We start from the raw sequence: 57,671 nt of genomic DNA, 5'->3' as shown, positions 1-57,671 counted from the left end.
ACCGCTGTTGCCACTGTTTCAGGAAATACAGTAACTGTTGTAGGACCTGGTACCACAAACATCACCGCCTCACAGGCCGGTGGTTCAGGTTTTAATCCGGCTCCGGATGTGGTACAGTCTTTAACCATAAATACTAAAGAACTTACCGTTTCCAACGCAGTGGTCACCACTAAAACGTATGACGGTACAACCGCTGCAACAATCACCGGCGCAACCTTAACGGGAATTGTCGGAAGCGATGACGTTACGATCAGTGGCAATGGAGACTTTACCAACGCTAATGCAGGTACTGCCATTCCGGTGACCACAAGTTTCGTGCTGGGAGGCGCTGACAATGCGAAATATTTCCTTACCCAGCCTACAACGCTGACAGGCGATATTACCAAGGCCAACCAGACCATAACATTCGGGACACTGCCCACTAAAACTACCGTCGACGCACATTTCAACCTTACGGCAACGGCTTCATCAAATTTGTCAGTTTCTTACATTAGTTCCAATCCCGCTGTAGCAACCGTTGCAGGAAATACAGTAACCATTACAGGTATTGGAACTTCAATAATCACCGCTACCCAGGGTGGTAATGGCAACTTCAATATTGCAGCAGATGTCACGCAGACTTTAACGGTAACGTCGTCGTCATTTACGAATGGAAATATTGCGGTCCTTGTTACCAATGCATCAGGTGTCACTTCAAATACCACTGCATCGATCGTCGAACTAAACCCTACAACACCGGGCGTCGTTACCACCACCGCAATCGCAGGATCGGGTGCCAATGCACTTCGCTTTTCCGCCAGTGCTACCTCGACATGTTATATCGCAAACAGCAACGATGGTACACAATTGTATTTCACGGGTGCAAACAATACTGATACCTCTGCCAACGTAAATACGCTTAATCCAAGAGGTGTAGGATCGTTAAATAATGGGGGTACGTTTACAATGGCGACCACGTACACCGGAACTTCCGGCCAGCAAGCGCGTTGCGCCACCAGTTTAAACAATACCACCCTATTCATCGGTGACCAGGGCGGGTTTTATACCAATAATGCGACAACTCCAAGCCCAACGGGTAATTTCAGGGGCGTGAAGGCGTTTGGAGGAACCGTGTATGCACAAAACAGCACCATTGCTGTTGGAACCATAAACGCCGCAACAGGTGGTACGTTAACACTGCTGCCAGGACTTACCGCAAGCGTAACCAGCCTTCAGGACTTTTATCTGATTTCATCGGCTAATAATGGCACTTACGATGTGCTTTACGCCATGTATGCTACTTCAAATACTGCCGGTACGATTGCCAAGTATTCATTGGTAGCAGGATCGTGGACCGCTAACGGTACGTATACTACTGCATTCGGAGGATTCTCTATTGCCGCCAAAACACAGGCGGGTGGTGCTTACCTTTTCGTTTCAACCGGCCAGGGAGCACTTACCGCAAATAATGTGGTAAGGCTTAACGATACCGCCGGATACAACTCCCCGATTAACATCACTACAGCCAATAACGTGATTTTATACACAGCCCCGACAGGCGCTATTGCTAAAGGTGTTGCGTTTGCACCGACCTTGATTGCGCCTGTAGTAACAAATGCTGTACTGACCGCGAGCGGAACTGTTGGAACGGTTTTCAGCAACTACACCATTACTGCAGTTAACGCACCGGTAAGCTACAATGCGTCAGGATTGCCAAACGGACTGTCCATCAACAACACGAACGGACAAATTACTGGAACACCCACTCAGGCCGGAACCTTCAACGTAACGATATCTGCAACCAATGCTGCGGGTACAGGCAGTGCCACGTTGGCTGTAACCATTGCCAAGGGAACGCAGTCGATCGTGTTCGACCCGTTGCCAACAAAAGATGTTGCCGATCCTGATTTTGCATTAACAGCGAATTCAGACACCGCGGTGATCAACCAGATTACTTACAGCAGCTCCAATACAGCCGTAGCGGTTATCATTGGAGATACGGTTCATATTGTGGGTACAGGTGTCACAAACATCACCGCTTCCCAAGCCGGAAATGCTGATTATTTCGCCGCCGCAGATGTGATCCAGCCACTAAATGTCGTGAATTCGTCACTGACAGACCAAACGATTACGTTCAACCCGCTAGCCAATAAAGTATATGGTGATGCGCCTTTCCAATTGACTGCTACCGCTTCATCAGGACTGACTGTAAGCTATATCAGCTCCAATCCGGCCGTTGCTACTGTATCAGGTGATACCGTAACCATTGTTGGCGTAGGTACAACAATAATCACCGCTTCACAAAATGGTGGTTCAGGCTTCAACCCGGCGCCAAATGTGAATCAATCACTGACTGTAAGTACTAAAGGGCTTACCGTGATCAACGCCGTTGTGACAACCAAAGTTTATGACGGAACGACCACCGCAACCATTACCGGTGCTACACTATCCGGAATTGTTGGAATTGATGTGGTGACCGTGAGCGGCAATGGAACTTTTGAAGATGCGAACGCAGGAATCAATAAGAATGTCAATACGGCATTTGTATTGTCTGGTGCTGATGCTGCTAAATATACTTTGGCACAACCCGCGCTGACAGGAACCATTGACAAAGCCAGTCAGGTAATCACTTTCGGTGCGCTTCCTGTTAAAACAGATCTCGAGCCGAACTTTACGCTTACAGCGACTTCGCCAACGTCAGCCATTAATCCAATCACCTACTCCAGTTCAGACACAGCAGTGGCTACCGTTACATCAGGCGTTATTGATATCCTAAGCGCAGGAGTTACAAATATCACGGCATCACAGGCGGCAAGCCTTAACTATAACGCGGCCAATGATGTAATCCAGGTGTTAACAGTAAAAAGTGGCCTTTACCTGAATCAATTTACAGGTGCCTCCGCTTGTCCTACGAACGGAAATATTGCATTTGTTCCGTCAAACACCACGGGTGCTCCGTTAACGAGGAGTACGATTACCTGTAATTCGACAGGAAATGTATTTAATTCTACTACACTTAATGCTACTGCGAATGTGGTCAACACCTCCTATATTGAGTTCTCTGTAAGCGCAGCAGCAGGATATAAAGTAAACCTAAGGTCATTGTCGTTTTTCAGACAGGCCAGCAATACTGCGCCAAACCGCCTCGAAGTTCGTTACAGTACTAACGGATTTACGACTTCTACAGCATGGGGTGCGGCACCACTTACGCCTACCGTAGGTACTACAGCGACCTGGGACTTTGCAGATTTCGCTTCCGCAGATGGTGGAACGGTGACCTTCAGGATCTATCCATACGGAACTCAGCGTGCCGATTTGAATGCAGCCGCTGCCTCAGGAACCGGTACTTTCAGGCTTGATGATGTGACGATTTATGGAGAAGCAGTGCCGTCGACAGTGACCTGGGACGGTACCCAGTGGTCAAACATCACCGGACCAATTGCAGCGGTGGACGCCGTAATCGCAGGAGACTACAACTCGGGAATCGAGGGTGGATTCGAAGCTGGAAAACTAACTGTAAATGCAAATACCTTGCTTACAGTTAGCTCAGGCACCAACATTACATTACAAAATGAATTGGTTACTAGTGATGCCGTAATCGATTTGGGAACCAATGGAGATCAATATAATGTGACCAGCGGTGTTGTCGTTGAAAACAATGCCAACCTTATCCAGGTAAACGAATCGGTGAATTCCGGTAAGATTGTAGTAAAGCGTAATGCCACCATGATACGCCAGGATTATGTGTACTGGTCATCACCTGTATTTGGCCAAAACCTATTGGCTTTTTCTCCAGGCACGTTGCCAAACCGTTTTTACACGATGAGTGAAACGAACAATAACTTCGCTCCAATCGTTCCCGCTACCAACGATTTCGAAGTGGCCAAAGGATTTATGATTCGGGCGCCAAACACATTCCCAAATACACCTACCGTCTTTAACGGACGTTTCCGTGGTGTACCTAACAATGGCGCTAAATCAATCGCGGTGACCAATTTGAACCAAGGGTATAACATGATCGGAAACCCTTATCCGTCAACCATTGACGCTGATTTATTCTTAGATGCCAATACGTCTGTCAGTACCCTGTACTTTTGGGCACACGTGTTACAGGGATCGGCTTCGGGAGCAAACTATGCCTCTTACAATGCGACTGGAGCGGCTTCCGCCTCTAACACGTCGCCATTAAGCGCTACGCCAAACGGAACCATACAGGTAGGACAGGGATTTGTAATAAATACCAACGCTTCCACAACCATTAATTTCAGTAACAGCATGAGGGTTGCTAACAATGCGAACCAGTTCTTCCGGACGGCGAACAATGACAAAAACCGTATTTGGCTTAACTTGTCTAATGAAAGCGCTGTTCTAAATCAGGTGCTGGTGGGTTATCTTCCGGGAGCAACCAATAATGCCGACTTTAAATATGACGGAAAATTGATTGAAACCAACGCAGCGAAATTGTTTTCAATCGTTGACAACACCCCTTATGTAATTCAGGGAAGGGCGTTGCCGTTTGATATTAATGACACCGTTGCTTTAGGTTTTACCACTGAAAGTGCAGGTTCCTATACCATTTCGCTGGATCACACCGATGGTTTGTTTGCAGGAGATCAGCCTGTTTTCATCAAAGACAACTTCACCGGAATCTACCACGACATCAAAAATGGCGCTTATACTTTTGCATCAACAGCAGGCAATTTTACCAACCGTTTCGAGTTGGTATACCAAAATGCCCCACTGGGGACTGAGAATCCGACGCTATCCAACGAGGGTGTAATTGTTTACGCTCAAAACGGGACTTTGAATATCAACAGCGGTACAACGCCTATGAATGGTGTCAAAGTATTTGATATCCGCGGCAGGCTATTGTTTGAGCAGGGTAATGTGAACAGCACGACATTCACTACGAATGAACTGCGGGCAGAACAACAGGTACTGATCATTCAGGTGAGCGACAGCAAACAAAAAACCGTTACTAAAAAGTTGGTCTTTTAATTCAACGACCATTAGCATATTTAGAGCCTCCTTCGGGAGGCTCTTTTTTTGGATAAACTTTCCGACCATTTATAAAAAAACTCCCGTCGTAATCAACGGGAGTTTTTTTATAAATGGTTATGCAAGTTAAAACGGAACGTCGCTGTCGTCATCATGGTTAGCGCTACTTCCAAAAGCTTCGTTTGGTGTAGGCAGGTGTTTCACCGTAAACGGGTTGTCCTCATGGTTCATCTTAGAGGGCAGATCATCGTAACTGCCTCCGTAGTCCTCAAGATTATCAAATTTACCAAGGTTTCCGATAAACTTCAAACGTATATTCTCCAGGCTACCATTACGGTGCTTGGCGATGATAAATTCGGCCTGACCTTCCGTTGGTGTGTGCTCATCATCATCCCATTCATCAATCTTGTAATATTCCGGGCGATAAATAAACGAAACGATATCCGCATCCTGCTCAATCGCGCCCGATTCCCTAAGATCGGAAAGCAAAGGCCTCTTGCTCGATCCACGCGTTTCGACGGCACGCGACAGCTGAGACAATGCAATAACCGGAACCCCAAGCTCCTTGGCAAGCGCTTTTAAATTCCTGGAAATAGTAGAAATCTCCTGTTCGCGATTCCCGCCGCCTTTACCATTGCCTCCAGCAGTCATGAGCTGAAGGTAATCGACGATAATCATCTTGATGCCGTGCTGTGAGGAGAGCCTCCTGGCTTTTGCCCTTAAGTCAAAAATAGAGAGCGATGGGGTATCATCAATATATAACGGCGCTTTTTCAAGGTTTTTGACTTTCGTGGTTAATTGTTCCCACTCGTGTTTTTCCAGTTTCCCGGTCCTGAGTTTTTCTGACGAAAGGCCTGTTTCTGACGAAATCAGACGCGTGATTAATTGTACAGACGACATCTCCAGCGAAAACAGCGCTACGGGATGCCCAAAATCGATCGCGATATTTCTCGCCATCGACAATACGAAAGCGGTCTTACCCATACCTGGTCTTGCCGCGATAATAATCAAATCGCTGGGCTGCCAGCCTGAAGTGACCTTGTCCAGCTTTTCAAAGCCGGTAGCGATGCCGCTGAGGCCTTCTTTACCGGCAATTTCCTCAATCCTCTTCTTCGCCTGGATTACAAGGCTCTGGGCGGTTTCGGAACTGCGTTTAATGTTGCCCTGCGTGACTTCGTAAAGTCGGGATTCCGCCTTGTCCAGTAAATCGAAAACATCGGTAGTCTCGTCGTATGATTCTTCGATAATTTCCGACGAGATTTTAATGAGGCTTCGCTGGATAAATTTTTGCAAAATGATCCTTGAGTGGAATTCAATGTGCGCCGACGACGATATTTTCTGGGTAAGCTGGATTAGGTAAAAATCGCCGCCTGCCAAATCGAGCTTGGCGTTCTTTTTAAGCTGTGATGACACCGTAAGCAAGTCAATCGGCTGCGTATCGGTAAACAGCTGTACAATCGCCTCAAAAATGTGCTTGTGCGCTTCTTTGTAAAAAGCATCGGGCTGCAGGATATCAATGACTTCATCAACCCCTTTCTTATCAATCATCATCGCGCCCAATACTGCTTCCTCAAGGTCGAGCGCCTGTGGGGGCAGCTTGCCTTTTTCGAGGTTGATCAGTGTGGTTTTGTCGACTTTGATCGGGTTAATGCTCCGTAAATTTTCCATATTGCGAAAATAGATAAAAGACACACGATAACTCCGTGCAGTTGTAAGCATACTGCTGTTGATAACTCAGTATAACTTTTTTAATTTGTTCATATCAAAAAAAAATCCAAAACGCCGGGCTTTGGATTTCTTAAAAGACTTGTGTGCTAAGCCCTATTCTTTAAATTCGCCCATCTTGCTGTATTTATCCATTCTTTGGGAAACCAAATCGGCTGTTGATAAATCTTTAAGCTCATTAAAAGCCTTCAATATATATTCTTCGACGGTTTTCGAAGCAGTTTCCCTGTCGTAATGCGCTCCGCCTAAAGGTTCCGGAATCACCTCGTCCACAAGGTTCTGTTTTTTCATGTCGGTAGACGTCAGTTTCAATGCTTCAGCCGCCTGTTCCTTATAATCCCAGCTTTTCCAAAGGATCGACGAACAGGATTCCGGCGAAATCACCGAATACCAGGTATTTTCCATCATCAGCACCCGGTCTCCCACTCCAATTCCGAGTGCACCACCTGAGGCGCCTTCACCGACAATCACTGCGATAATCGGGGTTTTCAGCCTGATCATCTCCAGGATGTTCCTCGCAATCGCTTCACCTTGTCCGCGCTCTTCCGCTTCCAATCCAGGGTATGCCCCAGGCGTATCAATAAGCGTCAAAACCGGAATCCCAAATTTCTCCGCCATTTTCATCAGCCGCAATGCCTTGCGATACCCTTCAGGGTTTGCCATCCCGAAGTTGCGGTACTGGCGCGTCTTGGTATTGTAACCTTTCTGTTGTCCGACAATCATAAATGACTGTCCGCCAATCTTTCCTAATCCGCCAATCATCGCCTTGTCATCCTTAAAATTCCTGTCGCCGAAAAGTTCCAGCCAGGAATCGCCACAAAGGGCATGGACATGGTCCATCGTGTACGGGCGGTTCGGATGCCTGGACAATTGTACTCGCTGCCAGGCGGTTAAGTTTTTATATATCTTTTTCTTGGTTTCTTCTAGTTTTTTCTCAATCTGCTTGCAGGTATTGGTCACATCCACATCAGATTCCTGGCCGATGACCTGGCATTTGTCCAACTGGTCCTCCAGCTCTTTTATGGGAAGCTCAAAATCTAAATATTCCATAGGATTTGTGCGTTTTAATTAAAATTGGAACTACAAAGATAAAATTTAAAATGGGGAACAAAAGTACTTTTTTGCTTTAAGTTGTAAACATTTTTGGCGCGACCCTTGCTCCGCCGGGTCCGGCTGTCCGCTGTATCTTTTTTGCCTCGCTGCTTTTCCAACAATGCGGAGCCATTGGCAAAAAAGGATGCCGCTGCCATCCGTCGCGCGGTCCCTTAGCCAACTCACACGATGACCCTTAACTCCTGATCTTTACGTCGCCATCCTACCCAAAAACAGGAATGTTAAGCAAAATTTAAACTGATTTGCGATTGCTGTAATTCTTAATGACGCCATTCAAAATGACCGTAACAATAATCACGGAGGCACCCACATAAAAAGAAAGGCTCATGCGTTCCCCTTGCCCTATGATGAAATACGCAAGCACAATGCCGTAAACCGGTTCGAGATTCGTTGTCAGCATGACGGTATAAGGTGTCAGCTTCTTCATCACATTCACTGAAGCGGTGAAAGCATACGCAGTACACACCGACGACAGCAATAAGATCAGCATCCAATCGTGTAGCGACACTTTAAAAAACATGGGGGTAAATGCGCCTTCGTACAGCAGGTAAAGCGATACAAAAAAAGTACCTGCAAAAAATTCATAAAGCGTGATGACCGCAGGGTCGTGTTTTTGGATCAGCTTGCCATTAAAAAGCGTAAAAACGACGCCTACGAACACCGAAAATAACGCACACAGGGCGCCATCAATGTAACGTACTTCCACGTTCATAATCATGAAAAGTCCAGCGATGATGACCAGGCCAAAAAGTACTTCGTACCAAAGCATCTTCCGCTTATAAAACAGGGGCTCCAGCACAGAAGCCAGAAAGGCGCCGGCCGAAAACATGGCCAGCGTTACAGATACATTCGAGATATTGATCGCACGAAAGAAAAACACCCAGTGAATCGCGATGAGCAAACCGACAAATACGAGATTTGACGCCGCCCTCAACGGAAGCAAAATTTTCTTTCCTGAAAAAAGCAGGTAAAGGAGTAAAAAGATTCCGGCACTCAGCATGCGATACCAAACCAGCGAAGCATCTTTCACCTGAATCAGGGCGCCCAGCACGGCAGTAAACCCCCAGATAAAGACAATTAGGTGCAGGTTTAAGTATGCCTTAAATTTAGCGCTTGGCATTGCGTAACAGGTAAATGGCTAAAATACCAAACACGATATTGGGTATCCATACGGCAAGCAGTGGTGGAATACTCGATTTTTCAGCGAGCACACCGAAAATCTTATCAAAAAAGATGTAAATAAAAGCCAATGCAATTCCGATGGCAAGGTTCATCCCCATCCCGCCCCGGCGTTTCATCGAAGATACCGCCACAGCGATTATCGTCAGAATGAAGGCAGAAACCGGAATACTGTATTTCTTGTACAACACGACCAGATACGTATTGATACTTGAAGAGCCTCGCTGCCTTTCCCTGTCGATAAACTTATTGAGTTCCCCGAAACTCAATGTTTCGGCAACGTAAACGGTTGGGGCGAGATCCTCGAGATCAAAATTGAAAATCGTATCGCGCTTTGGACTTTTCTCAAGCTTGTCATTTAGCAATCCAAGGGTCCGCTTCCTATATTGAAACATCGTATAGTTTTTACTACTCGGATTATACTTGATCTTATCGGCATCAATCTTAAATACCATTTTGTTATTCTTGTCAAACTTTGCCAAAGTGAACTTAAAAGCGATACCGGCTTTGGAATTGAAATTTTGGACATAGATATATTCGTTGTCGCTGATTTGCCGAAACACATCACTGCTTTTCCGCATCTCATTGAGCCCGTTTCCACGAAGATAGGTATACCTGAAATTATTAAAACCCTCACTCGCGGACGGCACAAGGTAAAACCCCATCAACAATGAAAAAAGGGATACCGTTGTTGCGCCAATAATGTAGGGCCTTAAGAAACGGTTGAATGATATCCCGGAGCTTAATATCGCGATAATCTCGGTATTATTAGCCAGTTTAGACGTAAACCAGATTACCGATAAAAACAGGAAAATGGGGAACAACAGGTTCGCAAAGTAAATCGTAAAGTCGAAATAATAAATCGCAATGGCCTTAAATACCACTTTGTTCTGCAACATCCTGTTTACTTTCTCAGAAACGTCAATGACGATCCCAATGGGGATGAACATCAACAACATCACCACAAAAGTAGAGAGGTAGCGTTTCAGGATGTATTTGTCGATTATGCTCATTCGTCTAATGTCTAAAAGTCTGAAAATCTAAAGTCTGAAGTCTGAAAGTCGAACATCTAAAGTCTAAAGTCTTTGTCGTTGGAATTTCTTTCGACTTTAGACTTTCAGACTTTCGCCTTCGACCTTTGCCTGTTACAGGCGCTGGTCCATCTGTTTCACCATTTTTTCCTTCCACTCGCGGAAATCTCCCGCTAAGATATGTTTTCTGGCCTCGCGAACCAACCACATGTAAAATCCAAGATTATGGATGGTAGCAATCTGCTTTCCAAGGTATTCGTTAGCAGCAAATAGATGGCGCAGATAGGCTTTCGTATATTCTGTATCCACAAAAGTGTGTCCCATTTCGTCCAAAGGCGAAAAATCGGCTTCCCACTTTTTATTTTTGATGTTGATCGTACCATTTGAAGTAAACAGCATGCCGTTACGCGCGTTCCTGGTTGGCATGACGCAATCAAACATGTCAATGCCAAGCGCAATGTTTTCCAGAATATTAATCGGTGTACCTACCCCCATAAGATAACGCGGTTTGTCTTCCGGAAGGATTTCACAAACCACTTCGGTCATCGCGTACATCTCTTCAGCAGGTTCTCCTACCGACAATCCGCCTATGGCATTGCCCTGCTGTCCAGTGTTCGCAATATACTCCGCCGATTGACGTCGCAAATCCTTATAAGTACTGCCCTGTACAATGGGAAAGAACGTCTGTTCATATCCATACTTGAAAGGCAGGTTATCCAAATGGGCAATACAGCGGTCCAGCCAACGGTGTGTCATGTGCATCGAACGCTGGGCGTACCGGTAATCGCATGGGTATGGGGTACATTCATCAAACGCCATGATGATATCGGCGCCGATGGTGCGCTGGATTTCCATCACATTTTCCGGCGTAAAATAATGGTAGGATCCATCGATATGCGATTTGAATTTGACGCCTTCTTCTTTGATCTTTCGGTTTGCGGAAAGCGAATACACCTGGTATCCGCCGGAATCGGTGAGGATATTGCGGTCCCAGTTCATAAACTTATGCAGGCCTCCGGCTTTCTCAAGAATCTCCGTTTGCGGCCGAAGGTACAAATGGTAAGTGTTGCCGAGGATGATATCAGGATTTATATCGTCTTTCAGTTCCCGTTGGTGCACGCCCTTTACAGACGCCACGGTGCCCACAGGCATAAAAATCGGGGTTTCAATCACGCCGTGATCAGTAGTAATACTTCCTGCACGGGCTTTGGATTGCGGATCTTTTTGTAGTAATTCAAATTTCATATCAGGTTCCCGCTTTTCGGGATGGCAAAGATAGTTTAATTAAGGAATTTGAAAATCAGTTGGTTTGAATTTTTAGAAATGTTTAGGAGATTCGTCAAAAAAGTTTGTCCACTTTGTAACAAAAAACGATACTATCCGTCTTTAATTGAAATCACCGATCAAAAATTCTTATCATCAATCAGAATAATCCAGAAAATCCCGCAACGCTGTGTTACGGGATTTTTTTGCATTTTATGTGCTGCTATAACAGCACTTTAATTTTTTCTGATTTTCCACTTCGGCTCCGGTACGCCAGCCCTGATAGCAGCGTGTAGCTTTTATGGCTGGGGTTCAGCCATAAAACTACTGCGGATAGCAGGAAAATGCTCCTCAAAAAAAATACAAACCGCGACGCTATTCTTCTAAAACCATCATCTCATCATCTGTCGAGCTGGTTTTTTGCTATCTTCGTTAACGTTCAACGTTTACTTATGCCGGTTTACAATGGGCGAACAAATCACACCGAATATTAAAATGGACAGCCAGAAAATCTATTTCCCAAACCTTAACGGACTTCGATTTATCGCGGCATTGCTCGTCATTATTTTTCACATTGAACAGTTTAAGGTGCTGTTTGGACTTGAAAACTATTGGGATGATTCGCCGGCGATCCGCATCATTGGAAAGCTGGGCGTCGTATTGTTCTTTGTGCTAAGCGGTTTCCTGATCACGTTTTTAATGTTGTCAGAAGAAAAGTCCTTCCAATCATTCAGCATACTGAAATTTTACATCCGGCGCGCGTTGCGGATATGGCCGTTGTATTTTATGATCATGGTGTTGGCGTTTGCGGTGATTCCGCATGTCGATTTATTAACTTTGCCCGGGTATCCGGAAACAGTGGTATATCAGGACCTGGTGCCGAAAATTTTGCTGTTTGTATTTTTCCTGCCTAACCTTGCCTTGTCATTATACGGTCCGGTACCTTATGCCGCGCACCTCTGGTCTATCGGCACCGAAGAGCAGTTTTACCTGATCTGGCCCTGGTTTTTAAGGTGGCTGAAAAGATTCAGGATTTACGCGATGTTGTCGATCATGATTTTTTATCTGGTGGTGGCAAAATTTCTGGCTACCGGGCATTCGGACTTTATCCCTTATAAAAGTACGTTCGCGGCATTCTGGTCCAGCTTTAACATCGATTGTATGGCGATTGGTGGGGTGTATGCCATATTGCTTTTTAAAAATCACCCGTTGCTGCGGATATTGACCAACAAGTGGCTGTTCTGGGTTGTACTGCTGACGGTGGTGCTGTTGATGTGCTTCGGGGTGTATGTGCACTATGTACATTTCGAATTTTATTCGATGCTTTATGGAATCATTATCCTGAATCTAGCAGTTAATAAACAAATTCCGATGTTACTGGAAACCAAAATTTTACACCACCTTGGAAAAATTTCCTACGGCATTTACATGTATCATCCCATAGCGATTGTTTTGGTACTTCAGCTCGCAATTTATTACGGAACTACGTCTAATTTGATCATTTATCCTGTAAGCCTCTTCATAACGATCGTGTTGGCGGCAATTTCTTTTCACTTCTACGAAAAGATATTTCTAAAATTTAAGCCCCGATTTTCTAAAATCAAGGATGTGGATTAATGTTTGAATTGACGAAACACCGCGGTAAATAGCGAAAATATGTAAAATCGATGGGTTCTCGAAACGATATTTCCCTAAGATTCACTTAAAATGCTGTTAAGAATAAAAATTATCATTGTAAAAGACAGAACTTTAGTTAAATTTACACTACAAATAAATCCCCTAAAAAAATGTTTAGAATTTACCCGGACGAAGAATTCAGGGAAGTAGCAATTCCCTTTAATCTCAGAAAACGTTACGCTGTTTCGAACCGCGGCCGGATTATCAGTTTTACAGACGATATCCGGAATGGTGACCTGCTTAAGGGAGGCCTTTCCGATGGCTACAAAACGCTGCACTTCAAAACACGTATTGAAAACAAGGTTGTCAACAAGAATATTCTGATTTACAGAATTGTTGCGGAGCTTTTTATTCCGCAGCCGTCAGAAGAACACAAGTACATTTTGCACCTCGATCACGATCGCAGCAATGATGTGGTGAAAAATCTTGTTTGGGCCACTTATGAAGAAAAACTGGCACACCACAGGAAAAGCCCACATGTGATTAAAGCCAAAAAGAACCTGATTGAGTACAACCTCAAGGCCGATGGCAGGAAACTCACAGTGACTAAAGTCATTCACATCAAGAAGCTGTTACAGGATCCTAACCGTAAGACCCGCTTGAAAATGCTCGCGAAACAATTTGGTGTAAGCGAAATGCAAATTCGCAGGATTCAAAGCGGCGAAAACTGGAGCACTGTAGTCGTGTAGAAAAGAGTGAAAAAAAACGTAAGGCTGTAGAATTTTGTTTTACGGCCTTTCTGCATTTTCTTATCTTCGTAAAAAAACTGCGTTTACCATGGAACATCGAAGAACCGATTCGACAAATCCTGAGTTTATAAGCCTTGTAGCACTGCTTGATGCGGATTTGCGGATCCGCGACGGAGCCGATCATGCGTTTTATGCACAATTCAATAAAATCGATACTATTAAAAATGTGATTGTCGCTTACGAAGGGAATGAAGCCGTAGGTTGTGGCGCTTTCAAAGGCTTTTCTGATGATACTGTCGAGATTAAAAGGATGTTTGTGCCGGAATCATTGAGAGGACGGGGAATTGCTTCAGGCATATTGAAATCGCTTGAACACTGGGCAAAGGAACTGGGCTACCATAAAACAATTCTCGAAACGGGAAACCAGCAACCGGAGGCGATTGCACTATATCAGAAAAGCGGTTACAAAGTCATTCCAAATTTCGGACAGTATGCGGGCGTTGAAAACAGCATCTGCTTTGAAAAATCTCTTCCCGATGAAAGACTTTAGCAGCGTGGACGAGTTTATTGCATCATTTCCCGATGCTACGCAAAAGCTATTGTCACAGATGCGGGGCATTATAAAAGATGCCGCACCGGACGCAGAAGAAAGTATCAGTTACATGATGCCTGCTTATAAACTCCACGGCGCGCTGGTTTACTTTTCGGGGTATAAAAATCATATTGGTTTTTATCCGGGCGCTTCGGGTGTGGCGAACTTCAGCGAGGATATCGCATCCTATAAGACTGCAAAAGGCTCCATTCAGTTTCCGTTAAATGAACCTTTACCCGATGCTTTGATTTCGAAAATCGTCAGATTTCGTGTAGCTGAAAACATTGGTAAAGTGGCTGCGAGGAAGAAAAAGAAACATTAGGCCTAGCATCGCAAAAAAGGCGATATGTTACACGAACAACAAAAGATGCGATTACAAATCGTCCTGAAAGCGGTGACGAAATTCGTCTATCGTCTCTTCCACTAATTCATAGTCGGTTTCTTCAATATACAAATCTACGGTGAGTCCAGCCGAACCGAAACCTCCGAGGGTCGCCGATTGAATATGATCCCTGACAAGGACTGAAACGCCTTCGTTTTCCACTTCACTCCGCAGGCGCAACGCCATGATTTCGCTTCCCGAAAAGATGTTGATTAAGCCCATTATTCGTCGTCTGTTTCAAACCAAAAGGGTTCAATCATAATCTTGTCGGCCATTATTTCAATTTTTTCGGTGATGCCGGTTGTGAAAAAAATCCGCTGTGTCTTCTCGATACTCATGGATAGGCGTTGTACCACAGCATCCATCCTGCTTTTAAACAGTTTGTCTGCATCGTCAACCACGAATAACTTTACGGTGTTCAGGTTGAATCCCGCTGTTGAAAAAAGTAGGTTTATTTTATTAGGCGTACCAATCAGGATATCCAATCCATCAGAAATGTGGTTCTTATCAAAATCGATATCGCCTTTTTCATGTACGCCAAAAACACGCAAATCCGTATAATTTCCATATTTCCTAAACAGCGAAGCCATTTCAATGACCTTGTCTTTATTTTCAGCCAGGATCAGCGCACGTGTACTTTCTCCAACCGCCTTTTCAAGTTTCTGGATGACATTGATTACCAAAGTCGTCGTTTTTCCGGCCCCGGCTGCCGCCTGCACTACAACATCGGCCCCGCTTTTTATCGCTGAAAATGTTTCGGACTGAATTTCGTTGGCTTCCAACAGGCCATTTTCGGCAAGGGCGCGCTGTAGGTTTGGGTTTATTTTTTTAAGTTCCATTTAATATTTAAGCCATTTGAACAGTTCCTTATAAGTCGGCTTCTTACCATACATTAAAATTCCGACACGATAAATCTTAGCCGCAAACCAAACCACGAGTAAAAAAGTTGAAAATAGCAGTACCAAGGAGATGGCGAGCTGCCACCATGGCACTCCAAAAGGGATCCGCATCATCATGACGATGGGAGACGTCAATGGAATCATCGAAAACACCGTTGCCACTGTCCCATGGGGATCGTTGAGGACGCTGAAAAAACCAACGTATACACCGAGCATCAAGGGAAGGATAATGGGTAACAGAAATTGTTGCGAATCGGTTTCGCTGTCCACTGCGGCACCTATTGAAGCATAAATCGAGCTGTACAGGAAATATCCTCCTATAAAATAGACCAGGAAACAAACAACCAGCAATGTCAGTGGAAGGTCCAGGACCACGTCAAGATATGTTACGATATTGCTAATGAATCCAGGCTGGGCCACGCTCATCGCACCGGTATCAATTCCGAAAACATTGGAAACCGTAAAAATCAGGACGGCACCGATGGCTGCCCAAATCAGGAATTGCAGAACACCTGCCAACGAGGTCCCGATAATCTTGCCCATCATCAATGTAAAAGGCTTTACGGACGAGATAATGATTTCAATGATTCGGTTTGTTTTTTCCTCGATTACACTGCGCATGACCATATTTCCATAAATGATGATAAACATCATGATCAAATAGCCGAAAGCGCCTCCGACGCCAATTTTGAGTTCATTCACGCCCTTCACCGCTGCTTCACCGGACGATTTAACGAGGCTGATGTTTACTTTGGCTTCTGCATTCTTGATTTTGGTAATGTCAAGACCGAGTTTTTCATAGTTGGAGTTGGTCAGCCCAGCGGCAATGATATCCTGTATCTCCCCTACAAAACCAAGGCTGGGACTATCGTTTGAAATGTATTGGATCTTGGTTTGAAGTTCTGCATTGTCTGCCACTTTAGGGATGTATATAAGCCCTTCATAACTTTCCCTGATGATGCTGTCTTTGAGTATCTTTAGATCAACCTTAGAGAAATCAAGGTATTTGTATTCTGCTGAACTCTTGAAATCCTTCACAAACAGGCCGGTTTCATCGTGAATGGCGATCCGCTTCACATCGGATTTCATTGTCGCAAGAAAAGCCACGAACGAAATCAATCCCACAATCAGCAGCGGGCTCAGGAAAGTCATCACAATGAAGGACTTGTTCCTGACTTTGGCAATAAATTCTCTTTTTATAATTAACGCTAGGATGCTCATGGTGTTTTGGTTTTATTTTTGGCTGACAGTCTGAATGAATATATCGTTGACACTTGGAATTTTCTCCATAAAATGTGTGACTTGTCCGCGTTGCATCAACGTGTTTAGTAATTCGTTCGAAGTGGCACTTCCCAATTGGATTTCCAGCTTAAGTTCGTCATTCAATGACCGGAAATCAGCCTGTCCTACGGTAAACTTTTGCGTAAGGTCATACATAAGGCCTTCCACATTTGAGGTCATGATGCCCACTTCAAAGCTGTTGGTACGGAATTGCTTCTTGACATCGCTCAATCGTCCTTCAATCAGCTTATTTGACTGATGAATTAACGCAATATGGTCGCAAAGTTCTTCGACGCTTTCCATCCTGTGTGTCGAAAATATGATGGTTGAGCCTTGTTTCTGTAATTCGAGGATCTCGTCTTTGATCAGGTTGGCATTTACAGGATCAAATCCTGAAAATGGCTCATCAAAAATGAGCAGTTTCGGGCGGTGTAACACACAAACGACAAACTGGATTTTCTGTGCCATCCCTTTTGACAGTTCCTGGATTTTCTTATCCCACCAGCCCTGAATTTCGAGCCTGTCAAACCAATAGTCAAGTTGCTTTTTCGCCTCGGCTTTAGAAAGTCCTTTCATTTGGGCCAGGTAAAGGCATTGTTCCCCTACTTTCATTGTTTTGTAAAGGCCACGTTCTTCCGGAAGGTAGCCGATGTGTTGCACGTGTTTGGGCTGTAGTGGTTCTCCGTCAAGTGTTACCGTGCCACTGTCTGGCATGGTAATTTGATTGATGATTCTGATGAGGGAGGTTTTTCCGGCGCCATTGGGACCTAACAACCCGTAAATACTGCCTTTGGGTACAGAAAGCGACACTTTGTTGAGTGCAGTAAAATTGCCGTATTGCTTCACGACATCTTTTACTTCAAGTATATTACTCATGCTAAAAATTGATTTGCGTAAAAGTAGTCAATTCAGGCGAAATAGGCATGGAGGCATAAAAAAAACCCACCCTTATTTGCACAAGGATGGGAAAAATTGCTATGAAAAAGAAATTACTAGTTACCTAGTAAAGTCCAAATATAATATTTTTTTAAATATCATGAAAACATATCCTTAACTTTTTCAAAAAAAGATTTCTCTGACTTTTCGGGGTTGGGAATGAAATTTGGATCCGTAAGTGATTTCTCAAAAAACTGCTTTTGTTCCTTAGTCAGGCTCTTTGGTGTCCATACATTAATGTGTACCAAAAGGTCACCAGTACCATACCCATTGATGCTCGGAACCCCTTTATTTTTGAGTCGGAGAATCTTCCCTGACTGAATTCCCTCTTCCAGTTTTATCCTGACTTTTCCATTCACTGCCTCGATATCTTTAGACACACCAAGCGCTGCCTCCGCGATACTGATGTATAAATCCAGGTGGAGGTTCTCCCCTTCCCTTTTTAGTGTTTCGTGTTCCAATTCTTCAATCACAACGATTAAGTCGCCCGGAATTCCATTACCCGGCGCATCGTTTCCTTTGTTTGAAACCTTTAGTTGCATACCATCAGTTACACCTGCCGGGATTTTTATCGAAACGGTTTCTTCCTGTAGCAGCAATCCGTATGCATCAGCATTGTTTGGCTTACTTTCCACAATTTGCCCGGTTCCTCCACAGGTATTACAGGTTGATGCCGATTGCATCCTTCCTAAAATCGTGTTTGTGACACGCATCACCTGACCACTTCCGTTACAGGTTGGACAGGTTTTATATTTTACGCCGTCTGCCTGGACTTTGCGTTTTACTTTTATCTTCTTCTCAACGCCATTTGCGACCTCTTCGAGTGTGAGTTTTACTTTGATCCGAAGATTGCTCCCTTTCACCCTGCGTTGGCCGCCGCCGCTAAAACCGCCGAAAGCGCCACCACCGCCGAAAGCGCTTCCGAAAATATCCCCAAACTGGCTGAAAATATCATCCATATTCATACCGCCGCCGCCGTGGAAACCACCGGAACCATCAAATGCCTGGTGCCCGAATTGATCATACTTCGCTTTCTTCTGCGGATCGCTCAGGATTTCATAAGCTTCAGCTGCGGCCTTAAAATTCTCTTCAGCCTGCTTGTCGCCCGGGTTTTTATCAGGATGGTACTCAATAGCCTTCTTCCGATACGCCTTTTTGATTTCAGTAGCGTCTGCGCTTTTGGCAATCCCTAATATTTCGTAATAATCTTTTTTCATTTTGTTTTGCTCTTAATGGGAAATTATTGGCCAGTTACGACTTTTGGAAAACGGATGATTTTGTCTCCCAACTTATAACCTTTTTCAATGACATCAACGATTTTACCTTTCAAATTTGGCGCCGGTGCCGGAATTTGCGTGATGGCCTCAGCAATGTCTGCGTCAAAAATATCTCCTGCCTTGATCTGGACTTCTTCAAGCCCTTTTGAAACCAGTGTACCTTTCAATTTCTCGTGAATCAATTCCACACCACGCAACAGCACATCGTCATCCGACTTCCTGATCTCTGTCATGGCACGGTCAAAATCATCCAACACCGGCAAAAGCGACTGTAAAACATCCTGATTTGCTGTTTTGTACAACTCGATACGCTCGCGTGTTGTCCTTTTTTTATAATTTTCAAATTCAGCAAAAAGACGCAGAAATTTATCTTTCTCTGCGGCAAGGTCTTTGCCCAACTGTTCTTCCACTGTCAGTTCCTCTACAATAAGCTGCTCTGCATTTGCATTGTTATCGATTGTCGTTTCGTCCAGTTCCTGTTCGTTTGCTTTACTTTCCGTATTCATTTTTGCTTTATTTTTAAAAAACTTTTTCATTGGTTGCGAGTGTTGACAAAATTGTTGCCAAAGCGATCGTCAATGCCAAATTGTCATTGCAATTGACAGATTTGGATTTGCGCAAAAGTAGTGAAATGACATAAAAAAATCCGTTTTAGAAACGGATCATTTTGAGGGTAACAGGTTGTTGAGTGCCTTTTCGAGCTGTTCATATTCGAACTTAAATCCTTTGCCCTGTGCTTTGCGGGCACTCACATTCTGACTGGAAAACAAAAGTTGGTGCATTTCGCCGAGCACAAGCTGCATCAGAAATTCGGGAATATTGGGCATGAACAATGGTTTTTTCAATGCGTGCGCGATCGCCACAGTCAATTCCTTATTGGTAACGGGATTTGGGGCAACGGCGTTGAACGTCCCTTCCCAATTGTCTTCGATTGCCGCGCGGTACATTTCAACAAGGTCGTGAATATGAATCCATGACTGGTATTGCTTACCGTTTCCAAAAGGAGCACCAATTCCCCATTTTATTGGCTTCACCATTTCGGCCATTGCACCGCCTTTTTCAGATAAGACAAGCCCGGTGCGGAGTTTGCAAACTTTGATATTCAGCAATTTAAATTTATCGGCACTTTTCTCCCATTTTTCAACGACGTGGCCAAGAAATCCGTCGTCGATGCTTTTGTTTTCTTCCGTATATACTACTTTAAGACTGTCGGGATAAATACCGATTGCCGAAGCGGATACAAACTGTTTGACTTTATGGCTATGATTCTTCAGCGTATTGAAAATCAAATCTGCCGAAATGACGCGGCTTTCAATAACTTCCTGTTTGTATTTCTTCGTCCAGCGTTTGCTGATGCTGGCGCCGGCAAGGTGTACTATTGTTTCTACCCCAAAAAAAGCACTTTGATCAATTTCTCCCTTTTGCGGATTCCAATAAAAACCTTTGAGATGCCCTTCGTTATGAAGCTTATCCTTAGACGTGCTTAGATAATGAATATCATGCTTGTGATGATGCAATAGGGAAACCAATTCAGTCCCAACTAAACCAGTAGCGCCTGTAATTAATATCTTCATACCTTTTTTGTCAAAAATACGCCTACAAAGTCAGAAAGAAAAAGAATTAGGTTGCTTTTAACTTTGGTTTATGCTTTTAATTTAACCGTCCATTCAAAGTCCATTTCTGAAACGACCAGTCCTTCGCTGTTGGTACCGACAGACTTCAACCATACGGACTGTGCCTCACCGGACGCAATGGCCAATTGAATGGTTTCTTTTACTAACGCGCCCTCATTACATATAAAAGTAATCCTGCCTGTTGCCTTTTTTGAAAAACTGCTTTTGGAATGCAGCACAAGCATCGAAACATTTTTGCCGGACGATTTGATACACGCCATCACCAAGGCACCCGTAGACAATTCGGCAGCCATTTGCTGCACGGCAAAGTACATTGATCGGAATGGGTTTTGGTTAATCCACCGGTGCTTTACAGAAACTTTGCAAAAATCAGGCGTAATTTCCGTGGCGCGTACGCCGCACAAAAAAGCAGAAGGCAATTTTAACAAAAGAAATAAATTGATCTTAGCCGGTGTAAACCCCATATTTTACTGATATTTCGATAAAACTACGGATAAAATACCTGAATTGCAAATGTTAATATTATGTTAATATTCACTACTTTGTATTGCATAATACCTTTTTTTGGTTGTATCTTTGTATAAGAAATTAATAGTTTAAAAATAGTATTAAAGAAAACCGAGTTTCAATCATCATCAAAAAAATCAAAAAATCATGAACACAACTAATTACAACACGACTGCGAGCATCATGCACCTGAGTACATTCTCGCAGTATTTATTCCCTTTGGGAAATTTCGTGTTCCCTATAGTCATCTGGAGCTCCACGAAAGACAAATCAGCTTATGTTGATCAACAGGGAAAAGAGGTAATCAATTTTCAACTCAGTATTTTCATCTATCAGGTGCTGTTGGCTGCCGTTGCGATTCCTATCCTGGCGGTTACCATCCTAAAGAACTTAGAAATCAACACCGCCATTCATGACAACGAACTTTTCATCAGGAGTATCGAGGCTCAGGAAATCACCGGCGTAGTGATTGCCGCGATCATCGCCATTGTTTTTATCATCATGCTGCAGTTTTTTGAGTTCCTGATGACTATTTACGCCGCAGTGAAGACTTCAAACGGAGAAAATTTCAGTTACCCGTTGGCTATTAAATTCTTAAAATAAATCATCGTAGTTTCAATCATCATCAAATCAATCAATCATTAAATCAATCATTTTTAATCAAAATTCAATCATCATGTTAAAATTCACAACAACAATCATTTTATTCCTTATTGGAGTATTGACACAGGCACAAGTAACAGAAAACAGGACTATTGCAGCGTTTTCTAAAATTGAGGTTCAGAACGGCATTACGCTTGTTCACGCATTAGCCGCCAACCATTCGGCAAAAGTCATTATTAACGATAGCGAGTCACTCAGCAATATCGCTACGGAAACAAAAAACGGCGTACTTAAGATTTATACCGTAGACAACAATCCGGTAAAAGACGTCACGGTTTATGTAAACATCAACAATGTGACGGGCCTGACTGCCTCTGGAAAGTCACTGATCTCGCTTCCGCAGGCTGTGGAGACGCGCAACATGGACATCGTTCTTTCGTCAGGAAGCAAATTCACCGGGCTGTTAAGATCCAAAATGCGTACAACCTTAAAAGTATCTGACAATGCTGTTTTTGATGGACGCGTAGAAACGACGAGACTTTCTGCATATTTCACCGATAATGCAAAGGTAAATCTTTCCGGCACCGCTGATGACGCATACGTTTCTACAGCGAACAACGCGCTGCTGCTTGCCAGAAACCTTGAAACGAAATATGCTACCGTATTCTCGTCTGACTGGTCTGCCGTAACCATCTATTCAGGCCACAATATGATGATTAATGTCAGTGATCTCGCTAAAGTGACCTACACCGGCGAACCAAAAAATGTGCGCCTTAACGAAGAAGCACTGGCCACAGTCAGAAAAACAGATAGCCTGTTGGCTAACGAATAAGACATGCGAACCCCACGATAAATTAAATCAGCAAAGAAATTATGAATATAGAGAACACAAAAGCCCAGATGCGGAAAGGTGTTTTAGAATTCTGTATCCTATCAGTCCTTAGGGAAAAGGATGCTTACACTTCTGAAATTCTCGACACATTGAAAAACGCAAAGCTGCTTGTAGTGGAGGGCACCGTTTATCCACTGCTTACAAGGCTTAAAAACGACGGATTGCTCAACTACCGTTGGGAAGAATCAACATCGGGACCACCGCGTAAATATTACGGCCTTACCGAATTAGGACAAACCTTTTTAAAAGAATTAAATGGCACCTGGACCGAATTATCCGATGCGGTGTCGATAATAACTAACCAAAATAAATAGTCATGAATAAAACAGTAAATATTAACCTGGGAGGTATGTTCTTTCACATTGATGAAGAAGCTTACCAAAAGCTGTCCCGATATTTTGACGCTATAAAACGTTCTTTGTCAAATTCAACCGGACAGGATGAAATCATCCGCGACATTGAAATTCGTATTGCAGAATTGATTTCTGAAAAACACACGAACGACAAACAGGTGATCAGCCTGAAAGAACTTGACGAAGTGATTGCCGTAATGGGCCAGCCGGAAGATTACCGGATCGATAACGACGAGAATGACGGATCAACAAAAAACAACAATTCTTTCAACAGCCCAACGGGACCTGTCACGAAAAAACTCTACCGCGACCGCGAACATGGTATGGTGGGCGGTGTACTGGCTGGACTGGGACACTATTTTGGAGTCGATAAGGTGTGGCTTAGGGTGGCGCTTTTGGTTCTTGTCTTCTTTTATGGGACCGGGATACTGGCTTACATCATCCTCTGGATTGTGATGCCGGAAGCCGTAACAACGACTGAAAAACTGGAGATGCAAGGCGAACCGATTACCATCTCAAACATTGAGAAGAAAGTCCGAGAAGAGTTCGACAACGTAGCGGAACGCATTAAAAATACCGATTATGATAAACTGGGAAAACAGGCCAAACACAATGCAGGCAGGTTCAGTACGTCCATTGGTGACGTGATCGTAAACATCTTTAAGGTTTTTGCAAAAGTTTTCGGAGTGTTCCTGATCACCCTTTCGATTCCTGTCGTGATCAGCATGCTTATCGGGGTATTTACTTTGGGATCATTAGAGTTCATAGACTTTCCATGGCAGGGCTATATTGAAGCAGGCAACTTTTCTGAGTATCCGGCATGGATTTTCGGCCTGCTGATGTTCTTTGCTATTGGTATTCCATTTTTCTTCCTGGCATTGCTTGGGTTCAAACTGCTGATCAGCAACATGAGGTCAATTGGCAGCGCTGCGAAATATACGTTATTGGGATTGTGGCTGTTATCTGTCGGCATACTGATCACGTTAGGAATCAACCAGGCGGTAGAAATGTCGCAGGAAGGCCGCGTAACGCAGAAACAATCATTTACGCTGAATGCGAAAGACACTTTACAAGTTTCCTTCCGATATAGCGAATTCTATGCCAAAAACAAGTTTGACCATTATGGTTTCCGGGTTACCCAGGATTCTTCGGATGTAAACGTAATCTATTCAAATGCAGTCCGTTTTTACATCGAGAAGTCAACCGACAATGTACCGTTTATCAGCATTGAAAAACAAGCGCGTGGAAGTTCGGTATCTAACGCCAGGAAAACGGCAGAAAAAATCAAATACAGTTTCAGGGTACAGGGAAATAAATTAATTTTAGACAATTATTTTGTTACCGATTTCAAGAATAAATTCCGTGACCAGGATGTCGAAATACACCTTTACCTGCCACAAGGAACAAAATTCAAAGTGGATGAAAGTGTCCGGGATTATGACGAATCTGACAATAATTTCTTTAACCTGCATTTCAGTTCTGACCAGTATATTTACCAGGTGGAAAGCGGTCAGGTAAAATGCCTGAACTGTCCTGCGAGTGAAAACGAGTACAATGACACAAATGTTGAAGATGATGGGGTTGTTCGCGACACCACAGTGAGCACGGTTACTACGATAAAGGAAAACGGCGAAGTGATCATTGAAAATAAAACGCCATCAACAGGCAGCAAAGGACTTACGGTAGATAAAAACGGAATCATAATCAAAAAATAAACAACATGGCCAGGACCATCATTTTTGTAACCAAAATCGTTATCAGCACATTATTTCTACTGATGTTTTCCTCCTGCAGGTACAACATCAACGTAGGAGATGAAGAAGAAGGCAGCGGGAACATCGTCAGCGAAACCAGAAATATTAACGAGTCGTTTTCAGGCGTCAGGGTGGGTCAGGCAATCGAAGTGACCATTGAGCAGGGCAACAATGTGCAGGTGAAGCTTGAAGCCGATGACAACATATTGCCTCTTTTAACAACCAGTGTCGAAAATGGGGTTTTGGTGATCTCTTCTAACGGAAACTACTCTACTTCAGTGAACCCAAGGGTAACCATCACCATGCCGCAGATTGAAAGCCTTACGGCGGATTCCAGTGCATCAATCCGGAGCGAAGGAAAGATTGTCACAGACGATTTAAAAATCAGTGCGGAGAGCAGTGCGAGCATTACCGTAAATGTGGAAGCGGACCAACTGACCATTGATTGTGGCTCTGCCGCTGAAGTTGAAGTGAACGGTAAATCTTTGGAATTTGAAGCAAATGCCTCTTCGTCCGGATCAATCAACGCCACAGACCTGATGGCAAACAACATCAATGCTGACGTCGATTCCAGTGGTGATATCCACGTGTATCCCATCCTTAAACTGGAGGCTAATGCTTCCAGCGGTGGATCCATCGGCTATCATAAAATCCCGAAGACACTTTCGAAGTCAGAAGATTCGGGAGGTAGTGTCAGCGAAGAATAATTGCCCCTAAAAGTTAGTGCAAAGACACCCGTGATGAACGGGTGTTTTTTTTACCTTATCAGCTATGTACAAAAAATGAAACTGAACAATCGCTGAAATAGGGACATTTCGCGGTACTAAATGTAGTTGTATACGTTTTTGCCACTTCACAACTTTTGCTATATTTGTTAGACCCAATCATTAACAAATATGAAAAAAACTACATTGATGCTGATGGCCGTTCTGTGCGTCACCATCGGCTATGCCCAGGGAAAAGAGAAACTTAAGGGTTCGAAAATTGTTACCATCGAACAAAAACAGGTAGAGGATTTTGATGGTCTTGAGGTGCACGACAACATCGAGGTGTCGTTAATCAAAGGAGAAAAGAACGGAGTGGAACTGGAAGCGGACGATAACCTGCAACCTGCGTTGGGCATTACGATGAACGGTAGCACGATGATCCTCACAATGGCAAAGGAAATTACCGGCGAAAAGAAGTTCAGTGTGCGGGTTACGTATACTGACAGCTTTAAAACAGTAGTCGCGCGCAATGAAAGCAAAATTAATGCATTGGAAGAAATAAAACTTGATGACATTAATTTCCAGTCTTTTGACAGCGCAAAACTATACCTGAATATCGGCGCGAAGTCTTTTTCTATTACGGCAAATGACAAATCGAGGGCAGAAATAAATGCCAAATCAGAAAGCGGCACGTTGGTCCTCAGTAAAAGTGCAGAAATCAAGGCACTGATTTCCTCTACTGCCTTAAAATGTGATTTATATCAGAAAGCAACCGCCAATATTGAAGGCGATGTAATCGATATGACGTTGCGCATGGACAATAATTCCAATTTCACTGGTAAAAGGCTCACGGTTAAAAATATGGTTTTGGTCACTGAAGGCTATGTGAATTGCAGTGTTTATGCCGAAACCACATTAAGTGTTGAGGCGGCAGGAAATTCTGAAGTGGAGATTTTCGGAGATCCAAAAATTGATCTGAAGAAATTTGCAGACAGCGCAAAACTGGCAAAAAAACCGTCGAAATAGAACGCTACCGCTCTTTGTTTAGGCATAAATAAAACTCCCGCAGCTGCGGGAGTTTTTATTTTAAGTATGCAATTGCATTGTATGACAATCCTGCGACGTTTACTCTTTTGATGCGAGATAACGCTCAGCGTCCAATGCAGCCATACAGCCCGTTCCCGCTGCCGTAATAGCCTGACGGTAAACATGGTCTGCGGCATCTCCGGCTACAAAAACACCTTCGACATTTGTTTTTGAGGTTCCTGACACGTTGATGATATATCCCGTTTCATCAAGGTTCAGGTAATCTTTAAAAATATCGGTATTTGGTTTGTGACCGATGGCTACGAAGAAACCAGTAGCCGGAATGATCCGCTCTTCCTTCGCGGTCTTGTCGATCACTTTAACTTGGTTCACGACTTGTCCGTCTCCGCAAACTTCAAGCGTTTCAGTGTTGAACATGATTTCAATGTTCTCTGTTTTCATGACCCTTTCCGCCATAATCTTGGATGCTCTGAATTGCTCGCTACGCACCAGCATTGTCACTTTTTTACACAATTTAGAAAGGTAGTGCGCTTCCTCGCAGGCAGAATCCCCTGCCCCAACGATGACTACTTCCTGGTTTCTGTAGAAAAACCCGTCACAAACAGCACAGGCAGAAACGCCGCCCCCTGTATTCAGGTAATGCTGCTCTGAAGGCAGTCCGAGGTACTTGGCAGAAGCACCAGTCGAGATAATAATGGTCTCGGCGTGGATTTCGATAACGTCGTTTACCCAAACTTTGTGCAGCGGCCCCGTAAAGTCTACTCTGGTCACCCAGCCATCGCGTACGTCCGTCCCGAAGCGCTTCGCCTGTTCCTGCAGTTCGACCATCATTTCAGGTCCGGTGATGCCATTGGGATAGCCGGGGAAGTTTTCGACCTCATTTGTTGTTGTGAGCTGTCCGCCGGGCTGCATTCCCTGGTATAGTATTGGAAACATATTTGCCCTTGCGGCATAAATTGCGGCGGTATAGCCCGCTGGACCTGAGCCTATAATAAGGCATTTTACACTTTCGATTGTATCTGACATATTGTTTTAGCTTATTCTTTTTAGCGGCACAAAATTACGGCGAAATTGTTGATTTTCCCCCAATGCGTTATCAAGAATTATTATCAAGTTATAAAGAATGTAAGCGTTTGGTTTGTGGCTAAACTATATAAAAAAAATCGAACACGCACCTGGTTTTTTTGTCGGGTGGCAGGATTACTGCGTGATCCTCAAATGGGTGTCGTTACAACAAATCCTTTTCGGGTTTTCACAAAACCCTGGATGTTTTGTGGGTTGGCAGGATTACTGCGTGATCCTCAAATGGGTGTCGTTACAACAAATCCTTTCGGGTTTTTACAAAACCCTGGACTTTTTAGTTTATCGCAAGTCTTTGAGCAAGCTCAGACTTGCGATAAACTAAAAAATCCCCTTCCGTTACACGGAAGAGGATTTGTTGTCGGGGTGGCAGGATTCGAACCTGCGGCCTCCTGCTCCCAAAGCAGGCGCGATAACCGGGCTACGCTACACCCCGTAGCAGGGTGCAAATATATAATTAAATTCTGTTACACAAAACTTTTCAGAAAGTATTTGAACCTGTCCCGCTAATGGTTTCAAAAACAGGCTAAATGCGAATCCAGGGTTCGATAATTTTTCAAAAAAAAGTGCAAGCGGGTGTAACGCTATCGGCATTTTTCTGCCGACATACTTTCTTAGTTTTCCCGGAAACTACCTTCGTTGGTGCGGGCACCTGTCCAAACCCGTCCCGGGCTTCGGGAGAAGCGGCATCTTTTTACTTGGAGAAATTTCCTTTGGAAATCTGAACTGGTAAGGCAAAATAAGATACAGCGGACAGCCGGATCATGCTCCTATTCAGCATAAAAAAACCCTGTATGATACAGGGTTTTCAGGTATTGATATTATTTTTTAAGCAGTGCGCTATCAACGCTATACCTTCCTGGGCCGGTGAAGAAAAGCGCGAGGTAAATGACGAAGTAAATAAACGCGGACTGGAATTCGGTACCATTATCCCCCGCTTTGTATATTTCCATGTTGTCCATTACGGCGACGATGTATCCCATGCAGATTAGTAGCGGAATCAGGCTCAATCGTGTTAGTAATCCGACAATCAACAGCAGGCTGCAAAAGAACTCGGCAAAAATGGTTAACGCCAATGGAATTTTACCAGTCATCCCGAGGAAATTGATTTTGCCGAAGAATGCTGCCATCTGGTCAAAATGGATGAGCTTGTTGTAGCCGTAACAGGCCATCAGCACCCCCAGGATGATGCGTATTAAGAGTAAACCCAGGTCCATGTTGATGGGCAAAGAAGAGAGTAACTTTTTCATTGGTTTGGTTTTTAAATAGTTAAATTCAAATATAATAATTTTTCATACATGCCGAACGTAAAGGCTGCGAAGCAAAAAAAAACTGTTATTTTTAGACTGCTGCGGCAATAAAACGCGCGCCGCATGCGTTTCAGTTGCTGTTTGGCGCTATCCGAAAAAAGACAGTAGCTTTCAAAAACCAATCCGTGACCATGAAGAGAATCCTTGTTTTGTTTGTCCTTTTATCGATACCGTTTATATCCTGTACTGCTGACGACGACAGTGTTTCGTCCGGTGTCGTCACCTTGAAAATAAATGGGCAACGCCGTACCTTTGAAGCGCTTGACTATGAAAAGACACTACTGCCCAATGGCGATTATTCGCTGACTTTCTGGATGTTTGCGAGTGACGGGATTTCGGAAGATTCGGCCAGACTGGTCACCACATACAAAAGGACCGGTACCAATACTGTAGAAGGTTTTTACACTTCCTTACACCCTAATGGCGGATCGGCGAATGCCGTTAATGGCGATTTTAGCAGCACCGTTTCCGTGAACAGCAGTGTGCAATTTACTGCAGACTTCTCAGGAACACTCGGCAGCGGCAATAATACCATCTTACTCACCGATGGGCGCATCAACTACAAATACGATGCCCCTATTGGGGACTGATTGGCGTTGCCGACGGTATTCATGTTACATTTCTTTTAACTTTAGTTTGTGCCGGGTGTATGAACCCGTAAATGCGTTTTGTCCGTACATAACGTTATGAAACAAACGCTACATTATTTCATTTTGTTATTATCGGTGACGGTTGGGGCTCAGAAGATTGATACATCACCTGCGTTCCGTGATCAAAACAGTGACCATTACTTCCGATTTCATTATGACAACGACTACTTTGCGTCGTCAGACCACAATTACACGCAGGGTTTTGACCTCGAGTTTGTAGCAGCTTTTTTGAAATACAATCCGATGAATGTCATTTTGGTGAAACCGAGCGGCAGTAGGATCCGGTACGGGCTTTCGCTGGAACATATGGGATATGCGCCGGACAACATACGCAGTGCTGAAATTCAATTTGGCGACCGACCGTTTGCAGCGGCTGTGGTGCTGAAATCGTTTGTGGTGGCTATTGATACTTTGAGGCGATCGCGATTGCAGACCGGATTGAGTATTGGGGTGATTGGCCCCGCCGCGTTCGGACGACAGATGCAGGAAGGTATCCATAGTGCTACGGGAAACACCAAGCCGATGGGCTGGAAGAACCAGGTTCGAAATGATATTATAGTACAATATGAAACAGGGTATGAAAAGCAGTTCCTGCATTATGCAAGGCTGTTCTCACTCCAGGGCAACGCTACGGTACGCGCGGGAACCTTGTTTACAAATGCTTCGGTAGGGCTGAGCCTTATGGCGGGTATTGTGGATTCGCCGTTCATTAGGCATCGCAACGGATTCCGGCTTTATGCATACGTGCAACCGCTGGTAACGGCGGTGGGTTATGATGCGACGTTACAGGGCGGATTGATTAACCGTGACAGCCCATATACGATTTCCGATGGCGATCTGGAACGCGTTACAGCACAGCACACCTATGGTTTGGTATTGCAAACGAAAACCCTTTACTTTGAGTACACGCGAACGGCACTGACACGCGAGTTTAATGGTGGTGTACCCGCAAAATGGGGCGGCATCCGAATTGGGTTTACGTTTTAGGTGCGTTAGGCAGTTTCGGCCTGAATTTAACATTTAATAAAATGATGATGCGAAATAAGATCATGTTGTTGGCATGTACCCTGATGGTTGTGGTTAGCGGCTGTGCCACGAAGAAATATAAAAATGTGCCCTATTTGTCGGCTGCCGCTGCGACGGCTCCGAAACTCAATGTGTTTGCGAAACGCGGGCATCCTACACGGATGCCGGTATTGATTTTTGTCCATGGTGGGAACTGGAATACCGGCAACAAAAACCAATACGGCTTTTTTGGGCGGCATTTTGCACAACGCGGTGTGCTTTGTATTATTCCCGATTACACATTGAGCCCTGATGTCAATTACGATGTAATGGCGACACAGGTCGCGCAATCTATTTTGTGGGCGAAGGCCCATGCAGCGGAGTATGGTGGTGACCCGAATCAGATTTATATCACGGGGCATTCCGCAGGCGGACACCTTGCGGCCCTTGCGGTCGTGAATCCAAAGTATGGGATCAAGCCTGGGGTGGTCTCTGGGATTATCCTTAATGATGCGGCGGGCCTTGATATGCAGTCCTACCTCGAGCAACAACCACCGACAGAAGCTGCAGACTACCTCACAACCTGGACGAATGAGCCGGAACAGTGGCACAATGCCTCCCCTATCTACTTCCTCGACAAGGATAGTCCGCGGTTTATGATCTATGTGGGGAGCAAAACCTATCCCTCAATTGCTGAAGGGAACGACCGCTTCTTGAAAGCCTTACATGCGTTCCAGCCGAAGGTAGCGCCTGTCGTCCTGCAAAAGAAACACATCCCTATGATCCTGCAATATTTCTGGCCCTGGAGCCGGCGGTATGGAGAGGTAATTGCATTTATAAAACAATAATATTTAACAAAAAAATGCTGGCAAAAGTTGGAGTCTTTTGTGCCGGCATTTTTATTGATTCGATTTTATAACGAATCCCTATACGGCGCTACCAGGCGCAGATGGATCCATCGGAGATGGGGCTCCGGGATGCTCCAGCGGGTCAACAGTTCCCCAGTCGCCCTTTTCTTCCTCATTATCATCATCGTTATTCTCCTCTTCGTCATCATCATCGACGTCGTCACCCGCAAACGCCGCATTGAATCCGAAAGCATAATACGCCTCCTCATTCTCCAGCGCACGGAAGTCTTCTGCGGTTTCTTCATTGGCAGCGGCTTCGACCCAGTGATATTGTTCATGCTCATCCTGCCAGCCCATTTGGGGCATCTCTTCGTTTGGATTCCAGGTTTCCATAGTATTTAGGTTTTATCCCCATCGGGGCGTTGGTTGTAATCCAAAGATATTGAGGCATATGCCATTGATATTTATAGATTTTTGTAGAAAGTTTGTGGAATTTGACAGCTGGGAAATTCAACGAAAACGGCCGCCTGTTGGGAGATAATATTGCATATCCTTACATGCTGGTAAACGTGTTTGGATATTTTTTGGCATAATTGGTAATTATTAGACATATAAAGTCTAAAATTGACCGATAACATCTAAATTAGACAGTTAAAAAAAGATCCGCATTTTATTTTTGCGTGGAGTTAATGCAAACATCAACATCCGTTTCACCTACAAAACAACATCATGAAAAAGCCAGTGGTATTAATCGTAGAGGATGAACTCATAATTGCCTTAGACATAAAAGAGATTCTCGAGGAAGAAGGTTATGACGCTATCATCAATATTGTTACTGTAGACGACGCCATTCATGCTGTCGAAAATTTAAATCCCTCAATTGTTCTAATCGATATTAACCTGAAACAGGATAAGGACGGCATTGATTTGGGGACCTACTTACTGGAAAAAGACAAAACGCCCTTTATATACATCACCTCCTATTCTGATAAGACGACGTTAGAGCGCGTCAGTGAAACCCGACCTTATGGATATATCGTAAAGCCATTTAAATCGATTGACATTAAAACTACTGTTTCGATCGTGCTGAACAACTTCAAGCACCGAAATATTGATGTGGTACGGCAGGACAAGGAAATTGATACCGACATCCCCTTCATCCTGAAGAAAGCAGTGAATTACATTGCTGAAAACATCACTGAAAAAATTAAAATCTCTGATCTTGCGAAACAAACCCGTTGGGAATCACAGCATTTCAACCGGCTTTTTAAACAATATGTAGGCGTAACACCCTACCGTTATATTCTGGAAAAGAAAATAGAAAAAGCAAAAGTGCTGCTCACGGAAACAACGCTGCCGATAACACAAATTTCATTCGAGCTGGCGTTTAAAAGCCATAGTAATTTCTGTGCTGTCTTTAAGAAAGCCACCAAAAAAACTCCAGAAAACTTCCGTAAATGTTACCAGGCACAACATATTTACTTTGATTGACCTGAAATAGAAACAATTTGAAATCGTCTTGAAAACTACTTTAAGACGATTTTTTTTTTGCCAAACTCCCCAACAGGTGTTCATCCAAAATAGCTGTTCAAAAAAAAAACGTGCTGACGTGTGTTTACAACTACTGTCTTTCGCACCTTGTTTCCAGCACCAACTAATGTCTATTTAACGCGCATTGTAACTTTAACTAGCACATCTGTAAATGTCGCTGTCTCTAATTTTACATGCTGATTTTTTACGCTGTATTCTGAATTCCTTGATCTTGACTGCAGTATCGCATGGCATTGAATTATCTAAACCTATAAATATTAATGTTTTGAAAAAAAATTACCTTGAACCCGCGAAAAATGGGATGAAATTATCCAATTTTATCCTCATGGCCTTGCTGATGTTTGTAAACAAAGGCCTGTCTCAATGTCCAAATCCACCAGGCGATCCGTTAGCAAGCGGTAATAACTCCTGGATCGGATACGTTTATGCTGATACGAATGGCAGCAATCCGCCATCCGACGCCTTTACAACAACTTACAGGGGATTTGTCACAGAAAATGATCAGTTTGACGAAAGCCTCGGTACCAATCCGCTGACCGGCCCGAACCTATGCGGAAGCTACACCAATAATTTTGCAATCCGCTACAGGATGCAGAAGACATTTGCCGCTGGCTATTACATCTTTACTACAGGGGGAAGCGACGGATATAGGTTAAGCATCGATGGAGGACTTACCTATTTAATATCAAACTGGACCAACCATCCCTATCAAAGTACATCCGCCTCATATTACCTCAGTGGAACGATCAATTTGGTTTTGGAATACTACAACCAAAATAACGATACCAGAATTAACTTCTCTTATCAGTCGTGCGGTAGTCCGTCCACTGCACCAACACAGATTTCGTCGCTTTCGGAAATCTGCGGTGGCAGTTCGCTGACATTGACTGCAGAAGGCGGCGTTGCAGCAACAGGATCAGTGTATCAGTGGGGCACCGGCAACACAATCGGTTCTAATATTTTGGCCGATGAAACCGCTGCAACACTTGCTATTACACCTGAGGCAACGACAACGTACTGGGTGCGCCGATTAGACCCGGCTCCTTGTACATTGGCTACATCTGGAATCTCAAAAACGATAACCGTAACCAATGGTTCCATTGCGCCGGAATCCATTACCGGAAATGTTGTGGTTTGTTATGGTGACAATACTACCCTGACAGCAACCGGATATTCCGGCAATGTACAATGGCAAAGTTCAAATGACGGTGAAACATTTAATGATATCCTCGGCGAAAATGGACCGGTTTATGCTGCAGAAAACCTCACTAATAGTATTTTTCTGAGAGTAATGGTAAAGAATGGCAGTTGCCAGGAGGTCTATTCAGAGCGAGTCCAGATTACAATTAATACACCTTCCGTTGCTGGGACAATTTCGGGCGCTCAAACCGTATGTGCTTCAGAGAATACAACCACGTTGAATCTGGAAGGATACTTAGGAAGCATTCAATGGCAGTCTAGCACAGACAACATTAACTTTACAGATGTGGATGGCGAAACAACTGCGTCGTTAACTGCATTAAACTTAAATACCACTACGTATTACAGAACAAGAATCACCAGTGGACTTTGTGAAGCAGTATTTTCAAATCCTGTAAGCATTATTGTAAACCCCGCCCCTTTTGCAGGAACGGTGTCTGCCAGCAATGAGGCACTTTGCGCGGATATCAGTTCAACAACATTAAATTTGTCGGGATATGTTGGATCGATTCAATGGGAACAATCTGATGACAACATCAATTTCTCTCCGATACTAAACGCTACCACGCAAACAATTAATCTGACAAACCTCGCTGAAAATACTTACTATCGGGCGGCAGTCTCTACTTCTTCCTGTTTATCAGTATATTCAGACACTTTGCTTATTACCGTTAACTCCGTACCGGTTGCAGGATCAATATCGGGCGCCTCGATTGTGTGTTCCGGTGCCAACAGCACGGAATTGACCGCAAACGGATACTTAGGCGCTATAAAATGGCAGTCTTCAACTGACAATATCAATTTCAATGATATTGAGGGAGCCAATGGTCCTACTTATGTTGCTACGGACCTCGGTTCAACAACCTTTTTTCGCATTAAAGTTGGAAGCGAAAATTGTGCTGTGGTGTACTCATCCAGCATAAGCATTGTGGTAAAAGACTCTCCAGTTGGCGGAAGTTTGACAGGCGACACTACAGTATGTACATTAATAAATGCTTCCACACTTACGCTGTCAGGGTACACCGGTAATATCCAGTGGCAATCATCACTGGATGGCAACATTTTTACCGATATTTTAGATGCTACCAGTCCATCATATACTGCAACAAATATCGCAGCAACAACTTTTTACAGGGCGCAAGTTACTATAGGTGATTGCCCTGCAGATTTCAGTAATACGGCTACATTGGCTTTTTCAGCACCTATTGCAGGCACTATTTCAGGGGCAGGAACGATTTGCCTTGGCTCTACACCAACATTAACCTTAAACGGCTATAATGGAGACATTCAGTGGCAGTGTTCAACAGACAATGTAACCTTTACCAATATTCCGGGTGCCAACTCGGCTAATTACATTGCGACAGGGTACACGGTGTCGACGTATTTCAGGGTTCTTGTTACAGGTGGGGATTGCGGCAGCAATATTAGCCCTTCCGTTTTAGTCCTGGTGACCAATAACAGTATTTCAGGAGGTATTGTAGGAAGCCCAGGCTCTGCCTTTACACCTATCCTTACCAGCTCTAATGTCGTTTCTGGGTTTAATAATATTGTATTGACAGCCTCAGGTTATACCGCAGGCTCAACGCTGCAGTGGCAATCCTCAACGGATAACGTTAATTTTCTGAATATTGCAAATGCAAGCGCAGTATCTTATACCGTCTCCAATGTGACCACGAATACCTATTACAGGGTGGCAGTAACATCAGGAACATGCACGGCTTACAGCGCTATTTATTCGGTAACAATTTGCACACCGACGGGAAATCAAGCTACTTATGGATCAGGGACCAACTGGCGCATCTACTATTATTCTCAGCATGATGGGACGAATCCACCCTCGGATGCTTTTTCTGCGACTTATAGGGGATTTACCACCAGCAACGGTGTTGAAACCTACGATTATGTCTTTGGTGCGAGTATCGGTGGGAATGTGTGCGGCAGCAATTGGAACAATACCAATGGCGCCTTCCGCTACAGGTTAACCAGGAACTTCCCGGCTGGAGATTATATTTTTAGAGTGGGGTCTAACGGGGGTTACCGTATGAGTGTGGACGGCGGCGCTACATGGCTGATCGATCACTGGACTTCAACGGGAACGTATAACACTATGCTTTCACCGAGTGTCAGTTTAAGCGGGAACGTAAATCTTGTGATAGAGTACTTCAATTTGGCTACCTATAACCCTAGGCATACATTCAATTATTGCGAGACCAATTCAGGTGCGCCTGCTCCTACAGTAATTAAAGGCAGCAGCTCCATGTGCCTCGGGACAAATACCACACTATCTGTACCTTATTCCTACAGTTCCACTTGCCAATGGGGTACCGGAACGGTGGTAGGTGAGAATATCATTAGTAATAACAACGGTGGTGCAATATTTATTTCTCCGCTCGTCACCACAACCTATTGGGTCAGGAGATACAACAGCATTTGCAACACCTACAGTGCGGCTGCTTTTAAAACCGTTACTGTAAATCCACTTGCTCCACAAACACCGGCCGGGAATACTAGTGATTATGGCAACGGGCAGTGGATCGGGTATGTATATGCTTCAAAAACTGGTACATGGCCATCAACGCCCGCGATCGCCTTTAACAACCCGTATGTATATGCCGGCTACCTTACCACGCCCTCTGACACCTTTTCATTTGGCGCCTGGGTTGGCTCCACCACCCCTGCTCAATTTACAGCAGCGACGATGTGCGGATATTTTGAACAGTACTTTTCTGTTCGATACAAAATGACCAAGAACTTTGCCCCCGGTTATTATACTTTTACAATTTCGGCGGACGATGGAGCCAGACTGAGTATTGATGGCGGTGTGACATGGGTAATAAACAAATGGACAGCAAGCCAGACCACCTATTCTGCGTTCCTGAACGGCCCAACCAATCTGGTGCTCGAATACGCGCAGGGAAGTGGCGATTACAGTCTTAACTTCAACTACACCTCGTGCACAAATTATTCAACGGCACCTACTACCATCGCAGGAACCACGACGATCTGTAATGGCAGCAGTACTACTTTAACAGCTTCTGGAGGATATGCTGCTCCGGGAAGTACTTTCCAATGGGGAATTGGAGACGTCATTGGTGCTAATATCCTTGCGAATACCGGAGAGACAATAGTGGTATCTCCTTCCGTACCGACCACCTACTGGGTAAGGCGTAAAAACGGTAGTAACTGCAACGAAACAGCAGGCGGCGTCACTACAGGCGCATTTACATCAGGAATCACCACAGCAGTAAACGTTGCCGGAACCAACGCAGTTGCCGGGTCTATTTCGGGTGGCGGAAATTCCGTTTGTTCGGGGTCAAACAGTACATTGCTGTCGTTAGTGGGAAGCGTTGGATCAATCCAATGGCAATCTTCAGAAGACAATACAAACTGGACCGATATCCCCAATGAGAACGGCACTACTTACTCGGCAACCGATTTAACCGCGACCACCTATTATCGCGTGGTACTCACTAGCGGCGACTGTGCCCCTGCGACCACAAACTCCATAAACATAATCGTGAACCCATTGGTAACAGTTGCTGGATCAATCGGTGGTGCCGGAAGCGTTTGTGCCAATACCAACAGTTCTGCATTGGTTTTATCAGGGTACAACGGAACCTTGCAATGGCAGGTATCTGCAGACAACGTCAACTTTAACAATATCGCAGGTGCGACATCACCAGTATTAAATGTATTCAACATTTCTGTGATCACCTATTACAGGGTTGTCGTGTCAAATGGTGCTTGTTCGTCCGCAACTAGTGAATCTGTTGCAATCGTTGTTACACCAACATCAATATCGGGAACTGTTTCAGGCAGTGCGACAGTCTGCTCGGGTGCCAATAATTCTGCCCTTACGTTGAACGGATACTTGGGATCAATACAGTGGCAAGCATCAGATAACAACATTAATTTTACTTCGATTGAAGGGGCAACTTCGCCTATATACAATGCGATCGACCTGACGTCTACGAAATACTATCGCGCGTTGGTCACTAACAATACCTGTTCATCAGCCGTTTCAAACACTGTTAGGGTATTCGTTAACCAATCACCAGATACAGGCACCATTAACGGTGCAGCTACGGTTTGTTATGGCACAAACAGTGCAACGCTTTCCTTAACAGGCAGTAATGGTGCTATCCAATGGCAGTCTTCTACAAACAACATCAATTTCACCAATATCCCATTGGCTACCACTTCCTCACTGACTGTCTACAACCTAACACAAACCACTTATTATAGGGTGACGCTTTCAAATGGCTTATGCACCAGCACCTATCCCGGTAGCGTAGCAGTAAATGTTAACCCAATTTCCGTAGCCGGAATCATTTCAGGGGCTACTACGGTATGTTCGGGTACCAATGCCGTCCTAACGCTGAACAACTATACTGGCAACGTCCAATGGCAATCTTCAACGGATAACACTAATTTTGTAGATATTGCAGGCGCGACGGATGCGATACTTACCACTGATAATCTAACGGCTACGACCTATTTCAAAGCCGTAGTGACCAGCGGAGTCTGTAATTCCGTTTCAACGACTACTGTTACCGTTTATGTAAGGCCAGCCAGTTTTGCAGGTACAGCTTTTGGCGGTGATGTCTTGTGTTCTGGTATAAATACCACAGGCATCACATTGACAGGATATGTTGGCAGTATCCAATGGCAGTCCTCTATAGACAATATCAATTTCACCAATATATTCGGAGCAACCAGCAGCAACTACACCGCAATAAACCTGACGGAAACGAAATTCTTCAGGGCCGTAGTGACAACAAACCTATGCTCCTCCTCTATTTCGAATGTGATCGAGGTTACGGTATTACCGTATGCGACTGCAGGGACAATTACAATTCCCGGTACAAGTTTACCAACGACTACTGTGTGCGCTGTAACGAATGCCACGCCACTGACATTATTGGGATCGGCCGGGATACCCCAGTGGCAATCTTCTACAGATAATTTAAATTTTACTGATATTGTCGGCGCCAACGTGAATACCTATACGGCCTCTGGCTTGACCGTAACGACCTGGTTCAGGGCAGTTTTGACCAGTGGTTCCTGCGGTGACACACAAACCACCACACCGGTTTTGATTAATGTTCCTGCAGCCGTTACCTATGATGGCGCCTGGTCGGGAGTACCAAATGCTTACACCACAATTGTCGTTTCAGGTGACCTGACGCTTTCGGGGAATATAAACGTTTGTTCCTGCCAGCTTACCGGCGCGTCTCATTTAACTGTCCCTGGTGGTGTTACGATGTTGGTACAAAAAAATATTGTTGTTGATCCGTCGGCTTCGCTGGTTGTAGAGAACAATGGCAGTATAGTACAGGTTGATAACAGCGCTGTCAATTCTGGTAGTATCACGTTTAAACGAGACACCTCACCTTTACTTCAGTCCGATTTCATTTACTTTGCAACTCCGGTTGCAGGGCAGACACTGGGCCTTTTGGCTTCACCTTCCGCCTATTCTTCCTACGATCCGTCTGTAAACAATTGGGTCTCTGAAAGTGAATCGACAACAATGGCACCGGCAGCGGGATATATAGTTCAGGCGCCAAGCAATTTGGACTACTCGACACCGCAGACATACAATGCTGTATTTCACGGTATCCCTAATAATGGTATTATTTCCTTCCCAATTACGAAAGGGTCAGGAAGTACTTTCAATCTCATTGGTAACCCATATCCTTCTGCTATTGATATTGACCAGTTTATTTCAGATGCGGGTAACAGTGACGTCGTGAATGGAACCATATATCTTTGGTCCCACAATAAGGCCAAATCGAACACGCTCGCGAATCCTGAATTGTATACAAATGCCAGCGATGGTTACGCTAAATACAACCTCACGGGAGGCGTAAACTCTGCAGACCCAGCCATTACAGGAGGAACGCTGCCAAATGGCAAAATTGCAGCAGGACAGGGATTCTTTATAGAAGCAAATGATGGGTTAGCCGATGGAACATACACTGCAGCATTCACAAACAATATGCGCGTTACTGGACAGAACAGCCAATTTTACAGAAGCACACCAATTGTAAATCCAGTTTTCAATACGCTTGAAAAGCACAGGATTTGGTTGAACATTGTAGGGAGTAATGGCGCCTATGATCAGGCACTTCTTGGTTATGTTGAAACCGCAACCAATGGGTTTGACAGTAAGTTTGATGGCAGGGTACTGCCAACCGGGAATACCGTTTCCATCTACACTGTGGCCGGGACCGAAAACCTTTCCATACAAGGACGGGTGCTGCCTTTTGATGATACTGATGTTATTCCGCTGGGATATACTTCACAAAACGGAGGCGATTTTTCCATCGGCCTGGAGATCTTTGATGGATTATTCCAGAATCAGGAGGTATATCTATTGGATAAAACTGCAAATATCTCTCATAATCTGAAGGTTTCTCCTTACACTTTTTCCACTGACAACGGAACTTTTAATGATCGTTTCGAGATTCATTTTATAGATCCGCTGCTTGGCACCGACGGCTATGAAATTATGACAATTGGCATTCTTCAGCAAGGTGCGCACCTCTTAATTGATGCAGGGCAAGAAACTATTAATAGCGTGCAGGTATATGATATTCTGGGCAAAACAATACTTGCTGAGGACCATATATCACGATCTGTTTATACTTCTGCAGATTTAAATGTTGCACCCCAGCTTTTAATCGTACGGGTTGTTCTTACCGATGGCACAATGCAACACAAAAAAATACTGAAAAGATAAGGTTTACAAAACTATAGATAAAAAAACAAAAGGCAGCTGACACTGCCTTTTGTTGCTTTTCATCAGGCAATACTGCTTAAGCCTGCAGCATCGTATTTTCAATTAATGTCCAATTAAAACATTTCGTGACTTTATTAAGCATATTGATGCCTGTAGCTGTAATTAGCTTTGTGTAATTGAATCGTTACAATTACACGTGACAATCCGTTTCTTCCCGTGGCAAATCCTGTTGCGCTGTCTTATCTACAGCGCATTATGGAAAATTACTAAACCCTAAAAACTAAAATTTTGAAAAGTATACACATCAAAACAGCAAAGAGCAGGTTGGCATTTTTCAATTTTATCCTATTGGTAATGCTCTTTCTTACCAACAGAAGTATGGCCCAATGCCCTACTCCGCCGGGCGATCAGGTTGTAGGCGGAAATGGCTCGTGGATAGGGTATGTTTATGCGGATACAGACGGAAATAATCCTCCAGCCAATGCATTTACGACCACATACCGGGGGTTTATCACAGAAAACGAACAGTTCGATAATAATCTTGGTGCTGACCTACTTAGTGGAACTGATTTGTGCGGGAGCTACAATAACAATTTTGCTTTGCGTTACAAAATGCAAAAGACGTTTACTGCAGGATACTACACTTTTACCGTAGGTGGTAATGACGGGTATAGGCTGAGCCTCGATGGCGGATTGACCTTTGCTTTATCAAACTGGTCAAATCATTCCTACCAATCTTCCTCGGGCTCCTATTATCTAAACGGAAACGTTGATTTAGTCCTGGAATATTACAACCAGAATAACAATACCCGGGTCAATTTTTCCTATGTATCCTGCAACACCTTTTCGACGGCACCGTCTCAGATCTCCTCAGTCAACGAGGTTTGTAACGGAACACCGCTGACGCTTACCGCCAATGGAGGATACGAAGCCCCTGGAGCATTATACCAATGGGGTACTGGAAACAATATCGGTTCCAATATTCTGGTCGGTGAAACCACTGCAACATTGACCGTTACGCCTGCCACAACCACAACATACTGGGTGCGTCGCAACGACCCTGCTCCCTGTTCGCTGACCACTTCCGGGATTACAAAAACAATAACAGTAACAAATGGCTCTGTAGCCCCAACATCAGTTACCGGAAACACGATGGTTTGTTACGGAAGCAACACGACACTAACCGCAAATGGCTACTCCGGAAACATCCAATGGCAGAACGCTGCTGACGGTATAACATTCACCGATATTGATGGTGAGAATGGCCCAAACTACACGATGGAAAACGTAGTAATCAGTTCGTTCCTCAGGGTTCGGGTAAAAAATGGAAGCTGCCCGGAAGTGTACTCCGATATTATTCCCATTACAGCCAGTGCAGCTTCCTTCGCAGGAGTTGTTTCGGGGGGACAGATCGTGTGCGCGTCGGGCAACACTACCATATTGAATTTGACGGGAAACGTAGGCACGATACAATGGCAATCGACGCCAGAAAACATTAATTTCACAGATATAAATGGCGCAACTTCTGCCTCGTTGACAGTTATCGACCTGAACACTACCACTTTTTACAGGGCTAAAGTGACCAGTGGCGGCTGCCAGGAAGTATACACGAACCCAGTAAGCATCATCGTTAAGCCAACGCCGGTTGCAGGTACCGCATCAGCCACCAGCGATACACTTTGCGCTGACGTGGGGGCTGCCACCTTAACTTTAAATGGATTTCAGGGTACCATCCAGTGGGAGGAGTCCACTGACAACATCTTATTTTCGCCCGTTCCAAGCGCAACTACTTCGAGTTATACAGTTACCAATCTTGCCGGCAGCAAATATTACAGGGCCGCGGTGTCAAATCCTGGCTGCCTGCCTGGGTATTCGAACGTACTGCTTATCAATGCCAGTCCGGTGCCGTTGGCAGGAACCATTTCAGGTGCTTCAGTAATTTGTTCCGGCGCGAACAGTACGACATTAACCGCTACAGGAACTGTAGGAGCGATACAATGGCAGTCGTCAACTAACAACATCAATTTTGTAGATATCAGCGGTGCAACCTCCGCGACATTTACCATCACAAACCTCACCTCAACTACGTTTTATCGCATGATGGTGGGTGGCGGTGCGTGCACTCCCGTATTTTCACCGAGTGTCAATATGGTGGTAGGGCCTTCACCTATCGGCGGGACGACTTCCGGTGGAACAACAATTTGTAGTGTTATAAACAATACGACGTTGACACTAACCGGGTACAACGGCAGTATACAATGGCAATCATCATTGGATAATGTTACATTCAACGATATCACGGGTGCTACCGGTACGACCTATACGGCCTTAAATATAGCCTCGACCACGTATTACCGCGCTAAGATTACCAATATCTTTTGCCCGCCCGCCTATAGTACGGTTTCCACATTAACCTTTTCTGCACCGATAGCAGGAACGATTTCCGGACCGGCCACGATATGTTTGGGCACCAGCGCGACGCTTACGTTAAGTGGACATAATGGCACGATTCAATGGCAGTCTTCACTCGACAATATAACCTTTTCAAATATCTCAGGTGCCACCTCACCTACTTTTGTGGCAAACAATTATACCGCTTCAACCTATTTTAGGGCACGTGTGACAGGAGGCACTTGTGGATCCGTTAATTCCGCTTCATTTTTAGTTTCTATTGTGAATAATACTGCTTCCGGAGGTACAGTTGGCATTACTGGAGTGACTGGAACCAGTTCCGGGGTTGTTTCAGGTTTTAATAACCTTACGCTGACCTTAACAGGAAATTCAGGAACGTCTAGACAATGGCAGTCTTCTACAGACAACGTTAATTTCACCGATATACCCAATGCAACGGCGGCTACTTATAACGTCAATAATGTGCTCGTGAGTACCTATTACCGTGTTGCCTCGACAATGGGTTCCTGTACGGCCTACAGTACGGTATATTCGGTACTAATCTGTACGCCACCCGGAAATCCGACCGTATATGGTACCGGCACGAACTGGAGGATTTATTATTACGCCCAGCATGATGGGGCGAATCCACCATCGGATGCGTTTACTACTACTTATCGGGGATTTAACACCAGTATCGGTGTTGAAACCTACGACTACACTTTCAGCGGCAATATGGGTACCAATGTTTGTGGAACCAATTGGAACAATACCAATGGTGCTTACCGTTACCGTTTGACCCGTAATTTTCCATCAGGCACTTATGTCTTTAGGGTGGGATCCAATGGCGGTTACCGCATGAGTGTAGATGGCGGTACGACATGGCTTATTAATAAGTGGGTGTCAACCGGTGCCTACAATATTACCACTTCAACCAGTGTGCCCCTTAGTGGCAATGTTAACCTCGTCGTAGAATATTTTAACCTGTCAACCTATAATCCGAGGCATACCTTCAACTATTGCGAGACGGGCTCAGGAGCACCTGCGCCCACTTCAATCACAGGTAGCAGTACCATGTGTTTGGGTACCAATACCACTTTGTCTGTTCCTTACTCTTACAGTTCTACTTGCCAATGGGGTACCGGAACGGTGGTGGGCCAGAATATCATTAGTAATAACAACAGTGGTTCAATATTTATTTCTCCGCTCGTCACCACAACCTATTGGGTCAGGAGATACAACAGCATTTGCAACACCTACAGTGCGGCTGCCTTTAAAACAGTTACGGTAATTACGGCGAGTCCACAAACGCCAGCCGGCAATACTACCGACTATGGTAATGGCAAGTGGATCGGGTATGTATATGCTTCAAAAACGGGCACATGGCCATCAACGCCCGCGATCGCCTTTAACAACCCGTATCTATATGCCGGCTACCTCACCACACCTTCTGACACCTTTTCATTTTTTGGCTGGGTTGGCTCCACCACCCCTGCTCAATTTACGGCAGCGACCATGTGCGGATATTTTGAACAGTACTTTTCTGTGCGATACAAAATGACGAAGAACTTTACCCCCGGTTATTATACTTTCACAATTTCGTCAGACGATGGGGCCCGATTGAGTATTGATGGCGGCGTGACATGGGTCATCAATAAATGGACGGCGACCCAGACTACCTATTCTGCCTTCCTGAGCGGTCCAACCAACCTGGTACTTGAATATGCCCAGGGAAATGGTGATTATAGCCTAAATTTCAACTATACTGCCTGTACGAACCTATCCACCGCTCCAACTGCCATTACGGGTACAACAACCATCTGTGGAGGTAACAGCACCACGCTTACGGCTACCGGGGGCACACACGTCGCAGGGAGTACCTACGAATGGGGAACCGGAAGTGTCGTTGGGGCTAACATCATCGCCAACCCTGGCGCCTCGATGACTGTTTCACCATCCTCAACCACCACTTATTGGGTCAGGCGGAAAAATGGGCCTACCTGTGTAGAAACTTCAGGCGGCACTGCTTTACCGATATATACAACCGGTGTTACTGTTACCGTAAATGTTTCCGGCGCCAATGCAGTCGCAGGATTCATCACCGGTGGTGGAAATTCGGTTTGCGCCAATCTAAACAGCACGGAATTGACGTTAAACGGAAGCAGCGGTTCAATACAATGGCAGTCTTCGCCTAACAACGCTTCATGGAGTATTATTCCGGGTGCGAATGCAACCACCTATACTGCCACCAACCTGGCGACTACAACTTATTTCAGGGCGCTTCTAACAAGCCCCGGCTGCGCTGCCGCGGTCACAACATCCGTGAATATTATAGTGGTACCGCTCGTAGCAGTCGCAGGCACTATCAGTGGCGCCGGTAGCGCTTGCGGCACTGCCAATAGTTTTTCTCTAAACGTTTCCGGTTTTGCAGGTGTACTGCAGTGGCAGGCGTCCCCGGACAACATCAATTTCAATAACATCAGCGGTGCTACGTCAATCTCTTTAAATATCATCAACCTTCCAGTAACCACCTATTACCGGGTGGTCGTGACCAATGGCCCGTGCTCGTCGGCAACAACAACTTCAGTAGCAATTGTTGTCAACCCGATATCGTCTTCCGGCACGGCAACAGGGAATACCACCGTTTGCTCGGGAGTTAATAGTTCAACAATTACATTAACCGGTGCTGTTGGCGCTGTGCAATGGCAGGTATCTTCGGATAACGTAACCTTTACTGACGTTCCCGGAGCCACTTCTGCTACCTATACCGCGGAAAACCTGACGACAACACAATATTATCGGGCAATAGTGAGTAATTTATGTTCGACGTCAACATCCAATGCAGTCACCATTTTTGTTAATCCTTCTCCTGTAGCTGGAACCATCACTGGTGGTACCTCATTGTGTTTTGGCGCCAACAGCGCAGTACTCGAACTATCAGGTAGCAGTGGTGCCATCCAATGGCAGTCGTCGGTGGATGACATCAATTTTACAGACATTCCGCTGGCCACCGCAACTACTTTAGCCATTTATAATTTGGCAGAGACAACATATTACAGGGCGTTTACCTCCAACTGGCTGTGCACCAGCGCCTACCCCGGGAGTGTAGCCATTACTGTCAATCCCATTCCGGTTGCGGGAACGATATCCGGAACGACGACGGTTTGTTCAGGCATTAATAGTACCGATCTGACGATCAGCGGGTATATTGGTGATGTCCAATGGCAGTCGTCCGTTGACAATGTTACCTTTACAGACATCCCAGGCGCCACTTCTACAGTATATTCAGCCGCCAATTTAAACGCTACGACTTATTACAAGGTAATAGTAAGCAGTGGTATTTGCAACGCTGTGTCTACGACTACTGCTATAATGTATGTCAGGCCAGCAAGTTTTTCAGGTATTGCATCCGGTGACGCTACAGTGTGTACGGGTATAAATACCACTGAAATCCAGTTAACCGGTTTCGTCGGGAATATCCAATGGCAATCCTCTCCCGACAATATTAATTTCACAAATATATCTGGAGCTACAAGCAGTACTTATTCGGCCATTAACCTTACCGAAAAGCAATATTATAGGGCAGTTGTAACCACAAATTTGTGTTCATCATCTATTTCAAATTCGGTTGAAGTGATTGTCCTTCCATATGCTGCTTCCGGAAATATTTCGATATCGGGCACCACGCTATCTGCTGTCAATGTTTGTTCCATAACCAACTCGACGTTGTTCACACTGGCGGGCTCTGCGGGCACCCCACAGTGGCAGTCATCAACCGATAACATCACTTATGAGGATATTGTGGGAGCAAACGATACCACTTACTTAGCTTCCGGCTTAACCGTCACGACCTGGCTGCGGGCCGTGTTGACCAGCGGCTCATGTGGAGATCCGCAAACCACTTCCCCTTTTTTAATCAATGTCCCGCCGGCCATTACCTACAATGGAGTGTGGTCAGGTGTACCCAACGCCGGAACAACGGTTGTCGTTGCCGATAACTTAAATCTTGGCGGCAACATTACCGCCTGCTCCTGCCAGGTTACGGGAACATCACAACTCACCATTCCAAATGGGGTAACGATGCTGGTACAGAAAAACATTGTCGTAGAACCAAATGCATCATTAGTTGTCGAAAACAATGGCAGTATTGTACAGGTCGACAATAGTGTTGTTAATTCCGGGAATATTATTTTCAAAAGAAATACGTCGCCGCTAAAGCAGGATGACTACACCTACTTTTCTTCTCCCGTTGCCAACCAGACTTTAGGTGCATTGGCAACAAACACTTATTACCATTCCTACAACCCAAATGTAAATTGGGTTCCTGAAAGTCCGTTGACGATCATGACGCCTGGGGTGGGATATATCGTCAGGGCGCCCGATAATCTGGATTATACGCTGCCGCAAATTTACACAGCAACTTTTGGTGGTGTTCCGAATAATGGAATCATTGAAGCTCCAATTTTGCGGGTTGCAGGGTTAAGTTGCAATTTAATTGGGAATCCGTATCCTTCCGCATTGGATATAGACAAATTCATTTTGGATCCGGCAAATACGAATGTAGTGAATGGAACCATTTATCTTTGGACACACAACACGGCCATCTCAAATGCGATTCCAGGGCCTGAAACCAACAATTACACCACCGATGACTACGCAAAATATAATTTAACTGGTGGCGTCGGTGCCGGTTCCGCTGCACTTACCGGCGGCAGCGTTCCCACCGGAAAAGTCGCTGCCGGGCAAAGTTTCTTCATTGAAGCGAATGATGCGTTGGCACCGGGTACCTATGCTGCAACATTCAGGAATGAAATGCGGGTTACAGGGCAAAACAGCCAATTTTACAGAAGCAGTACCAACACAAGCCAAACCGCTTTGGGCACCATTGAAAAGCATCGGTTTTGGCTGAATATATCGGACACCGAAGGTTCCTACAATCAAACACTCATTGGGTATATCCAAGGGGCTACAAACGGCTTCGACAGTAAATTTGATGGGAGGACATTACCAGCCGGAAATGCGGTATCGCTTTACACTATTTTGGGCTCAGAAATATTGGCCATCCAGGGGCGCAGCATTCCGTTTGATGTGAGCGATGTAATTGCGCTGGGATACGTGTCCATGAACGGAGGCAATTTCTCTATAAATCTCGAAAATTTCGATGGGCTATTCCAGGATCAGGACATCTTTTTAGTGGACAAGGCTACGAATACCTATCAAAATCTGAAACAAAATGGTTATTATTTCACCACGGCAAGCGGCACATTTAATGACCGCTTTGAAATCCGCTTTACATCTTCCTTATTGGGCCTTGATGAAAATAGTATGGATGGTTTCAGTGTAATCCAACGAGACGGTTACCTGATTATCGATGCGGGCATACAGACAATCAGCAGTGTCAAAATTTATGATATTCCAGGTAAGACCATTTTCTCTAAAAATGATCTATCGGAATCAATATACTCGACACCTGCGCTGCATGCTCCATCTCAGCTGCTGCTGGTCAGGATAACATTAAACGATGGCACCATACGGTATAAAAAAATACTGGGCAGGTAACTTGATTGAATCTAATGGGATTCATTGCCTGCCCGGCAAATACAACAAGCGGTAAAAGACAAACAAAAACAGTAATAGTCTTACAAAATTATTACCTTAGGGCAAACTACAGAAATGAAACGTCTCTACGCCTTACTGTTGATTTGCGCTGTTCAGTTAGGAATAGCTCAGCCTGCTGCACATCAATATACGACCAAATGGGTAAATTCTGAAAACGGGCTAAAGCAATTGATTGTCCGATCGTGTATCCCCGATGACGACGGATTTGTATGGATTGGCACAGAATTAGGAATATACCGCTACGATGGCGCAAATCTCACCCAGGTTAAGGATACCAAATATCCTGCGTTAAGCAAACAACGAATTATCAGGATGGGTAAGGACATGCATACCGGCAAGATCTATTTTGTAACCAATCCTGAATGTAAACTATACGCGATTAATCACAATGTCATTGAACAAGTAACTGTTGAAAAACTCGCAAAGGCTATTTTTACCTCCAATGAAATCTGTTTCACGGAGTCTGATTCATTAATGAAAAAAGTGTTCAGCGCTGAACGCATTCAAAAACAAATTCTCGATTATACCTCTGTCACATTCCAGACTGCCTCCCTTACCCAAAACTTCTTCTACCTTCCGCAATATGATCACCTCATTGCTTACAACAAAAATGGCGAAATCAGAAATTTTGACTTAAAATGTTCCTCAGGAATGGTGCTGCTCCAGTTTGGAGAAGACATATTGGTCGCAGATCAAGGTAAAATTACGCCCATTTCTGAAGGTAAAATAATAAACAAGAAGATTTCAGTAGATGAGAAAATCCAGTCGTACCTGCGCCGCTCATTGACGAACCTATCTGACCTGGAAATTCTGGGTTCAAAAGACCGCTATTACCTCAAATACAAAGGTGGTATATATCAAATTGTATACCAAAACAACCACCTGCGTACAGAATTCCTTTTTAAGGCGCCCGCCGCCGACATTACCTCAATTACTAAATTAGAGGACGAGGGCATATACCTGATTGGCACAAAGACAGAGGGAATGGCGATTGTCAAACCCATCCTTTTTAATACCGTCCTGTTTGATGAAAACAAATTAAATAAGTCCATCAACTATTGTTACGCGGTCGCGGCGGTTTCGAAAAACAAATGGTACAGTGCATCTGGCTGGAGTTTCAATCCTGAAACCCGTAAGGCAACACCAGACCAGTTTCTGGCAGATTTCAGGAACACAAGGTTTTTACTTCCCGTTAAGAACAAATTGTATTTCCATGCAAAAAATAATTTATGGAACGTCAACACCAGGAAAAACGACTACGACTTCACCTATCCAGACTTAATTCAACCCATCTATTCCGGGTTTTCGGGGTATGCCTATTATAAAAACCGTTTGTATATTACCCACCTTTATATGGTTTATCAATCTGTAGATGGCCAATTTAAAAGAACAAATGGATTAAACAGCAAACTGGCAGAACGGTTAATCAATGGCATTTATGCCGTCGACAACGGATTGCTAATTCCCACCGAAAAAGGGTTGTTCTTTCATTCACCGGAACAAGGGACGACTTCCCTTGTCAAAGGACTTGAGCACGTCAATGCAAGATACATTAAACCAGTTGGCAAAGGGGTGTACTGGGTGGGGTGCTACGGCGATGGGCTTTTTTTAATGCATCATGGGACAGTGTATAAAGTGACCGACAAAAATATCGATATGGATGCGGTGCATGCGATTGAGGAAGATTCAGAAGGAAACTTGTGGATCAGTACCAACTACGGACTTTTGAAAACTGAAAAAAAGTCGGCACTTATTCACATCCTGAGGCGGCTGCCGCTGGCTTGCTACAAGTTTTCAAAAGAAGACGGGCTGCTGACTAATGAGTTTAATGGCGGCGGTACACATCCTTCGCTACAAACTGAGTCGGGCATATTGGGTTTTACGTCAATGAAAGGCTTTGTATGGTTTAAGCCAACCGATGTCCGGCAGCATCGGTTTATTGGAAAAATCCTGCTGAACAATCTCGTGGTCAATAACACAGACACGATTATCCGGCAAAACAACAAATATCAAATCCCAAGTAGTGCTGACGTGCTCTCCTTCAATTTCAGCTATGGGTATTACTATAACCGGGAGAACCTCACCATTGCTTATCGCTTTGAGGACCAAGATCATTGGACGGAAATCAAGGGCAACTCGTTCCAGATGGCACGTTACCGAAATGGTGCGCATACATTACAATTGAGAATCTCCACCCATAGCTTTTCCAATGATCCCGGCATCACGCAGACATTTAGGCTGGATTTTGAAGCCCGTTTTTATGAAACATTCTGGTTCTGGGGGCTAAGCTTTCTGCTGTTTGCGTCATTTATCTATATTTCATATCAGGTGGGCGCGATGTTACGCCGGAAAAACGAAATACAATTGAAGGCCCGTATTAATGAAAAAACAGCGGAACTACGTGAAACCGTCTACGAACTGGAACATTCGCGAAGTACCGTGGCACAGTCGCTGCGGGAAAAAGAGGTGTTGCTGAAAGAGGTGCACCACAGGGTAAAAAACAACCTGCAACTCATTATTAGCATGCTCAATATTCAGGCCAGGCGAAAAAACTACATCGACATTGAGGAGTTTCTGCAAAAGAGTGAAACGAGAATTACGACTATGGCTTTAATCCATAGAACCCTATATCAAAGCGAGGACTCACTCGATAAGATTAATTTTCAGTTATATCTGGAGGGCCTTGCCCAATCGATTAGCGACACCTTTGAAAATAACGATGGAAGAATACATATTGATATACAGACCCAAAACACGATCCTGAACCTTTCAACAGCGATACCGCTTGGCCTGATCATCAATGAGCTCATGACCAATTCGCTGAAGCATGCGTTTCCGAACAACCGACAGGGTGTGATTTCCATTCATCTGCAGCGCATCGCGTCCGACAGGTTTGAGCTGATTATGGGCGACAACGGCATTGGCTTTCGTAACGAGAAACGACGAAGTAAGTCTTTCGGTTTAGAATTGATAAGCCTGCTGGCACAACAACTAAAGGCGGAGGTGAGAATGCCAGACGCTGACCATCGGAATTACGTAATTCTTTTCGACGAAATTGATATTCGAAATGACTTCACGATCCTGTAGCCCCCTACCCTTTAACCTCAAGGACGCTCCGAAGCAGACCAAAAGATAATATCAATATCTAACACCTATTGTTGCTTTTAAGCCATATCAAGCCCGATATGTGGCGTATTTTCGTGCTTTGATGTTAACAACGTGTTCAGATATTATAATCAACCAACTAACTAAACGCAGTTCCCCATCAGGCAAACTTATTGTGACTTGTACCTTGTGTACTGTTGCGGTTTTTTCATGGATTTTAGATAATTAATAACGTTTGCCTGATTTTTTTTACTGAACAAATTGAATGCAATACAACAAAGCCCTGGCTTCAGGTAGTATCAAATGACAACAAATGGCGAACCGAAAAAAAATGATTAAGGAACTTAAAGTTCATGTTATCCCGGTATTATACGAAATGAATTTCACCGGACGATTTCCACACTTCAGGCGAATCACGCCAAACAGGATTAACCTACTCAGCTTTCACTTCTCGTCCACAAACAGCGGTTTTAGTATTGACCTGGCTAATTCATCGCCCGATGGCCTAACCACCGCATCCGGATACAATGTCAAACCTACGAAACTGACCGCGCATGATTTTAAAAACATGCAGCCGATTATTGTACACCCATATCTTGACGGCGCAGAAAGAAGCCTTTTCCGTTACCGTAAAGCCCACCTATTTGATTTTAATGTGACGAAAAAAGTCTGCCAGCATGTTATTAAAAGCCTGCATACCGCCAATGAATTCTGGACGAAGGGCACGCTGGATCACCACACCAAATAAAATCGAAGTATTTAGCATACGTTATCTTTTTTAAGCCACGTAATGCGTGTTAATTCCTTTATTTTTACTTCAGTTTTGATGAAAGGTATTTGATTGCGTGCCCCTTTTGCGGAAGACTGGTTCCGGGTGCTCTAGAATTTGCCTTGCCAAATGTCTCTTTGCAGCACTGTTCCCTGATTGGGTTAAAAATGTTTGGGTATTTACAGTGATGCGGACAATAACAAACTGGGCACCAATCAAAACCAATCAGGCAAACAAACTTCAAGGCCATTATCTGGCCACAATGATTCCACATTGTAAATTTTAAGTACTGAAGTGTTTGCCTGGTTTTATTTATAACCCCTAGGGCGAATTACGTTACCCGCGTTCCCATTTCCTACAGCTCCAGCAACTCCGGACACTTCCACTTTGATTGTGCAAAACAACAGTGAATCTAAGATGTATGCATTGCGCAGGCTCGCAAAAGTGTTTAGGTTTTGGTTATTTTCCCGATTACAGCTGTTTTTCCATGTGTGGTACGCTCATTTGAGGATGTTTTCGATACTGTATGGAAGACTTCAAATTGATGTCGTATTCTGACACATACTGTTGTTTATAAGCAATATCATGCGGTTTAAAACGAATATTTTTGGGTATTGCTATTACAGGTGAAGGACAATCCTTAATTGACAGGTTCCACTCCGTTCGTAATTCATTTTATTTTTTTTAAGTTCACAACAGTAGTACCCAATTGTTTTTTCTCATTCGGTTGGAATATTTTTTGGTGTTGGGTTAACACCGGAAAAAAGGTGTGTACTTCCCTGTAGCAATGAATACTAATCAGGCAAACTAGTTTTTGGTTAACAATTGTAGAGGTTGTTTTCAGATTTATAGATTTGGGGTCTTAGTTCAGTTTGCCTGATTTTTTAATAATCTTTAATTATTAAAATCATGAAAAAAAAGAAATTGTATCTCATTGGACAGGTTCCTTCCTTTATCGATGCCTTTTGCGAGGCAAAATTCCGAAAGACACAAAAGCAATTGACCAAATCCGGGTTTATCATCTGCAATCCGATACTCCGCTTAACCAATGACTCGCTGGAACGTGACGAGGCTGTAAAGCTGAACCTCCAGGATTTAATGTTTTCAGACGCAGTGTACATTATGCCCTGTGTATCGTTGATTGAATGGCGGAAAAATATTGAATTAAAGTGGGCCCTAGACCTAAAACTCACGATGATCAATGGCATGTTTGATGCAACGGCAGAAGCTCCTGAACCAATTATCACTAAAAAATACCGACTGCAGACACGTGTAAGCAAATAGGCAACGCCTTTCGCGGGGATTGTCTATTTATTGTGTTATACCTGACTTTAAGCATACAGCATTATGAATATCAATATTGTTCTTTACGTTGAAAACGAAATTATAAAGGCTGGATTCACTTCCATCATCCACGATGGCATATTGGCCAGCAAGATTACAGCGGCAGACAGATCGATGGCTCTTGATCGTACCGTATGGGATTCTTTTGACATCGCCATCATTGAGATCAGGGGAGCGCATGATTCGCGGCTTGAACTGATTCAACAGCTTGCGGGCCGTACAAGGCCGATAAAGATTTTTGCTTTTGCTTACCACCAGCCAGATGCGGCGACCGCTGCCTTCCTGAAGGCGCATGAGGTCGAGATGATCCTGGAGAACCAATCCCCTCAGGAAATCCTAAAGTTACTCACGTTCCATTTGCGTTACCGCAAGGTCGGGAAACGCTTCAGGCGCAATAAAAACTGCAAGCTCAAAAGCCTTGGGACGTTATTGTCAGATCGGGAGATTGAGATTGGGATGATGCTTGTGCGCGGTGAAACCATTGCGACGATCTCCCAAAAGAAAAACCTTGCCGCTTCTACGGTGAGTACCTACAAGAAACGCATCTTTGAGAAAACGAACGTCAAAAACGTGATTGAGATGTCGCGTTTGTTCGTCAAGGCACGCCCACAGCTTACAAGGGCTATGGTCGGGGGATAGCTGCCTATACTGGGCTTCCCTAAGCTTGCCTTCCCATTTAAGTGTTTATATGATTTAGTTAAAGGTGGCTGGAGTCTTCTATGACCTCCGTTTCAGTGACTGCATGCCACTGTTCCCCCCGCAACTCCCCTACCCCTGATCTCCATTACACTGGCTCCCCGGCCTTCGTCCACCACTCTGGAAGCAGGAAACGCTTGACAGGGCTTGGTTTTCGTATGGTACGCGTTATCTTTGCATCCTTATCCGGAAACGTATGACAGATGCGATTGCAGAAATTGGTATCGACGACATGGGCAGGCTCTTTGTGCGGCCTGCACAGCAAACTTTTCCTCACATCTACCGTACCGCGAGTGAAGTGCATTGGGACGCGGCACGTGGCTACCTGTATGCGCCTGCGGCCTTAAAAGGGTGGACACGGCAGCAATGGTACAGCCACATTATCGATGTGGTGCGGCTCGAGGCTTATTGCATGCTGGAAGTGACTGCGGCGACGCGGTTTATCAACCTCGAGGAAGGCTTTGGGAGCTAGGATTGCCTGACACTGCGGGCTATTTGGAGCGCTCCTGAGTGCCTGGCATTTATTCCTGAATCATACCCATTGGATTATTCTGACTGCCCTCCCGATCTTTGCCTTCCCCGCACGTGCTGGCGTCCGGAAACATACCCAGTGGCCGGGTAGATCCAATTAATTCAAACCCGCAGCTGTACAATTCCGTTTTGACTCAACAAAGCCATCGATGGGATGCTATTGTTTCAAATAATACCTTTTTGCAGATGAGATAACCCATTTTGCATATTAGGTTTGCTGCCGCAAAAGCAAACGCAGACTTTTACCTCAGTTATTAATCATTAAATTTGTTTCTTATGAAAAAGTCGTTCGTTTTTGTCATCCATTTAGGGTTCTGGGTTGCCTACTTTTTTTTATTATTTGTTATCCTTGCCGCCGCAACGATGGGGTTTTCTTCTGGTATCAGTCCCGGGTACCTTGCCAAAGTAGGATTTTCATTTGCGGTATTGCCTCCTTTTATCACGTTTTATCTTTGTTATTGCCAACTGTTTCCTAAGTACATCCAAACCAATAAAACAGGACTTTCATTGGTTTATGGTGTGTTGTATGCTGTGGGTGCTGCGCTGGTTGGCGGATTGTCATTGAGCTTGTTTTTCGGTTCAGGGGTCATGTTTAAAGACGGTTCAGTGTCTTTTCTTTCAGAAATTGCCTGTATGTCGCTTATTGGATTGGCCGCAGGTATTATGGGCATCATTCTTAAAGGATTTATCAACTGGTATGATGAGATCAAATTAAAGGAAGCGCTTCTTGAGAAAAACACCGAGATTGAGCTTGCTTTGGTAAAAGCACAACTAGACCCGCATTTTTTATTCAATACGATTAACAATATTGATGCGTTGATACTCAGGGATCCCAAAGTGGCCTCAGAGTACTTGAACAAATTGTCGGAAATTCTTCGGTTTATGCTTTTTGAGACCAAAACGGAAGCGATTGCATTGTCTAAGGAAATTGAATACATAGAAAAGTACATTGCTTTGCAAAAGACCAGGACTTTGAACGACAATTTTGTGCGCTTTACCTTAAGCGGAAGCATTGCCCATCAAATGATTTCGCCAATGGTCTTGATTCCGTTTATCGAAAATGCGTTTAAACACACGGGCAACAAAAAAGCGGCAGATGCCATCACCATTTCGTTGGCTGTAACAGACAAAAAGATTGTTTTTGAGTGCCAGAATAAATACAGTGATAACAACAAGTCTCAAATAGCGGATCACGGTATCGGTAATGATCTGATCAGAAAGAGGATTGCGCTTTTGTATCCCGGAAAGCACGACTTATCGATCACCAACGTAAACCAATGTTACAAAGTAACATTAACTTTGACCCATGATTAAATATTCCTGTATCATCATTGAAGACGAACCTTTGGCTTTGGAAAAGACCAAAGGTTTCGTTTTGAAAACACCTTTTTTGAATTTGCTTGGGACATTTGACAATGCCCTTGAAGGCCTTGCCTTTTTGAAGTTGAACAAGGTGGACATCCTTTTTTTAGACATTAACATGGACGAGCTTTCGGGTATTGAACTGCTTGAAAGCTCCCGTTTAGATTGCCAGGTCATTATTACGACGGCCTACTCAGAATATGCGCTGAAAGGGTATGAGCTTGATGTTACCGATTATTTGCTCAAACCTTTTTCGTTTGAACGCTTTTTACAGGCCGTAACGCGGATCCAGGACAAGAGCGGCGCGGTACCTTCACAGGCATTGGCGCGGCAATGCATCTTCGTAAAGACCGAAAACCGATTGGAAAAAGTCAATCTCGATGAGATCCTGTTTATTGAAGGGATGCGGGATTACCGGAGAATCCATACGGTGAACAAGCGCATTATGACGCTTCAGAATTTTTCGGAGTTTGAGCAGCTTATCCCGGCCAACGTGATCTGCCGTGTGCATAAGTCGTATATGGTTGCGATCGGTAAAATTGATGCGATTGAACGCAGCCGGATCAAGATCTCAAACCAGATTATCCCTATTTCTGAAACATACCGGGCCCATTTCTTTTCTCAAATCCACGGATAAGTGACTGGAGTTCTCTTGTTTTGCGGGTCATATGTTTGCACCAGCCCTTTTTAGCGTGAATGGTGTTCTGCTGCTTTTGTTCGGAGTCCATGTAACGCCGGGTGGAGTGACGCGGTTCTCGATACGTCGTGCCCCTCTGCTGGCGCACGGTCCACGACACTCGAACTGACGGGAGGATCTACCGTAGGTGTTTAAATAAGCGCAAAACGGGAAGTGTCTGCGCAGCATGGGTTCTCGATACGTCGTGCCCCTTTGCTGGCGCACGGTCCACGACACGCGAACTGACGGGAGGATTTACCGTAGCTGTTTAAAT

At 44.5% G+C, this 57,671-nt stretch carries 40 protein-coding genes and 1 tRNA gene (1 of these 41 running past the window's edge); 24 read left to right on the top strand and 17 right to left on the bottom strand.

The window, feature by feature from the left end; translation table 11 throughout:
- Positions 1-4,977, top strand: the end of a protein-coding gene (locus tag CFE23_RS09755; RefSeq protein WP_291087216.1) for a YDG domain-containing protein. It extends 5,064 nt beyond the left edge of the window; only the last 4,977 of its 10,041 coding nucleotides appear in the window; its start codon lies beyond the left edge, outside the window; it ends in the stop codon at positions 4,975-4,977.
- A gap of 126 nt (positions 4,978-5,103) precedes the next feature.
- On the opposite strand, the gene dnaB is transcribed toward CFE23_RS09755, so the two are convergent.
- The 5 genes from dnaB to tgt all read right to left on the bottom strand — a co-directional run bounded on the left by dnaB (position 5,104) and on the right by tgt (position 11,270).
- The gene (gene dnaB / locus CFE23_RS09750; protein ID WP_291087214.1) at positions 5,104-6,645 is read right to left on the bottom strand and encodes a replicative DNA helicase; all 1,542 of its coding nucleotides are present in this window, start codon (positions 6,643-6,645) and stop codon (positions 5,104-5,106) included.
- A 153-nt stretch (positions 6,646-6,798) separates the two neighbouring features.
- A complete protein-coding gene (locus tag CFE23_RS09745; RefSeq protein WP_291087212.1) occupies positions 6,799-7,752 on the bottom strand; it encodes an acetyl-CoA carboxylase carboxyltransferase subunit alpha in 954 nt (317 codons plus the stop codon).
- A 295-nt stretch (positions 7,753-8,047) separates the two neighbouring features.
- Positions 8,048-8,935, bottom strand: a complete 888-nt coding sequence (locus tag CFE23_RS09740) for a DMT family transporter (protein WP_291087210.1) — start codon at positions 8,933-8,935, stop codon at positions 8,048-8,050.
- On the bottom strand, positions 8,922-10,007 hold the full coding sequence (locus CFE23_RS09735) for an LptF/LptG family permease (RefSeq protein WP_291087208.1): 1,086 nt from the start codon (positions 10,005-10,007) through the stop codon (positions 8,922-8,924). The genes CFE23_RS09740 and CFE23_RS09735 overlap by 14 nt, the downstream gene beginning before the upstream one ends.
- Before the next feature lie 132 nt (positions 10,008-10,139).
- Positions 10,140-11,270, bottom strand: a complete 1,131-nt coding sequence (gene tgt, locus CFE23_RS09730; RefSeq protein WP_291087206.1) for a tRNA guanosine(34) transglycosylase Tgt — start codon at positions 11,268-11,270, stop codon at positions 10,140-10,142.
- Between the two features lie 483 nt (positions 11,271-11,753).
- Between tgt and CFE23_RS09725 the strand changes: the two genes are divergently transcribed.
- The 4 genes from CFE23_RS09725 to CFE23_RS09710 all read left to right on the top strand — a co-directional run bounded on the left by CFE23_RS09725 (position 11,754) and on the right by CFE23_RS09710 (position 14,568).
- Complete coding sequence (locus CFE23_RS09725; RefSeq protein ID WP_291087204.1) at positions 11,754-12,905, top strand: acyltransferase; 1,152 nt, start codon at positions 11,754-11,756, stop codon at positions 12,903-12,905.
- Positions 12,906-13,075: 170 nt separating this feature from the next.
- Entirely contained in the window at positions 13,076-13,654 is a 579-nt protein-coding gene (locus tag CFE23_RS09720) for an NUMOD4 domain-containing protein (RefSeq protein WP_291087202.1), read from the top strand.
- A gap of 88 nt (positions 13,655-13,742) precedes the next feature.
- Positions 13,743-14,204: a GNAT family N-acetyltransferase gene (locus CFE23_RS09715; RefSeq protein ID WP_291087200.1), complete on the top strand. Its 462-nt coding sequence runs from the start codon at positions 13,743-13,745 to the stop codon at positions 14,202-14,204.
- A complete protein-coding gene (locus tag CFE23_RS09710; RefSeq protein WP_291087198.1) occupies positions 14,191-14,568 on the top strand; it encodes a DUF1801 domain-containing protein in 378 nt (125 codons plus the stop codon). Before CFE23_RS09715 ends, CFE23_RS09710 begins: the two co-directional genes overlap by 14 nt.
- Positions 14,569-14,619: 51 nt before the next feature.
- Here the strand turns inward: CFE23_RS09710 and CFE23_RS09705 are convergent, their stop codons facing one another.
- The 8 genes from CFE23_RS09705 to CFE23_RS09670 all read right to left on the bottom strand — a co-directional run bounded on the left by CFE23_RS09705 (position 14,620) and on the right by CFE23_RS09670 (position 21,119).
- Positions 14,620-14,850 (bottom strand): DUF2007 domain-containing protein, encoded by a 231-nt coding sequence (locus tag CFE23_RS09705; protein ID WP_291087196.1) that lies wholly within the window; start codon positions 14,848-14,850, stop codon positions 14,620-14,622.
- Complete coding sequence (locus CFE23_RS09700) at positions 14,850-15,467, bottom strand: DEAD/DEAH box helicase (protein WP_291087194.1); 618 nt, start codon at positions 15,465-15,467, stop codon at positions 14,850-14,852. Before CFE23_RS09700 ends, CFE23_RS09705 begins: the two co-directional genes overlap by 1 nt.
- Positions 15,468-16,748, bottom strand: coding sequence for an ABC transporter permease (locus CFE23_RS09695; protein WP_291087192.1), 1,281 nt, complete (start codon positions 16,746-16,748; stop codon positions 15,468-15,470). It lies immediately after the preceding gene.
- A 12-nt stretch (positions 16,749-16,760) separates the two neighbouring features.
- Positions 16,761-17,684 (bottom strand): ATP-binding cassette domain-containing protein, encoded by a 924-nt coding sequence (locus CFE23_RS09690; protein WP_291087190.1) that lies wholly within the window; start codon positions 17,682-17,684, stop codon positions 16,761-16,763.
- Positions 17,685-17,842: 158 nt separating this feature from the next.
- Positions 17,843-18,961, bottom strand: coding sequence for a molecular chaperone DnaJ (dnaJ, locus tag CFE23_RS09685; RefSeq protein WP_291087188.1), 1,119 nt, complete (start codon positions 18,959-18,961; stop codon positions 17,843-17,845).
- Positions 18,962-18,984: 23 nt separating this feature from the next.
- A complete protein-coding gene (locus CFE23_RS09680) occupies positions 18,985-19,527 on the bottom strand; it encodes a nucleotide exchange factor GrpE (RefSeq protein WP_291087186.1) in 543 nt (180 codons plus the stop codon).
- Positions 19,528-19,683: 156 nt separating this feature from the next.
- Positions 19,684-20,595, bottom strand: a complete 912-nt coding sequence (locus CFE23_RS09675) for a TIGR01777 family oxidoreductase (RefSeq protein ID WP_291087184.1) — start codon at positions 20,593-20,595, stop codon at positions 19,684-19,686.
- A 68-nt stretch (positions 20,596-20,663) separates the two neighbouring features.
- Positions 20,664-21,119 (bottom strand): DUF4442 domain-containing protein, encoded by a 456-nt coding sequence (locus tag CFE23_RS09670; protein WP_291087182.1) that lies wholly within the window; start codon positions 21,117-21,119, stop codon positions 20,664-20,666.
- Between the two features lie 190 nt (positions 21,120-21,309).
- Between CFE23_RS09670 and CFE23_RS09665 the strand changes: the two genes are divergently transcribed.
- From CFE23_RS09665 to CFE23_RS09640, 6 genes are all read left to right on the top strand, one after another.
- Positions 21,310-21,765, top strand: a complete 456-nt coding sequence (locus tag CFE23_RS09665; RefSeq protein WP_291087180.1) for a DUF4870 domain-containing protein — start codon at positions 21,310-21,312, stop codon at positions 21,763-21,765.
- Between the two features lie 73 nt (positions 21,766-21,838).
- Positions 21,839-22,597 (top strand): DUF2807 domain-containing protein, encoded by a 759-nt coding sequence (locus CFE23_RS09660; protein ID WP_291087178.1) that lies wholly within the window; start codon positions 21,839-21,841, stop codon positions 22,595-22,597.
- A gap of 41 nt (positions 22,598-22,638) precedes the next feature.
- Positions 22,639-22,971, top strand: a complete 333-nt coding sequence (locus CFE23_RS09655; protein ID WP_291087176.1) for a PadR family transcriptional regulator — start codon at positions 22,639-22,641, stop codon at positions 22,969-22,971.
- A 2-nt stretch (positions 22,972-22,973) separates the two neighbouring features.
- A complete protein-coding gene (locus CFE23_RS09650) occupies positions 22,974-24,725 on the top strand; it encodes a PspC domain-containing protein (RefSeq protein WP_291087174.1) in 1,752 nt (583 codons plus the stop codon).
- 5 nt (positions 24,726-24,730) lie between these two features.
- Positions 24,731-25,471 carry a head GIN domain-containing protein gene (locus CFE23_RS09645; RefSeq protein WP_291087173.1) on the top strand — a complete coding sequence of 247 codons (741 nt, stop codon included), beginning with the start codon at positions 24,731-24,733 and terminating at the stop codon, positions 25,469-25,471.
- Positions 25,472-25,660: 189 nt separating this feature from the next.
- Complete coding sequence (locus tag CFE23_RS09640) at positions 25,661-26,497, top strand: DUF2807 domain-containing protein (RefSeq protein WP_291087172.1); 837 nt, start codon at positions 25,661-25,663, stop codon at positions 26,495-26,497.
- Positions 26,498-26,596: 99 nt separating this feature from the next.
- Here the strand turns inward: CFE23_RS09640 and trxB are convergent, their stop codons facing one another.
- The 3 genes from trxB to CFE23_RS09625 form a co-directional block, all read right to left on the bottom strand.
- A complete protein-coding gene (trxB, locus tag CFE23_RS09635; protein ID WP_291087170.1) occupies positions 26,597-27,544 on the bottom strand; it encodes a thioredoxin-disulfide reductase in 948 nt (315 codons plus the stop codon).
- Between the two features lie 415 nt (positions 27,545-27,959).
- Positions 27,960-28,034: transfer RNA gene (locus tag CFE23_RS09630), tRNA-Pro, on the bottom strand.
- 385 nt (positions 28,035-28,419) lie between these two features.
- The gene (locus CFE23_RS09625) at positions 28,420-28,848 is read right to left on the bottom strand and encodes a DoxX family protein (RefSeq protein ID WP_291087168.1); all 429 of its coding nucleotides are present in this window, start codon (positions 28,846-28,848) and stop codon (positions 28,420-28,422) included.
- Positions 28,849-29,039: 191 nt separating this feature from the next.
- Here CFE23_RS09625 and CFE23_RS09620 point away from each other — a divergent pair, with 191 nt between their 5' ends.
- The 3 genes from CFE23_RS09620 (at position 29,040) to CFE23_RS09610 (ending at position 31,411) form a co-directional block, all read left to right on the top strand.
- The gene (locus CFE23_RS09620) at positions 29,040-29,498 is read left to right on the top strand and encodes a hypothetical protein (RefSeq protein WP_291087166.1); all 459 of its coding nucleotides are present in this window, start codon (positions 29,040-29,042) and stop codon (positions 29,496-29,498) included.
- Positions 29,499-29,594: 96 nt separating this feature from the next.
- Positions 29,595-30,545 carry a lipid A deacylase LpxR family protein gene (locus CFE23_RS09615; protein WP_291087164.1) on the top strand — a complete coding sequence of 317 codons (951 nt, stop codon included), beginning with the start codon at positions 29,595-29,597 and terminating at the stop codon, positions 30,543-30,545.
- A gap of 41 nt (positions 30,546-30,586) precedes the next feature.
- Positions 30,587-31,411 carry an alpha/beta hydrolase gene (locus tag CFE23_RS09610; protein ID WP_363331581.1) on the top strand — a complete coding sequence of 275 codons (825 nt, stop codon included), beginning with the start codon at positions 30,587-30,589 and terminating at the stop codon, positions 31,409-31,411.
- A 78-nt stretch (positions 31,412-31,489) separates the two neighbouring features.
- On the opposite strand, the gene CFE23_RS09605 is transcribed toward CFE23_RS09610, so the two are convergent.
- Entirely contained in the window at positions 31,490-31,804 is a 315-nt protein-coding gene (locus CFE23_RS09605; RefSeq protein ID WP_291087162.1) for a hypothetical protein, read from the bottom strand.
- Positions 31,805-32,140: 336 nt separating this feature from the next.
- On the opposite strand from CFE23_RS09605, the gene CFE23_RS09600 reads away from it, so the two are divergent.
- From CFE23_RS09600 to CFE23_RS09555, 10 genes are all read left to right on the top strand, one after another.
- On the top strand, positions 32,141-32,902 hold the full coding sequence (locus CFE23_RS09600) for a response regulator transcription factor (protein ID WP_291087160.1): 762 nt from the start codon (positions 32,141-32,143) through the stop codon (positions 32,900-32,902).
- A 325-nt stretch (positions 32,903-33,227) separates the two neighbouring features.
- Positions 33,228-40,904, top strand: a complete 7,677-nt coding sequence (locus CFE23_RS09595) for a hypothetical protein (RefSeq protein WP_291087158.1) — start codon at positions 33,228-33,230, stop codon at positions 40,902-40,904.
- 288 nt (positions 40,905-41,192) lie between these two features.
- Complete coding sequence (locus tag CFE23_RS09590; RefSeq protein ID WP_291087156.1) at positions 41,193-48,854, top strand: hypothetical protein; 7,662 nt, start codon at positions 41,193-41,195, stop codon at positions 48,852-48,854.
- Between the two features lie 114 nt (positions 48,855-48,968).
- Positions 48,969-52,001, top strand: coding sequence for a histidine kinase dimerization/phosphoacceptor domain -containing protein (locus CFE23_RS09585; RefSeq protein ID WP_291087154.1), 3,033 nt, complete (start codon positions 48,969-48,971; stop codon positions 51,999-52,001).
- Between the two features lie 331 nt (positions 52,002-52,332).
- Positions 52,333-52,767, top strand: coding sequence for a hypothetical protein (locus CFE23_RS09580; protein ID WP_291087152.1), 435 nt, complete (start codon positions 52,333-52,335; stop codon positions 52,765-52,767).
- A gap of 930 nt (positions 52,768-53,697) precedes the next feature.
- Positions 53,698-54,072, top strand: a complete 375-nt coding sequence (locus tag CFE23_RS09575; protein ID WP_291087149.1) for a hypothetical protein — start codon at positions 53,698-53,700, stop codon at positions 54,070-54,072.
- A gap of 63 nt (positions 54,073-54,135) precedes the next feature.
- The gene (locus CFE23_RS09570) at positions 54,136-54,771 is read left to right on the top strand and encodes a LuxR C-terminal-related transcriptional regulator (protein ID WP_291087148.1); all 636 of its coding nucleotides are present in this window, start codon (positions 54,136-54,138) and stop codon (positions 54,769-54,771) included.
- A 253-nt stretch (positions 54,772-55,024) separates the two neighbouring features.
- Positions 55,025-55,300, top strand: a complete 276-nt coding sequence (locus tag CFE23_RS09565; protein WP_291087146.1) for a hypothetical protein — start codon at positions 55,025-55,027, stop codon at positions 55,298-55,300.
- 335 nt (positions 55,301-55,635) lie between these two features.
- The gene (locus CFE23_RS09560) at positions 55,636-56,673 is read left to right on the top strand and encodes a histidine kinase (RefSeq protein WP_291087144.1); all 1,038 of its coding nucleotides are present in this window, start codon (positions 55,636-55,638) and stop codon (positions 56,671-56,673) included.
- Positions 56,666-57,358 (top strand): LytTR family DNA-binding domain-containing protein, encoded by a 693-nt coding sequence (locus CFE23_RS09555; protein ID WP_291087142.1) that lies wholly within the window; start codon positions 56,666-56,668, stop codon positions 57,356-57,358. The genes CFE23_RS09560 and CFE23_RS09555 overlap by 8 nt, the downstream gene beginning before the upstream one ends.
- Positions 57,359-57,671: the final 313 nt, after the last annotated feature.

Origin of the sequence: Flavobacterium sp. BFFFF1 (assembly GCF_002256285.1) — a bacterium.
Classification (GTDB): Bacteria; Bacteroidota; Bacteroidia; order Flavobacteriales; family Flavobacteriaceae; genus Flavobacterium.
This window is presented reverse-complemented; position numbering and strand designations above follow the sequence as displayed.

Coding starts and splice junctions, on each gene's coding strand:
- dnaB (WP_291087214.1), bottom strand. CDS start 6,645: ATGGAAAATTTACGGAGCATTAACCCGATCAAAGTCGACAAAACCACA.
- CFE23_RS09745 (WP_291087212.1), bottom strand. CDS start 7,752: ATGGAATATTTAGATTTTGAGCTTCCCATAAAAGAGCTGGAGGACCAG.
- CFE23_RS09740 (WP_291087210.1), bottom strand. CDS start 8,935: ATGCCAAGCGCTAAATTTAAGGCATACTTAAACCTGCACCTAATTGTC.
- CFE23_RS09735 (WP_291087208.1), bottom strand. CDS start 10,007: ATGAGCATAATCGACAAATACATCCTGAAACGCTACCTCTCTACTTTT.
- tgt (WP_291087206.1), bottom strand. CDS start 11,270: ATGAAATTTGAATTACTACAAAAAGATCCGCAATCCAAAGCCCGTGCA.
- CFE23_RS09725 (WP_291087204.1), top strand. CDS start 11,754: ATGGGCGAACAAATCACACCGAATATTAAAATGGACAGCCAGAAAATC.
- CFE23_RS09720 (WP_291087202.1), top strand. CDS start 13,076: ATGTTTAGAATTTACCCGGACGAAGAATTCAGGGAAGTAGCAATTCCC.
- CFE23_RS09715 (WP_291087200.1), top strand. CDS start 13,743: ATGGAACATCGAAGAACCGATTCGACAAATCCTGAGTTTATAAGCCTT.
- CFE23_RS09710 (WP_291087198.1), top strand. CDS start 14,191: ATGAAAGACTTTAGCAGCGTGGACGAGTTTATTGCATCATTTCCCGAT.
- CFE23_RS09705 (WP_291087196.1), bottom strand. CDS start 14,850: ATGGGCTTAATCAACATCTTTTCGGGAAGCGAAATCATGGCGTTGCGC.
- CFE23_RS09700 (WP_291087194.1), bottom strand. CDS start 15,467: ATGGAACTTAAAAAAATAAACCCAAACCTACAGCGCGCCCTTGCCGAA.
- CFE23_RS09695 (WP_291087192.1), bottom strand. CDS start 16,748: ATGAGCATCCTAGCGTTAATTATAAAAAGAGAATTTATTGCCAAAGTC.
- CFE23_RS09690 (WP_291087190.1), bottom strand. CDS start 17,684: ATGAGTAATATACTTGAAGTAAAAGATGTCGTGAAGCAATACGGCAAT.
- dnaJ (WP_291087188.1), bottom strand. CDS start 18,961: ATGAAAAAAGATTATTACGAAATATTAGGGATTGCCAAAAGCGCAGAC.
- CFE23_RS09680 (WP_291087186.1), bottom strand. CDS start 19,527: ATGAATACGGAAAGTAAAGCAAACGAACAGGAACTGGACGAAACGACA.
- CFE23_RS09675 (WP_291087184.1), bottom strand. CDS start 20,595: ATGAAGATATTAATTACAGGCGCTACTGGTTTAGTTGGGACTGAATTG.
- CFE23_RS09670 (WP_291087182.1), bottom strand. CDS start 21,119: ATGGGGTTTACACCGGCTAAGATCAATTTATTTCTTTTGTTAAAATTG.
- CFE23_RS09665 (WP_291087180.1), top strand. CDS start 21,310: ATGAACACAACTAATTACAACACGACTGCGAGCATCATGCACCTGAGT.
- CFE23_RS09660 (WP_291087178.1), top strand. CDS start 21,839: ATGTTAAAATTCACAACAACAATCATTTTATTCCTTATTGGAGTATTG.
- CFE23_RS09655 (WP_291087176.1), top strand. CDS start 22,639: ATGAATATAGAGAACACAAAAGCCCAGATGCGGAAAGGTGTTTTAGAA.
- CFE23_RS09650 (WP_291087174.1), top strand. CDS start 22,974: ATGAATAAAACAGTAAATATTAACCTGGGAGGTATGTTCTTTCACATT.
- CFE23_RS09645 (WP_291087173.1), top strand. CDS start 24,731: ATGGCCAGGACCATCATTTTTGTAACCAAAATCGTTATCAGCACATTA.
- CFE23_RS09640 (WP_291087172.1), top strand. CDS start 25,661: ATGAAAAAAACTACATTGATGCTGATGGCCGTTCTGTGCGTCACCATC.
- trxB (WP_291087170.1), bottom strand. CDS start 27,544: ATGTCAGATACAATCGAAAGTGTAAAATGCCTTATTATAGGCTCAGGT.
- CFE23_RS09625 (WP_291087168.1), bottom strand. CDS start 28,848: ATGAAAAAGTTACTCTCTTCTTTGCCCATCAACATGGACCTGGGTTTA.
- CFE23_RS09620 (WP_291087166.1), top strand. CDS start 29,040: ATGAAGAGAATCCTTGTTTTGTTTGTCCTTTTATCGATACCGTTTATA.
- CFE23_RS09615 (WP_291087164.1), top strand. CDS start 29,595: ATGAAACAAACGCTACATTATTTCATTTTGTTATTATCGGTGACGGTT.
- CFE23_RS09610 (WP_363331581.1), top strand. CDS start 30,587: ATGATGATGCGAAATAAGATCATGTTGTTGGCATGTACCCTGATGGTT.
- CFE23_RS09605 (WP_291087162.1), bottom strand. CDS start 31,804: ATGGAAACCTGGAATCCAAACGAAGAGATGCCCCAAATGGGCTGGCAG.
- CFE23_RS09600 (WP_291087160.1), top strand. CDS start 32,141: ATGAAAAAGCCAGTGGTATTAATCGTAGAGGATGAACTCATAATTGCC.
- CFE23_RS09585 (WP_291087154.1), top strand. CDS start 48,969: ATGAAACGTCTCTACGCCTTACTGTTGATTTGCGCTGTTCAGTTAGGA.
- CFE23_RS09580 (WP_291087152.1), top strand. CDS start 52,333: ATGGCGAACCGAAAAAAAATGATTAAGGAACTTAAAGTTCATGTTATC.
- CFE23_RS09575 (WP_291087149.1), top strand. CDS start 53,698: ATGAAAAAAAAGAAATTGTATCTCATTGGACAGGTTCCTTCCTTTATC.
- CFE23_RS09570 (WP_291087148.1), top strand. CDS start 54,136: ATGAATATCAATATTGTTCTTTACGTTGAAAACGAAATTATAAAGGCT.
- CFE23_RS09565 (WP_291087146.1), top strand. CDS start 55,025: ATGACAGATGCGATTGCAGAAATTGGTATCGACGACATGGGCAGGCTC.
- CFE23_RS09560 (WP_291087144.1), top strand. CDS start 55,636: ATGAAAAAGTCGTTCGTTTTTGTCATCCATTTAGGGTTCTGGGTTGCC.
- CFE23_RS09555 (WP_291087142.1), top strand. CDS start 56,666: ATGATTAAATATTCCTGTATCATCATTGAAGACGAACCTTTGGCTTTG.